The following is a 40946-nucleotide window of genomic DNA, read 5'->3' as shown; positions in this document are numbered from 1 at the left end:
AGCTACCTCGCAGGCCTCCACCTCCGCGCCTCAATGATCTGGATAGACGACCTCGTGCGACCACCCAACTGATCACAACATCACACAGGCCCTAGTACCAGTGGTGGGACTGCCAGAACGACCAGGCGGCGCAGGGGCTGCCGTAGCGGGTGTTCATGTAGTTCAGGCCCCACTTGATCTGGGTGGCCGGGTTGGTGCGCCAGTCGGCGCCCGCCGAGGCCATCTTGGAGCCGGGCAGGGCCTGGACCAGGCCGTAGGCGCCGGAGGAGGCGTTCACCGCGAGGGGGTTCCAGCTGCTCTCGCGGAACACGATGTTGCTGAAGCACTGGAGCTGGCCGGCCGGGACGATCTGCGCGGCGATCTGCTGCGGGGTGCCGGAGTAGGCGGCCGGGGCGCTGTTCAGGTCCTGGCGCTCCTGGGAGCGGGAGGCGGCGGCCTCGGCGTCGGCCTTGGCCTTGGCGTCCGCCTGGGCCTGCGCCTCGGCCTGGGCCTGGGCGGCGGTGTCCGCCTCGGCCTTGGCCTGGGCCTCCTGGGCGGCCTGCTCGGCGGCGCCGGCGGCAGCGGTGTCGGCCTGGCCCTGCTCGGCGACCAGCGTGCCGTCCACCGACACGGCGGCCACGGGGGCGGCCTCGGTGCCGTTCCCGGCCTGCGGGATGGCGAGGGCCGCGGTGGCGGCGCTCGCGACCACGAGGGTGGCGACGCCGGTGATCAGGGAGTTGCGGCGGGCATGGCTGAGCTGCATGGGGCGGACGATCCTTCTCCGTCGGGGGCCGTGCCGGTGGCACCGGGGGCGGGGCATCGCGTGGGCTCCGGGTGAGCGGGGCCCGTGCGGCCGCCCTGGACGGCCGTGGCGCCCCGACGGAAACGGCGGGGCGGGCGGGCTGCGCGGCGGCGGGGGGTGGTCGGCTGCGCTGTCTGGCGACGGGCCATTCTTGGCAGGGCCGGGGACGGGTGGCAAAGGCGGTCGCTACTACGCAGGGTCGTGGCTGAGGGGTGGCCGGAGCGGGGCCCGGAGGATTATTTGGGCAGATTTGTCCGAATCCTCCATCCGGAGGTGGCAGTCCGGGGGTGGTGAAGGATCGCACCGCCGGCAGGTGCGGTGGCCTGTGTTCTTCAGGCGGATCGCGGTCGCGGGCGGCCCGGTCGGGGCGGCTCGACGGCGCCGGGGGCGGTGCCGCGGGGAGCGCGTCCACTATCGGGGATCGTGGATGGCGATCCCGCTGTGGGCGGGCTCACACGCCGGCGGGCGCGGCGTCGACGCGGAGTGAGCGACCGGTGACGGCTCCGGGGGGTCGCGCACGGGATTCCCCGGAGCGGGCCGCGTGGTTCGGTGCGCGATCGTCCCGGGCCCTCCGCACCCGGAACCCCTCATTGCCGTGTTCCTGCCAGATCCGACCGGCAAGGGCGGACCCCTCCTATCGCGCCGCCCGCCGGGCCACTCTCGGTCTTCCCCCACCTGCAAGGAGGATCTGATGAAGCGTCAACTCGGCAGGTTCGTCTGCCTGCTGGCCGGCCTGGTGCTCGGCGCCGGAGCGCTCGTGCTGCCCGCCGCCGCCTCACCCGAGCCGTCGCCGAGCGTGGTCGGCGGCACGCGGGCGGCGCAGGGCGAGTTCCCGTTCGTGGTGCGGCTCTCGATGGGCTGCGGCGGCGCGCTCTACACCTCGCAGATCGTGCTCACCGCCGCCCACTGCGTCGACGGCACCGGCGCCGACAGCAGCATCACCGCCACCGCGGGGGCGGTCGACCTGAACAGCGGCAGCGCGGTCAAGGTCCGCTCCTCGTACGTGTACCAGTCGCCCGCCTTCACCGGCGCCGAGAACGGCGACGACTGGGCGCTGATCAAGCTGGCCTCGCCGGTGAGCGGCGGCCAGGTCAGCACCCTGCCGATCGCCACCACCACCGCCTACGACAGCGGCACCTTCACCATCATGGGGTGGGGCGCCGCGCGCGAGGGCGGCGGCCAGCAGCGGTACCTGCTCAAGGCGACCGTGCCGTTCGTCGACGACGCCACCTGCGCCCGCGCCTACCCGGGCCTGAACGCGGCCGGCTCGCTCTGCGCGGGCTACGTCTCCCAGGGCGGCGTCGACACCTGCCAGGGTGACTCCGGCGGCCCGATGGTCCGGCAGGACGCGGCGGGCCGCTGGGTCCAGGTCGGCATCGTCAGCTGGGGCAACGGCTGCGCCCGCGCGGGCTACCCGGGCGTCTACACCCAGGTGAGCACCTACGCGGCCGACATCGCCGCGGCGGCGGCCGGCCTCTGATCCGACCCGGCGGGTCCCCGGGCTGACCCGGAAGGTCACTGATCCGACCCGGTAGGGCCGGTCGAAGCGGTACGGCAGGGCCGGTCACCACACCCGCAGGTGGTGGCCGGTCCTGCCGTTCCGTGACGGACCGGGGACCGCCGTGCCCGGGGAGCCTCACCCGCGCAGCCACTCCTCGGCCCGCCGTCGCTCCCGGGCGATGCGACCGGCGGCGTGCGGGGGCAGCCGGGTGAGCAGGGCGACGGCGGCGTCGGCGTGGCCGGCGAGGGCGTGGGCGCCGGCGAGGCGGGCGGTGACCAGGGCGTGGTCGCGCGGGCGGGCGGCCGGGTCGAGGAGCCGCAGGGCGGCCTCCAGCCAGGCCGCCGCGGTGCGGGCGTGGCCGGCGCGGCCGGTGCGGACGGCGAGGTCCCGGTGGCAGGTGCCGTGCGCGACGGCCAGGACCAGGTCGGCGCGGTCCGCCCAGGGTGTCGGTTCGCCGGTGCGCAGCGCGGTGTCGGTCAGCCGCCGGGCCTCCGCCAGGGTCCGGCGCACCAGCGGGGCCCGGCCGGCCAGCGCGTGGGCGTGGGCCTGGGCGACGGCGGTCCAGGCCCGCAGCCCCGGCAGGGGAGGCGCGATGGTCCGGGCGGCCTCGGCCAGGGCGAGCGCGGTGGCCGGGTCGCCGTGCCACCAGTACAGGGTGCTCTGCCGGGCGAGCAGCGCGGCCGCGGTGATCCGGTCGCCGGTCGCGCGTGCCCACTCCAGCCCGGTGGCGTACCAGCTGAGCGCGCGGGCGTGGCGGTCGCCCTCGAAGTGGGCCCAGCCGGCGAGTTCGGCGTACTGGGCGGCGAGCGAGCGGTCGGCGGCGGGGTGGTCGCGCGGGTCGGGGTACTGGTGCGGGTCGGGGTGCGGCCGGCCGAGCAGGGTGTGGGCGTGGTGCTCCAGGACGGTGGCCAGTTCCTCGCCGCCGATCCGGCCCGCGGCGGCGCGGTAGACGGCGAGCAGCTGGGCGAGCACCTCGACGGTGGCGGCGTCCGGCGGGCCGGTGGCGGTGGTGTCGAGCGGTGGCCGGGTGGTGGCGGCGCGTTCGCCGAGGTGTTCGCGCTCCTGCTGGACGGCCTGCCAGAGGTCCGCCAACTCGCCTTCGGCGCGCAGGAGTTCGTCGGCCCGGGCGGGCATTCCGGGTGGTGGCCAGCGGTGGGCGTTCTCCACCCGGCTGATCAGCGAGTCGTGGTAGCCGAGCAGCCGGCCGAACTCGGCCTGGCTGAGGCCGCGGGCCTCGCGCCAGTGGCGCAGCCTGCGGCCGAAGCGCAGGCGCGCGGACCCGGGCCCCGTACGGGGCGGCGGCGGAGGCGGCTGAGGTGGTGGCGGCGGGGGTGGCGTGGGGGCGGGTAGGGACGGCACGGGGTCTCCCGGAGGGGGCGGGGGGAGCGCTCGTGGGGGAGCGCCCGGCCCTGGTATCCCCGTTGACGTGCCTTGGTCAAACTGGACGGGCGGTGCCGTGCCGGGCGGCGTGGCATCCGGCGGCGCGGTGCGCCGCGCAGAACGGCGCCGGGCCCGGGAGCCTCCGCATCGGCTCCCGGGCCCGGCGTTCCCGCGCGGGGCGGACGGGTCAGGAGCCCGCCGCCGCCACCGCGGCCCGCCGCCGTCGGCCCACCACGGCCGAGGCCGCCAGCACGATGGCTGCGGCGACCAGCGACAGGTACATCTGCTTGCGTCCGTCGGCGTCGGTGAACATGTACGCCATGACGAACCCGATCATGCCCATGGCCGTCCAGGTCAGGTACGGGTACAGCCACATCCGGACGGTATGCCGCTCGGGCATCTCGCGCTCGATGATCCTGCGCATCCGCAGCTGGGTCGCGCAGATCACCAGCCAGACGAAGAGCGCGACGGCGCCGGAGGAGTTGAGCAGGAAGGCGAACACGGTGTCCGGCGAGGTGTAGTTGAAGAACACCGCGACGAAGCCGAAGATCACCGAGGAGAGGATCGCCACCCGCGGCACGCCGCGCGAGGTCACCGTGGCGAAGGCCTTGGGCGCGTCCCCGCGCTGGCCCAGCGAGAACGCCATCCGGGAGGCCGTGTACATCCCGGAGTTGAGGCAGGACAGCACCGCCGTCAGCACGATCACGTCCATCACCTGGCCGGCGCCCGGGATGCCGATGTGGTCCAGCACCGCCACGTACGGGCTCGCCTTGACGTCGGCGGAGTCCCAGGGCAGCAGGGTGACCACCAGCAGGATCGAGCCCAGGTAGAAGATCCCGATCCGCCAGATCACGCTGTTGGTGGCCTTGGAGACGGCCTTCTCCGGGTTCTCCGACTCGCCGGCGGCCAGGGTCACGATCTCGCTGCCCATGAAGGCGAAGACCACGGTGAGCATGCCGGTGAACACCGCCCCCACCCCGTGCGGCAGGAACCCGCCGTGGCCGGTGAGGTTGCTGGCGCCGACCGCGTGGGTGCCCGGCAGCAGGCCGAAGGCGGCGAGGGTGCCGATCACCAGGAACGCGGCGATCGCGACCACCTTGATCCCGGCGAACCAGAACTCGAACTCGCCGTAGGAGGCCACCGAGAAGAGGTTGGTGGCGGTCAGCACCGCCATGACTATCAGGGCCCAGCCCCACTGGGGGACGCCCGGCACCCAGTTGTTGAGGATCTTCGCGCCGGCCGTCGCCTCGACCGCGAGCACCACCACCCAGAAGAACCAGTACAGCCAGCCGATGCTGAACCCGGCCCAGCGGCCGAGCGCCCGGTCCGCGTACGCCGAGAACGAGCCGCTCTGCGGGTCGGCCGCGGCCATCTCGCCGAGCATCCGCATCACCAGGACGACCAGCACGCCGGCCATGGCGTAGGAGAGCAGGATGCCCGGGCCGGTGGTCGCGATGCCCGCGCCGGAGCCGACGAACAGGCCGGCGCCGATCACGCCGCCGATGGCGATCATCGACAGGTGGCGGTTCTTGAGTCCGGCCTTCAGGTGGCCGTCGCCGCCGTGGCCGATCGGCCCGGTCTGGTGGGGGAGCTTGGTGGCCGTGGCCGGGGGCTTGGTGGTGTCCGCACTCATCTGGGTGCCCTGTGCCTTTCCCGCGCGGCGTGTCCCTCGGCTCGTCGCGCCGAGGGTGGGGGACTGACCCGCGCATTGCGTCGCAACCTAACTTCTACGCCCGAGTATCGGAACAATCCTTTGGTAACTGTTCGCTCAACGGACGGAAAAGGCCTGGTCGGGGTGGGTGGAAAGGTGGCATGGAAACCTCAAATCTGACGCATCGTCAGCATTCGGAAAGGTCGCCAAGCTCTGTTGGGGCTCAAATCGCCCGCGGGTGGCCGGTCAGATCGGCCGCACGTCGAGGACGGTGATCGACGCCTCGTCCGCCGGCCGCCCGGTCAGCCGGGCGGCGAGGATCCGGGGGATGTCGTCCTCCTGCGAGTATCCGGGCAGCACCGTGACTTCCGCGCGCCGTGCGCCGGGCTCGCCCCGCACCGCGTACGTCACCAGGTAGCCGTACCGCTCCGGCGGTGGCGCCTGGTCGCGTTCCCGCTGGTCCCGCCGGCCCCGCTGGTGCCCCCGGCTCCGGATGCCCATCCGCGTCGACCTCCTCGGCCCATTGTCGACGCGCTGTGGACGATCGGGGCAAACCAGAGCACAGTGGGACTCTCGGGACATGCCGTAGGAGCATCCCGAGCGTTCTCGGTGCCGGCCGGCTCCCGGCGCCGGTCAGGAGCGACCCCATGCAGACCACCTGGAAGGGGACGATCAGCTTCGGGCTGGTCAGCATCCCCGTCCACCTGTACTCCGCGACCCAGGAGCACGACGTCCCGCTGCACCAGGTGCACGCCAAGGACGGCGGCCGGGTGCGGATGAAGCGGTACTGCGAGCGGGAGGAGAAGGAGGTCCCGTACGCGGAGATCGCCAAGGGGTACGAGTCCCCCGACGGGCGGACCGTCACGCTCTCCGACGAGGACCTCGCCGACCTGCCGCTGCCCAGCAAGAAGATCATCGACGTGCTGGCCTTCGTGGACGAGGGCGAGATCGACCCGCTGATGTTCTCCAAGGCCTACTACGTGGGCGTCGCCGACAAGGCCGCCGCCAAGCCGTACGCGCTGCTGCGCGACGCGCTCACCGACTCCGGGCAGATCGCCGTCACCAAGATCGCGCTGCGCACCCGGGAGTCGCCCGCGGTGCTGCGGGTGCACGACAACACCCTGGTGCTGCAGACCTGCATCTGGCCCGACGAGGTCCGTCCGGCGGCTGGCATCGCGCCCGAGGGCGACGTCGCCGTCCGGCCGCAGGAGCTCAAGATGGCGCGGTCGCTGATGGACACCCTCTCCGAGGACTTCGACCTGTCCCAGCTGCACGACGACTACCAGCAGGCGCTGCAGCAGGTGATCACCGCGCGGCTGGAGGGCGTCGAGGTCCCGCACGAGGAGGAGCCGGGCGAGGCTCCGGACAACGTGATCGACCTGATGGAGGCGCTGCGCAGCAGCCTCAAGCAGGCCAGGGGCGGGCGGGGCGGCGGGGCCGGGGAGGCCGCCCCGGAGGAGGCGGAGCCCGCGCCGCGCAAGCGCGCCCCGGTGAAGCGGAGCGCCTCGAAGGCAGCAGCCTCCGGGAAGGCCCCCTCCGAGACGGCCGCCTCCGAGAAGTCCGCCGGGAAGACCTCCGCGAGGAGCCCGGCGGCGAAGAAGACCACCACCCGGAAGCCCTCGGCTCCCCGCAAGGCCTCCTGACCCCACCGGGGCCAGGCACCCCTCCCGTCCAGCCGTCCAGCACTGGAGGCGATCCCGATGGACCTGCTGACCTACAAGGAACTCGACGCCGAACTCGACGCCCGGGCCGAGGCCGACCCCGCGACCCGCAGGGCCCGGGGCTTCGGGCACCGCGTCTGGCACTGGCTGCTCAGCCTCAGCCCCACCGTGGTGACGTTCATGATCGCGCTCTCGATCGGCCTCTGCATGGTCGCGGTCCAGGTGAGCCTGCTGCCCGTGCTGGTGCCGATGGCGGTCTTCTGGGGCCTGACGCTCATCGCGATGGGCGGCGTGGTCGCCCGCTGGATGACCCCGGGGCCGGGCCGGCACCGGATGGCGTCCTGACCCGGTCGGGAGGGGCGCGGAGCCGGACGGGCGCGGGCCCGGGAGGGCTCAGCCGATCCACACCGTGGTGACGTTGCAGAACTCCCGGATCCCGTGCCCGGACAGCTCCCGCCCGAACCCGGAGCGCTTGACGCCGCCGAACGGCAGCGCCGGGTGCGAGGCCGTCATCCCGTTGAAGAACACCCCGCCGGCCTGGATGTCCCGGACGAAGCGCTCCCGCTCGGCCTCGTCGGTGGTCCAGACGTTGGCGCTCAGCCCGAACGGGGTGTCGTTGGCGACCGCCACCGCCTCGTCCAGGTCGGCCACCCGGTAGACGGTGGCGACCGGGCCGAAGGTCTCCTCCAGGTGGATCCGCATCGCCGGGGTGATGCCCGTCAGCACCGTCGGTTCGTAGAACCAGCCGGTGTCCCAGCCCTCCGGGCGCCCGCCGCCGCACTCCACCCGGGCGCCGTGCACCCGGGCGTCCTCGACCAGCTCCTCCAGGTCGTCCCGGCCCTGGCGGCTGGCCAGCGGGCCGACGTCGGTGGACTCGTCCATCGGGTCGCCGACCTTCAGCGCGCCCATCGCCGCGGTGAAGGCGGCGGTGAAGCGGTCGTACACGTCGGTGTGCACGATGAAGCGCTTGGCGGCGATGCAGGACTGGCCGTTGTTCTGCACCCGGGCCCGGACGGCGGTGCGCACCGCCGCGTCCAGGTCGGCGCTCGGCAGCACGACGAACGGGTCGCTGCCGCCCAGCTCCAGGACGGCCTTCTTCACCTCGTCCGCCGCGGTGGCCGCGACCGCCCGCCCGGCCGGCTCGCTGCCGGTGAGGGTGACGGCGACGACCCGGCGGTCCCGGATCACGCCCTCCACCGCGCCCGAGCCGATCAACAGGGTCTGGAAGCAGCCCTCCGGGAACCCGGCCCGCTGGAACAGCTCCTCGATCGCCAGCGCGGTGCGCGGCACGTTCGACGCGTGCTTGAGCAGACCGACGTTGCCCGCCATCAGGGCCGGCGCGGCGAACCGGAGGACCTGCCAGAGTGGAAAGTTCCAGGGCATGACGGCAAGAACCGGACCGAGCGGACGGTAGCGGACAAAGGCCCGGGAGGCACCGGAGTCGGCGACGTCGGCCGGGGCCGGGTGCTCGTCGGCGAGCAGCTCCTCGGCGTGGTCCGCGTACCAGCGCATCGCCTTCCCGCACTTGGCGACCTCGGCGCGGGAGGCGGCGAGCGGCTTGCCCATCTCCTCGGTCATGGTGCGGGCGACCGCCTCCAGCTCCCGGTCCAGCAGGTCGGCGGCGCGGCGCATCAGTTCGGCGCGGGCGGCGAACGGGGTGCCGCGGTAGCTGTGGAAGGCGGCCTCGGCGCGGGCCAGCCGCCGCTCGATGCCGGCCGCGTCGAGCGGCTCGAAGGTCTGGACGGTCTCGCCGGTCGCGGGGTTGACGCTGGCGATGGGCATGCGGGGCTCCCAGGTGGGGTCACGGTCCGGTGCGTCTGCCCTCACACCCTCCCCGACCGCCCGCCTCCGGGCACGCCACCGGGCGCCCGGCGTGTCCCGGCGGGCGCGCGGCCCGCCCCGTCACTCCGGCAGCGACTCCACCCGGGCCGCCGCCTCCCGGGCGCGGGCCCCGGCCCTGGTCCGCGCGGCGGTGACCTGCCGGCTCGGGAAGCGGTGCAGGTACTCGGCCTCCAGCTCCCCGGTGCGCAGCGTGTGCCGCTTCAGCGCCTCCTCCGAGCCGTACAGGAACGTCTCGTGCCGCGTGCGGTGCAGCTGCTCCAGCTCGTGCAGGAGCGTGTCGTTGCCCAGGGCGTGCGCGGAGATGCCCGCGGGCCGGATGTGCGGGTCTTCGGCGTGCCGCATCTCGGTGCCTCCTCGGCGGAAGTCCCCTCCTCCAGGGTGCCCGCCGACCGCCGCCGCTGCACCCGGTCCGTCGGCGCGGATCATAGGATGAATCCTTCCGTACACGTTCAGGACCACCCCGCTAGCGCTCGGACACCCACATGCCGCTTCCCAAGGCCGAACTCCACCTGCACATCGAAGGCACCCTGGAGCCCGAACTCGCCTTCGAGCTCGCCGCCCGCAACGGTGTCGAGCTGCCGTACGCCGACACCGAGGCGCTGCGCGAGGCGTACTCCTTCAGCGACCTCCAGTCCTTCCTGGACCTCTACTACGCGCTGATGGCCGTGCTGCGCACCGAGGACGACTTCGCCGACCTCGCCGACGCCTACCTGGCCCGGGCCGCCGAGCAGGGCGTCCGCCACGCGGAGATCTTCTTCGACCCGCAGGCGCACACCGCGCGCGGGGTGCCGCTGGGCGTGGTGGTGGACGGGCTGACCCGGGCGCTGGAGCGCGCCGAGGAGCGGTACGGCATCAGCACGCAGCTGATCATGTGCTTCCTGCGGGACGAGTCCGCCGAGTCCGCGCTGGAGACCTTCGAGGCCGCCCGCCCGTACTTCGGCCGGATCGCCGGCATCGGCCTGGACTCCGCCGAGGTCGGCCACCCGCCGGTCAAGTTCCGCGAGGTGTACCGCCGGGCCGCCGAGGCCGGGCTGCGCCGGGTCGCCCACGCGGGCGAGGAGGGACCGGCCGCGTACATCACCGAGGCGCTGGACGTCCTCGGCGTGGAGCGGATCGACCACGGGCTGCGCTGCCTGGAGGACGGCGAGCTGGTCGCCCGCCTGGTGCGCGAGCAGGTCCCGCTGACCCTCTGCCCGCTCTCCAACGTCCGGCTGCGCTGCATCGACACCCTCGCCGACCACCCGCTGCGCGAGATGCTGGACGCCGGCCTGCTGGTCACCGTCAACTCCGACGACCCGGCGTACTTCGGCGGCTACGTGGAGGACAACTTCCGCGCCGTGCGCGAGGCCCTCGCCCTCGACCAGGAGACCCTGCGCCGGCTGGCCGCCAACTCCTTCCGCGCCTCCTTCATCGGCGAGGAGCGCCGCGCCGAACTCCTCGCCGAGGTCGCGGCGTACGCCTTCTGACCTGCCGGACCGCCGCCCCCGCGCGGGCGGGGGCGGCGGACGGGGTCAGAGCAGGGTGCTCCAGTAGTACCAGAACCGGTTGAGGACCAGCAGCGCGATCACCGCGTACCACAGCGCCGGGACGACCCAGTGGTAGCGGGCCGCCTCCCGGACGGCCACCCGCAGCCGCGGGCCCACCGGGATCACGCCCGAGCGCAGGTTGTGCAGCGTGGTGTACCAGAACAGCGGGATCACCGCGGCCCACACCACCATGCAGTACGGGCAGAGCGCGCCGATCCGGTACAGCGCCTGGTACATCAGCCAGGTCACGAAGCCGATGCCGAACACCGTCCCGGCCTGCAGGCCGAGCCAGAACCAGCGCCGGAACGCCGCCCCGGACAGCAGCCCGGCACCGACCGCGATCACCACCCCGAAGGCGACCAGCCCGATCAGCGAGTTGGGGAAGCCGAAGGCCTCCGCCTGGTCGCTGCGCATGATCGAACCGCAGCTGATGATCGGGTTGATGTTGCAGCTGGGGACGTAGGACGGGTCCTCCAGCAGCCGGATCTTGTCCAGGGTGAGGACCGTCGAGGCGAACAGGCCGACGGCGCCGCCGATCAGCAGCAGCCAGGCGAACGGGCGGCTCGCGCCGTACACGGGCCGCCCGGCGGGGGCGCCGGCCGTCACCCGGTCACCTGCTTGACCATCGCGGTGAACTGCTCGGGGGAGACGGCCTTGCCGTTGTTCAGGACGTCCAGCTTCTTGCCGTCCAGCTTGACGGTCGGGGTGCCGGTGACGTCGCTCTTGTTGAACTCCTCGTTCACCTTGGCCGCCCACGGCGCGTACGTGCCGTCCTGGACGGCCTTGACGAAGGCGTCGGTCTTCAGCCCGGGCACCTGGCCGGCCAGGTCCAGGATGTGGTTGACGTCGCCGAAGGCGTCGCTGCGCTCGTCCGGCTGGTTGGCGTACAGCACGTCGTGGAACGCCTTGAACTTGTCCACGCCCTCGTTCAGCGCGGCGCCGGCCGCGGCCAGCGCGGTGCGCGAACCCTTGCCGCCCAGGTTGTTGTCCAGGAACGTCGCCAGGTGGTAGTCGACCTTGTACGTGCCGTCGTCGGCGAGCTGCTGGATCGCCTTGCCGGTGGTGGTCTCCAGCTGCTCGCAGAACGGGCAGCGGAAGTCCTCGTAGACGTCCAGGGTGTGCGGGGCGTCGGCCTTGCCGTAGGTGATCACGGTGCCGTTGGTGCCGCTCGCGTTGGCCGGCACGACCAGCGGGCCGTTCGCGGCGTTCGAACCGGAGCCGGAGGAGCCGCCGACGGCGAAGGCCACGCCCGCCACCAGGGCGAGCACGGCGGCGGAAGCGCCGCCGACCACCACCCGGCGGCGGATCCGGTCGGAGCGCTCGGCCTGGGCGCGGGCGACGCGCATGCGGTCGGTGGCGGAGGCCTTCTTGTCGGTCTTGCGGGTGTTGCTCATGGGGTGTCGTCCTGTGCTCTCGGGCGTACGGGTCGGCGCGGCCGGTCGGGGCCAGCGCGGGAGGAGAGAACAGCCGACTGAGCGGGCGGGGAAGCCCGTGGCTCAGACGGCCAGGGCGAACACCGGCGGACCGCGCCGGACGGCCGGACGGACGACGACGTCCTCGGCGGGGACCAGCACGCGGCTGGCCCGGGGGAACGGCACCCGGGCCGGCGGACGGGCCGGCAGCGGCGCGACCAGCAGCCGCAGCCAGCGGGCGGCGGCCGGCAGGTGGCGGTGCAGGAACTCGCCCAGCATCCGGACGGCCCCGGCCAGGCAGCACAGCGCGGCGTCCGCGCGGCTCAGCCAGAAGGCGCCGGCCAGCGCGATCACCGTGTGCAGCAGGAGGAGCAGCAGCAGGCCGGTCTGGGCGGAGACGCCGTGGCCGAGCAGGAAGCCGCCGAGCGAGCCGCCGCCGCAGAGCAGCGGCTGGAGGCCGTGTCCGGTGCCTGGCGGCAGCGAGGGACAGGTGCTCTGGGCGAGGTCGAAGAGGGCGCCGGCGGCCAGCTCCAGCGGCAGGAACACCGCCGCGACCGCCGGGAAGCCACGTTCGCGGCCGGCCAGGGCGAAGGCCGCGGCGAAGACGGCGGCCGAGGCGAGCAGCATCGGGCCGACGGGGAGGGTGCGGCCGGTGACCAGGACCTGGCCGAGCCCGGCGAGCAGCACGACCAGCGCGGCGAAGACCGCTGCGCGGAGCGTTCTGGTGACCGGGCTGGTGTTCATGGCATCCGAGTGTGCCACAGGTTGAATGTGGAACAGCCTCCTGGGACGAAGGCTGTGAAGAGGGTCACCACCTGGGCTGAGCTGGGCTTATGCGGTGCTTACGGGGGTTGGGGTGGGGGTTCGGGCTCTCGGGAGGGTGGGTGGCGGGGGTGGCTCCGGGGGTGGTCGCTCCGGGGGCTGGATGATTTTCAGACTGCCAACCCTGGAGGTGGGGCGTTCAGATCGTTGGCAGTCTGAAAATCACCCGTCACGCCCCTCTCCGCGGCCACCCCCTGCGCCACCCCCTCCCGCAGCGCGTCCCTCTCGCCAGAGGGGAGGAGGGGGTGGGTGGGTGTTGGGGGAGGTTTTGTTGCGGGCGCGCGGGCTTTCGCCCTGCGCGCCCGCTGGGTGGGAGCGCAGGCGGGGGGTGGGGGGTCGGGGGAGACTGGGGGCATGCCGGAGCTGCCTGAGGTCGAGGCGTTGAGTGCTTTCCTGTCCGAGCGGTTGACCGGGCGGGTGATCGCTCGGGTGCAGCCGGTGGCGATCAGTGCGTTGAAGACGTACGACCCGCCGGTGACGGCGTTGGAGGGGCGGACGGTCGGGGCGGTGACCAGGCGGGGCAAGTTTCTGGACGTCGAGGCGGAGGGGCTGCACCTAGTGGTCCACCTGGCCCGGGCGGGCTGGTTGCGGTGGAAGGACGGTCTGCCCGCTGAGCCGCCGCGGCCGTCTCCGCGCAATCCGCTGGCGTTGCGGGTGCGGTTGGCGGGGGAGGCGGGGGACGGGTTCGATCTCACCGAGGCCGGGTCGAAGAAGGGGCTGGCGGTGTACGTGGTGCGGGAGCCGGCCGAGGTGCCGGGGGTGGCCAGGCTCGGGCCGGATCCGCTGGACCCGGGCTTCGGGCTGGCGGACTTCGCGGCGCTGTTGCGGGGCGAGCGGCGTCGGCTCAAGGGGGTGCTGCGGGACCAGGGGGTGTTGGCGGGGGTGGGCAACGCCTACTCGGACGAGGTGCTGCACGCGGCCCGGATGTCGCCGTACAAGCTGGCCGCGAGTCTGACCGAGGACGAGGTGGCCCGGCTGTACGAGGCGCTCGGGGGCACGCTGCGGGAGGCGGTGGAGCGCTCGCGGGGGCTGGCGGCGGGGGAGCTGAAGGCGGAGAAGAAGCTCGGGCTGCGGGTGCACGGCCGGACCGGTGAGCCCTGCCCCGTGTGCGGGGACACCATTCGGGAGGTGTCCTTCGCGGACTCCTCGTTCCAGTACTGCCCTACCTGCCAGACCGGGGGCAAGCCGTTGGCGGACCGGCGGTTGTCGCGGCTGTTGAAGTGAGGGGGAGGAGAAGTGAGGGGGAGGGGAGGGGGAGTGGGGAGGGGAGGGGAAGTGAGGGGTGGGACGGGTTCTGGCCGTCCCACCCGGTCGTCGGCGTTTGGTCAGCGCTTGATGGCGACGCCGCCCCAGTAGTAGGCGGCCTTCGGGTCGGCCGGGGGCTCGCCGTCGGGGCGCCAGGCCAGGACCGGGGCGACGCCCGGTTCGACCAGGTCCCAGCCGTCGAAGAAGCGGACGACGTCGTCGTAGCCGCGCGGCACCAGGGTCATCCCGCCGGCCCGGGCGGCCTCGGCGACCTTGCCGACGGCCTCGGGGTCGAAGTCCGGGGTGGGGGTGGTCAGGGCGATGCAGCTGCCGGCGGGCAGGGCGTCGCGCAGTGCGGCGACCCGGCCCCAGGGGTCGTCCTCGTCGGCGATCAGCATCAGTACGGCGATCATCAGCAGGCCGACGGGCTGGGTGAGGTCGAGGGTGGCGGTGAGCGCCGGGTCGGCGAACAGCTCCTCGGGCTTGCGCAGGTCGGCGTGGATGTAGGTGGTGCGGCTGGCCGGGCTGGAGACCATCAGGGCGCGGGCGTGGGCGAGCACGATCGGGTCGTTGTCGACGTAGACCACCCGGGTGCCGGGGCTGACCGCCTCGGCGATCTCGTGGGTGTTCGGCGAGGTCGGGATGCCGGTGCCGAGGTCGAGGAACTGGCGGATGCCGTGCTCCTGGGCGAGGTGGCGCACGGCCCGGCCCTGGAACGCCCGGTTGGCCTTGGCCATCGCCTTGACGCTCGGTACGGCCTGCTCGATGGCCTGCCCCATGGCGCGGTCCGGCGGGAAGTTGGTCTTCCCGCCCAGCCAGTAGTCGTACACGCGCGCAGAGTGCGGGGCGGTGGTGTCGACACCGAAGCGTTCCCACTGGCTGAGCTCGGTGGCGTCGTCGTCCTGCGGGCCCTGGCGGGGGGAGTCCTGACTTGTCGTCATGGCCACGTCCTCTGATGGCAGATCATCACACTGGGGAAGGCACAGCGTAGCGGTCCGGACGGGAGGTGGAGCGTCCGGTCGGGGAAGATCCGTGGAAGATCTTCGGAAGCGGAGTGGACGGCGGGAATCGTCAGACACGCCCTGGGCCGTCGGGGTGGTGATGGGGGCCGTCGGAGTTGCCGTCGGGGAGTGGCGGGGACGGCCGGGGGAAGCATCCAGAATGCTGTCAGATCGTCAGATTACTTCGCGCAGATTGCTGCTGGTTGCGGCCGGAATGTCCCTGCTGGGGACGGCCGCCGGATGTCGGAGCCCTTGGGGTGGCGGGGAGGGCGGTGCGGCGGCGGGGGCGGCCGATGCCGCCGCTCCGGCCGCTCCGGCGGGGCCGGAGGGGGCGTCGGCCGCGCCGTTGGTGGCGGCCCCGGGGGGCACGCCGTCCGCGGTGCCCTCGCCGGCGCCGCCGTCCGGCGCCGCGCCGAGCGCGGTGCCCGTGCGCCGGGCGCTCTCCGAGGCGGAGAGCAAGCCGGTGTACGACCTGGACCCGGAGCGGAAGGTGGTGGCGCTCACCATCGACGACGGGCCGGACGCCCGGTACACACCGACCGTGCTGTCGATGTTCGAGCAGTACGGGATCAGGGCCACGTTCTTCCTGATCGGCGAGAACGCGGTCGAGCACCCCGCCCTGGTGCGGGAGATCGCGGACCGCGGCCACCACATCGCCAACCACACCTGGACCCACCCCGACCTGCGGCACATGTCGGAGGGCAAGGTGCGGGACGAGCTGGAGCGCACCTCCGACCTGCTGCAGCGGACCACCGGCCGGCAGCCCACCTGGTTCCGTGCGCCGGGCGGGGACTTCTCGGCGGTCTCGCTCAAGGTGGCCGCCGACCTGGGGATGCGGAACATGGCCTGGTCGGTGGACCCGCGGGACTGGGCCCGGCCGGGGACCTCGGCGATCATCGACCGGGTCCTCAAGAACGTCCGGCCCGGGTCGATCGTGCTCAATCACGACGGGGGCGGGGACCGGTCGCAGACGGTGGCGGCGTTGAAGGCGTACCTGCCGGTGCTCGTCGACTCGGGGTATCTCTTCACGGCTCCGCCGAACTGAGTTTCGCATGACGGGGCAGGTCGCGGTTTTAACCCTTAAACCACTCGAATGGGTGGATTAGAAGAACCGTTTCTGCGTTTTTTGGGCCTCTAGGGTGATCTCGCACCAATTAACCGGGTACTGCCGAGTACCACCTGAAAGGCCCTCACTCATGCGTCTCCGCAACGCCATGCTCGCCGCCGCCAGCGCCGTCGCCCTCGTCCTCGCCGTCCCGTTCTCCGCGAATGCCGCGACGGGCGACTTCCTCTACAAGGTCGGCCCCGGGGTCCCCGTGGGCCTGGCCGACCCGCAGAGCCGCGAGTGCATCGACCTGCCGTGGACCACCGAGGAGGACCCGGGCTTCGCGCCGGAGAACCGCACCCAGTCCACGGCCACGGTCTTCCTGGACTTCGGCTGCTCGGGCGACGTCTTCTACGTCATGAACCCCGGCAAGAAGCTCGGTGACCGGCTGAAGCTGCGCTCCGTGGTCTTCTCCTGAGCGCGGGGGAGCGCGGGGTGGCCGGGGCCGGGCGGGCGGCGTAGGTTCGAACTGTCCGGCCCGGTCGCCGGCCCCTCGCCGTGCCCGTACGCCTGTCGTCGTCGCGCGGCCCGCCGTGCCCGTGGTCGGGCGCCGCAGCCTGGGCAGAGCGAAGGAGGGCCTGGGATGACCGGCAACGGCTACGCGCACCCCGAGGCGTTGGTCCGCACCGAATGGCTGGCCCACCACCTGGACGACGGGACGGTCCGGGTCGTCGAGGTGGACGAGGACACCGAGGCCTACGACCGGGACCACATCCCCGGCGCGGTCGGCTGGAACTGGACCACCGACCTGCACAGCCAGGTCGGCCGGGACTACATCGACCGCGACGGCGTCCAGCACCTGCTGCGGGCGGCCGGGGTCGAGGACGACACCACCGTGGTGCTCTACGGGGGCAACAACAACTGGTTCGCCGCCTACGCCTACTGGCTGTTGCGGCTGCGCGGCTTCGGGCCGGTGCGGCTGCTGGACGGCGGGCGCAAGAAGTGGGAGCTGGAGGAGCGGGAGCTCACCCGTGCGGTGATGGACTACCAGCACAGCGGGTTCCGGTTGAGCGGGCCCGAGCGGCCGGAGCTGCGGGCGCTGCGGGACGAGGTGCTGGCCAGGGCCGAGGTGTTCGCCAAGCCCGGGGCGGACGCGGTGCTGGTGGACGTCCGCTCGCCGGCCGAGTTCCGGGGCGAGCTGATCGCGCCCCCGCACCTGCCGCAGGAGCAGGCGCAGGTGCCCGGGCACATCCCCGGCGCGGTCAACATCCCGTGGTCCCAGGCGGCCAACGACGACGGGTCGTTCCGTTCGGCGGAGGAGCTGCGGGCGCTGTACGGGGGGAAGGGCGTGGAGCCGGAGCGCGAGGTGATCGCGTACTGCCGGATCGGCGAGCGGTCCGCGCACACCTGGTTCGCGCTCACCGAGCTGCTCGGGTACCCGCACGTGAAGAACTACGACGGCTCGTGGACGGAGTACGGCTCGTTGGTGCGGGCGCCGGTGGTGCTCGGGGCGTGAGGGGCAGGAAGGGCAGGAGGGGTGCGAGGGGCTTCAGGGGCCTCAGGGGTGGGTGAGGTGGCGTGACGGCTTCGCGGCCGGGCTGCGAAGCCGTCGTGTCGGCGGGTTTCTTTTCATGAACATCTCACCGGAGGGGAGTGGACGAGGGGCTGCCGGGACAAGGATCGATCCGACCCAATCGTTCCGGTGATCCCTGGAGGACCACGTGCGCAAGAGGCTGATCGTCTCTGCTGCCAGTGCCCTGAGCCTGTTCCTGGCCGTTCCCGCCTCGGCTTCCGGCTTCCAGCCGGGCGCGGCCGGGGTCGGCGACCCGTACTACCCGACCTACGGCAACGGCGGGTACCGGGTCTCGCACTACGACATCCGGTTGAAGTACCAGCCCGCCACGGACGAGCTGGAGGGCACCACCACCATCCTCGCGACGGCCACCCAGGACCTCTCCCGGTTCAACCTCGACTTCGCGCTGGACGTCTCGGAGGTGCGGGTCAACGGCCGGGTCGCGAAGTTCGCCACCAGCGGTGAGCAGGAGCTGGAGATCACCCCCGCCCGGCCGCTCGCCAAGGGCTCCCAGGCCACCGTGGTGGTGCGCTACAAGGGCGTGCCCTCCACCGTGAAGAAGTACGGCTTCACCAGCTGGCACCGGACCCCGGACGGCGCCGTGGCGGCGAACGAGCCCGAGGCCGCCTGGTGGTGGTTCCCGAGCAACGACCACCCGAGCAACAAGGCCACCTACGACGTCTCGGTGCTCGTCCCGGACGGCAACCAGGTGATCAGCAACGGCGTGCTGACGGGCACCACCTCGCAGGCCGGCTGGACCCGGTACAGCTGGCGCGAGAACAAGCCGCAGGCGACGTACCTGGCCACGCTCGCGGTCGGCAAGTTCGACATCACCCGGGACACCACGCCGAGCGGGCTGCCGGTCTACAACGCGTACAGCAAGGATCTCGGCGAGAACGCGGACGCGGCGCGGGCGAGCGTCGAGCGCACCGGTGAGCTGGTGGACTGGCTGAGCGGCTACTTCGGCGAGTACCCGTTCAGCTCGGTCGGCGGCTACGTCCCCAATGTGCCGACCGGCTACGCCCTGGAGACCCAGACCCGGATCTTCTACAGCCCCCGGCAGTTCGCCCGGGGCACCAACACCTCGGTGGTCGTCCACGAGCTGGCCCACCAGTGGTACGGGGACAGCGTCTCGCTCTCCAAGTGGAGCGACATCTGGCTGAACGAGGGCTTCGCGCGGTACTCGCAGTTCCTCTGGTCGGAGCACGAGAACGAGGGAACCGCGCAGGAGCTCGCCGACTACGTCTACGCCTCGCACCCGGCCGACGACCCGTTCTGGAAGGTCAAGCCGGGCGACCCGGGCCCGGACGACCAGTTCTCCGGCGCGGTGTACGACCGGGGTGCGGTGGCCGTCCAGGCGCTGCGCAACGCCGTCGGGGACGAGAAGTTCTTCAAGATCCTGAAGGGCTGGCCCACCGAGCGCCGCTACGGCAACGCCACCATCCCGGACTTCCAGGCCTATGCGGAGAAGGTCTCCGGGAAGAAGCTCGGGGACGTGCTGAACACCTGGCTGTTCACCCCCGGCAAGCCGGCGGTCGGGCCGGTGCCGCCGGGTGCCGCGGCCGCTGCCTCGCTGGCGCCGGGTGCGGGCCGGGCGGAGGGTCAGCTGCCGGCGGAGCCGAAGTCCTGGAAGCAGATCCAGGAGACCAACTCGGTGCACCGGTCCCATAGCTGACGACATGTCGGAATGGTCGGCGTGACGACTTCGGGGCGCGGGCGCGAAGCCGTCATGTCGGCGCATTTCTTTTTATGAACATCTCACCGGAAGGGAGTGGGGGAGGGGTTGACGGGACAAGGATCGGTTCAACCCCATCATTCCGGTGATCCCTGGAGGACCATGTGCGCAAGAGGCTGATCGTCTCTGCTGCCAGTGCCCTGAGCCTGTTCCTGGCCGTCCCGGCCTCGGCTTCCGGCTTCCAACCCGGCGCGGACGGCGTCGGGGACCCGTACTACCCGACCCTCGGCAACGGCGGGTACCGGGTCGCGCACTACGACATCCGGTTGAAGTACCAGCCCGCCACCGACGAGCTGGAGGGCACCACCACCATCCTCGCGACGGCCACCCAGGACCTCTCCCGGTTCAACCTCGACTTCGCGCTGAAGGTCTCCGAGGTGCGGGTCAACGGCCGGGTCGCGACCTTCGCCACCAGTGGCGACCAGGAGCTGGAGATCACCCCCGCGCGGCCGCTCGCCAAGGGCGACCAGGCCACCGTGGTGGTGCGCTACAAGGACGTGCCGTCCACCGTGGAGAGGTACGGCGGCTACACCGCCTGGCGCCGCACCCCGGACGGTGCGGTCGTGGCCGGCGAGCCCGTGTCGGCCGCGTGGTGGTACCCGAGCAACGACCACCCGAGCAACAAGGCGACCTTCGACGTCTCGGTGCTGGTGCCGGACGGCAACCAGGTGATCAGCAACGGCGTGCTGACCGGGACCAGTTCGCTGGCGGGCTGGACCCGGTACAGCTGGCGGGAGAACAAGCCGCAGGCGACCTACCTGGCGACCCTGGCGATCGGCAAGTTCGACATCACCCAGGACACCACCGCGAGCGGGCTGCCGGTCTACAACGCGTACAGCAAGGACCTGGGCGACAACGGCGCCGCGGCGCGGGCGAGCATCGAGCGGACCGGCGAGCTGGTGGACTGGCTGAGCGGCTACTTCGGCGAGTACCCGTTCAGCTCCGTCGGCGGCTACGTCGCCAACACCTCGTCCAGTGGCGCCCTGGAGACCCAGACCAGGGTCTCCTACGGCCCCGGGCTGTTCGCCCGGGGCACCAACACCTCGGTGGTCGTCCACGAGCTGGCCCACCAGTGGTACGGCGACAGCGTCTCGCTCTCCAAGTGGAGCGACATCTGGCTGAACGAGGGCTTCGCCGAGTACTCGCAGTTCCTCTGGTCCGAGCACGAGAACGAGGGCACCGCGCAGGCAGTGGCCGACTACATCTACGCCTCGCACCCGGCCGACGACCCGTTCTGGACCGTCAAGCCGGGCGACCCGGGTGAGGAGAACCAGTTCTCCGGTGCGGTGTACTACCGCGGCGCGGTGGCCATCCAGGCGCTGCGCAACGCCGTCGGGGACGAGAAGTTCTTCCAGATCCTCAAGGGCTGGCCCACCGAGCGGCGCTACGGGAACGCCACCATCCCGGAGTTCCAGGCGTACGCCGAGAAGGTCTCCGGCCAGAAGCTCGGGGATCTGCTGAACACCTGGCTGTTCACCCCGAGCAAGCCGGCCGTCGGACCGGTGCCGCCGGGTGCCGCGGCCGCGGCCTCGCTGGCGCCGGGCGCGGACGCCGGCCGGGACGCGGCGCCGGTCGAGCCGAAGTCCTGGAAGAAGATCCAGGAGGCCGGTTCGGTGCACGAGGGCCGGCACTGACGGCAGGGCGGTACGAGGGCGTTCGGGTCGGCGGTTCCGCGCGCGCTGTGGGGACCGTCGGCCCGGCCTATGCCTCCCCGGGGCCGTCCGCCGCCAGCAGTTCGGTGAGGCGGCGGACGGCGAAGGGTATGAGTTCGCGGACCGGGACCAGGCGGCAGGGCGCGGCGCCGACCAGGACCTCGCGGATGCCCGCCAGCTCCTCGAACTCCCGCCCCACGACCGGGAAGTGGGTGTCGTTGTCGTCCCCCACGTCCGGTGCCTCGATCCAGACCCGCTCGCCCTGGATCGCCATCGGGAAGCGGCGGAGCTTGAGCCGGCGGTTGGGGGCGAAGGTCTCGGCGTAGTGCAGGAAGGTGTTGCGGTTGTGGCCGACGCCGACCAGCAGCACGTGCCCGCCGAGGTCGTGCAGCGCGCCGAACGGCGACTCCCGGCCGACGGCGAAGCCGAGCGAGCGCCGGGCGGTGACCTCCCGGGCGTGCGCGCCGACGGCGGCGACCGAGACCTGCGGGTGGGTGCTGCGCAGGCTCTCCGGCAGGGCGCGCAGCGCCTCCGCGACCGCGCCCGTGTCGCACGGCAGCCCGGCGTGGAACAGCGGGACGGCGGCCCGGAGTTCGGCCAGCTCGGGGCCGGGCGGGCCGCTGTGCCCGGGGGCCGGGTCGTGGACCGTGCCGGAGGTGAAGGCGGGCACGGCGACGGTGCCGCCGGGCCCGACCGCCTCACGCAGGCCGGCCACCACGGCCGCCGCGCCGCCCTCGACCCGGCCGAGGCTGGAGAGCGAGGAGTGCACGATCAGCGCCATGCCCTCACGGACGCCCACCCGGTGCCAGCCCTCCACGAGGTCGGCGGTGGTGAGCGGGCGGGTGCCCGGTGTGGTCATGGTGCCCCCTGGTGACGGCGGTGCTGTTGGTACTGGATGGTTCGGGGCCGACCATAGCGGGTGGCACTGACAGTGGGTCAGGACGGGGGTGCCCTGGGTCAGGTCGTGGTCGGCCGGACGGCGGGGTGGCCGGCCGGGAGGCGGGGGTAGTCGGTGTAGCCGGTGGCCTCCTGGCCGTAGAGGTGGGTGGGGTCGACGGGGGTGAGCGGGGCGTTCGCGGCGAACCGTTCCGGCAGGTCGGGGTTGGCGATGAAGGCGCGGCCGTAGGAGACCAGGTCGGCCAGGCCGGCGGCCAGCACGGCCTCGCCGCGCTCGCGGTCGGTGGCGGCGCGGTTCTCGCCGACGTTGCCGATCAGCGGGCCGGACCAGCGCGGGCGCAGGTCGGCCAGGGCCGGGTAGTCGTCGTTGTCGGTGAGGTGGAGGTAGGCCAGGCCGAGGCCGTCGAGTTCGGCGAGCAGGGCGCGGTAGACGGGGGCGGGGTCGGCCTCGTCCATGCCGAACTGCGGGTTGCCGGGGGACAGCCGCAGGCCGAGGCGGTCGGGGCCGATGGCCTCGGCGACGGCGGTGACCAGTTCGATCGGGAAGCGCAGCCGGTCGGCGAGGGTGCGGGGGCCGTACTCGTCGGTGCGCAGGTTGGTGTTGTCGGCCAGGAACTGGTGGATCAGGTAGGAGTTGGCGCCGTGCAGTTCGACGGCGTCGAAGCCGGCGGCGAGGGCCAGGCGGGCGGAGTCGACGTGGTCGGCGACGGTGCGGCGGATCTCCTCGCGGGTCATGGCGCGCGGGGTGACGGCCTCGGCCTTGCCACCGTCCTTGACGTGCACCGGGCCCGGGGCCGGGACGGCGGAGGGGCCGGCCGGGACGTCGCCGAGCAGCCGGTTGAGCGGGTGGCCCTGGCGGCCGCCGTGCATCAGCTGGGCGGCGATCCGCCCGCCGGCGGCGTGCACGGCCCCGGTCACGGCGCGCCAGCCGGCGGCGTGCGCGGGCGTCTCGAGGCCGGGCAGGCGCCAGCCGGACTGGCCCTGCCGGCTGGGCCAGATGCCCTCGGTGACGATCAGGCCGGCGCTCGCGCGCTGGGCGTAGTACTCGGCGACGACGGGCAGCGGCGTGCCGTCCTCGGCGGCCCGGTAGCGCGTCATCGGGGCCATGACGACGCGGTTCGGCAGGTCGAGCGCGCCGAGGCGGTACGGGGTGAGCAGGGATGCGGTGGCGGTCGTGGTCATGCCGGTACGGTAGAACTTGACATCAGTGTCAGGTTCAAGCGCCGACGGCCGCTCCGTCCGCCGGCGCGGCCGCCTCGGTGAGGATCAACTCCTCGATCCCGTACAGGAACCGCTCCATCGCGGGGCGTGGCAGCAGGGCCGGGTCGGCCGTCATGGCCAGGCTCAGCGCCTCGGCGGACTGCAGGGCGTCCAGGGCGTAGGTCAGGCCGGGGCGCGGCTCGAAGTCCACCGGCCAGCTGAGGGTGGTGTGCTCCTCGCCGGGGGCGGCCGGGGCCGGGAGCAGCTCCCGGGTGTCGTTGAACACGCAGGAGCGGTCGGCCAGTTGGACCCCCTCGGCGGTCAGTCGGTCGATCTCGGCGGCCAGGGCCAGCCTGTCGTAGTACGCGTGGCGGTAGGTGCCGATCGCCGCGGCGTGGGTACGGCGCACGACCTCGCCGAACTCGGCGGTGGCGTCCGGGAGATGGAACAGGCCGTCGCCCGCGATCACGCCGACCGCGTTGGCCAGCTCCGGCAGGAAGCGGTTGTTGACCACGACGTTCAGCACGGCCTCGGTGGAGCCGGCGAGCCGGGCGGTCATCGCGGCCGTCGCGGCGAGCAGCACCGAGCCCGTGCTGACCCGGTGCCGGGCCGCGACCCGCTCGACGGCCCGGGGCAGGGCGGGGGAGCGGAGCACCGCGTTCGGGAACCGGGCGGGCTCTGCGGTGGTCGGCGGGAGGGGGTGGGACGGGAAGAGTCGGGGCGGGCCGAGCCGGAGCTTGCGCACGAACTGCTTGCGGGCCCCCGCGTCGCGCCGCCGGCCGCGTTCGGATGTCTGGAACTCGGCTTCCTCCAGCGGCTGTTGGGATGGTTCGCGCAGCTCGGCCAGCTCCTCGGGGGAGCTGCCGAGGCAGAGCGCGGACAGGTCGGCGACCAGCCGGCTCATCCCGGAGCCGTCCACCGCGGTGTGCGAGAGCACCAGGCTGATGTGCCGGACCAGCCCGCCCGCCGTCACCGCGCCGACCCGCACCGGCCACTGGGTGGCGGTGTCGAAGAGCTGTGCCGCCAGCTCCTCGTGCAGCCGGGTGCCGAGTTCGGCCGGGTCCTCGTGCTCCCCGGCGGGCCACAGGTGGACGTCCAGGGCGCCTTCGCCGTCCACGAGTTGGCGGAGGCCGCCGGCCTCGTCGGGGAGCAGCCGGGTGTGCAGCGAGTCGTGCAGGTGCAGCAGCCGCTCCAGCGCGGCGAGCAGGACGGGCAGGGGCAGCCCCGGGTCCAGCGGCGCGGCGGTGGCGATGTTGTAGCGCGGCGCGTCGGCCGGCGGCAGCCGTCGTACGGCGTCCCAGATGGCCCGTTGGCCCCAGGTGGCCGGTCCGGCCCCGGTCCGTCCGGACGAGAAGGCGAGCTCCAGCAGTTGGCGAGTGGTCACCGATCGGCTCTCCGTAGTGCGGTGGTCGTGGCGTCGTGGCGTCGTGGCGTCGTGCCGGTGCGTTGGGAGCGCGGGTGCTGCTGGGGAGAGTGTGGCGCACCGCCCGCCGCGCGTCGAGGGTCGTGCGGCCGTCCGCGCCCGGCGGCCGTCGGGGGTTTCGGGGCTTCCAAAAGTCTCTTGATGTGAAGTATCTTGATGTCGAGATTGATGCCGATCGCGCGACTCGCGCCACGCACACGACGGGGGCCTGCCATGCGGGGGAACGGACTGATAGCGCAGCTGCGGCGGCCGCCGGGCGGGCGGGACGCGCGGATCATGCTGCTGGCGCAGTGCGTCGACCGGACCGGCACGGGGGTGTGGGCAGCGGCCTCGGTGCTCTACTTCACCTACGTCTGCGGGATGGACGCGCGGCAGCTGGGACTGCTGCTCGGGGTCGGGGCGGTGGCGGGGATCGCCGGCTCCCCGCTGGCCGGGCGGGCGGCCGAACGGGTGCCGGTGCGGTGGCTGCTGATCGGCTGCCACCTGCTGCGGCTCGGGGCGATGGGGCTGCTGCTGGTGGTCGACGACTTCGCCGCGCTGCTGCCCGTGGTGGCCCTGATCTGCCTGGCCGAGCGGGCCGCCAAGACCCTGGAGATGCTGTTCGCGACCAGGGTGGCGGGCGAGCGGCGGGCCACCTACCAGGCGCTGTTCCGCAGCGTGGCCAACGCCGGGTACGCGCTCGGCGCGGGTGTCGCGGCGATCGGGCTGGCGGTCGGGACCACCGCCGCCTACCGGGTGCTGATCCTGGCCAACGGGCTGTCCTACGTGCTGGCGGCCGTGCTGGTCTGGCGCACCCGGGAGCCGTCCGGGCGCGGTCTGGTCGCGGCGAAGGCCGGGGAGGCGCCCGCCGGGGCGGCGGCCGCCGCGCCCAGCCCCTGGCGCGACCGCGGCTACCTGCGGTTCGTCCTGCTGGACATGCCGCTGAACCTGGACGACTCGGTCCTCAACGTCGGGCTGCCGCTCTGGCTGGTCCACCACACCGGCGCGCCGCACGCCGTCGTCCCGGTCTTCCTGGTGCTCAACACGGTGCTCGTGGTGCTGCTGCAACTGCGGGTCTCCGCCTGGGCGGAGGGCGCGCTCGGGGCGGCCGCGGCGGTCCGCTGGTACGGGGTGACGGTGCTGGGGGGCTGCCTGTTGATCGCGCTCGCCACCGGCGCCGGGCCGGTCCTGGCCTCGGTCGCGCTGCTGGCCGCGGCGATGCTGATCACGCTGGCGGAACTGCTCCGCTCGGTGAGCTCCTGGGAGCTGGCGGTCGTGCTGGCCCCGCCGGGCGCCCAGGCCTCGTACCTCGGGGTCGCCGGGATGTCCCAGTCGGTGCAGAAGTCGGTCGGGCCGCTGCTGCTGACCGGGGTGGTGATGGCGGCCGGGCCGGTCGGCTGGCTCGGGCTCGGCGCGGCGACCGTCGGCCTCGGCGCGCTCCAGCGCCGGGCCAGCCTGCGGCGGCTGGCGGCGCTGGGCGGGGCGGCCGACGGTGCGGGGGCCGAATCGGCGCGGCCGGTCACGGCCTCGGTGGGCTGAGCCGGTACGGAGTCGGTGCGGGGGAGTCCCGGGGGAGTCCCGGGACGGCGCTGGGGGGCGACTGGGGGACATCCCCCATTCCTCCCCCAAGTAGCGGAGCACCACGGCCCGTTCGGACCGGAACCGGTTAGCGTGCGGCCATGACTTCGATCATGGGTTCGACCCTGCGCAGGCACCTCGTCGTGGCGGCCGGCGTCACCGTGCTGCTCGCCGCCAACGCGGCCACCGCCGTCGCCCGCCCGGCCGGTCCGTCCGTCGCCGAGCAGTTGCGCCGGGACGCCGCGATGATCCACGACCTCGGCATCAGCGGCGTGCAGGCCCGGGTGATCGGGCCCGACGGCCGCCAGGCGGTCGCCACCAGCGGCACCGCCGACGTCACCACCGGCCGCCCGGTCTCCCCCGACGGCTACTTCCGGATGGCCAGCACGGCCAAGACGATGGTCGCGACCGTGGTCCTCCAACTGGAGGCCGAGGGACGGCTGTCACTGGACGACACGCTCGACCACTGGCTGCCGGAGGTGGTACGGGCCAAGGGCGGAGCCGGCGGCGGGACCACCGTCCGCGAACTGCTCCAGCACCAGGGCGGCATCGTGGACCACCTGCCCGGATACGACTCGAAGGACGGGTACGAGCGGGAGCGCTACAAGGTCTACCAGCCCGAAGACCTGGTGGCCGGGGCGGAGTTCGGCACCGACAAGAGCTGGAGGTACTCCAACGTCGGCTACCTCCTGCTCGACATGGTCGTCGAGCGGGCCACCGGCCGCCCCGCCCACCGGGAGGTCGAGGACCGCATCCTGCGCCCGCTCGGCCTCGACCGGACCCGGCTGATGGGCACCTCGCCCACCCTGCCCCGGCCGCACGCCCAGGCCTACCAGCTCTTCCCCGAACCCGACGGCCGGGTGGACGTCACCGAGCAGGTGCCGATGGACCAGGGGCTCTCCTGGGCCACCACCACACGGGACGAGAACGTCCTCCTCCGCGCACTGCTCGCGGGCCGGCTGCTGCCGGCGCGGCAACTGGCAGAGATGCGGCGGACGGTGCCCGTGGACGACCAGACCTCGGAGATGTGGCACGGCGGCGAGTACGGGCTCGGCCTGGTCAAGCGCTCGCTGACCTGCGGCGGGACCTACTGGGGCCACGACGGCGGGGACGGCGGCTTCATCACCCTCAACGGCGTCACCGAGGACGGGAAGCGCAGCGCCGTGGTCTCCATGTCCGAGGCGCTCGGCGACAGTTGGGACCACATCAAGGCCCAGGAGGACGCGGCCTCGAAGCTGATCGACCACGCCCTGTGCGCCGGGAGCCCCCGCGCCAGCTGAGCGGGCGTCGGACTCTGTGATCGACGACCGCATCGTCCGAGGGGAGGGTCGTGCGGGTAGGGAACGTCTCCTCCCCGGGGTGTACGCGGATAGGTCGTAGGGTCGAGGGCAGGTCGTCCCGAGGGGCGATGACCGGCGGGTGCCGGCGGCCACAGGGTGAGGCCATGACGGAAGTGAAGAACATGAAGGAACGTCAGTTCCCATCGAAAATAAGGCGGTTCACCTCGGGCGCGCTAGCGGTCGGGCTGACGTCCGCGCTGCTGACGGCCCTGGTGCCCGCCGTGGCCCAGGCCGCCGGCACCGACCTCGGGGCCGGCCCCGACGCCGACCGGGGCGGCTGGACCGCGAAGATCAGCCGGACCGAGTACGGCGTCCCGCACGTCCTCGCCCGTGACTTCGGCGGCCTCGGCTACGGCTACGGGTACGCCTTCGCCCAGGACAACCTCTGCCAGCTCGCCGACCAGGTGCTCACCGTGCGCGGCGAGCGCTCGCGCCACCTCGGCCCGGACGGCGAGTCCGTGGACCGGGTGAGCAACCTGGTGAGCGACACCTACCAGCAGGGCCTGCTGCGCGCCGGGACGGTGCGGCGGCTGCAGGCCGCCCCCGCGCCGCTCGGCCCGACCGACGAGGTGCGGCAGCTGGTGGACGGCTACGTCGCCGGGTACAACCGCTACCTGCGCGACACCGGCCCCGACCACCTGCCGGACCCGTCCTGCCGGGGGAAGGCCTGGGTCGGGCCGATCACCGCGGACGACCTGTGGAACATCCTCTACTCCGCCAACACCCTGGCGGGCAGCGGCGCCGCCAAGCAGCAGATCGCCACGGCCGTCCCCGCGGCCTCGACCGGGCCCGCGTCCGGCGCGTCGCGCGCCGAAGCCGCCGGACCCGCGGCGGACGCACCCCGGATCGCCGCCCCCGGCCACTCCGCCGACAACCCCGAACTCGGCAGCAACGCCTGGGCGATCGGGCGCGACGCCAGCCGCGACGGCACCGGCCTGCTGCTGGCCAACCCGCACCTCCAGTGGGCCGGCGAGCAGCGCTTCTACCAGGCCCAGCTGACCATCCCCGGCGTCCTGGACGTCGCCGGCGCCGGACTGTACGGCATCCCGTTCCTCCAGATCGGCCACACCCGCGGCCTCGCCTGGAGCCACACCACCAGCTACGCCGACCACTACACCCTCCACCGGCTCAGCCTGGTGCCCGGCGACCCGACCGCGTACCTGGTGGACGGCAAGGCCGAGCGGATGGCCCAGGAGACCGTCAAGGTCACCGTCCGGGCCGCCGACGGGACGCTCTCCACCGTCGACCGGAGCCTCTACCGCTCCCGCCACGGCTACGTCCTCGCCGACGGCTGGACCGGGGAGCACGCCTACACCCTCGGCGACGCCAACGCCGAGAACCTCCGCTCCCTGAACCAGTGGCTGGCGGTCGGCCGCGCCCAGAACCTCGATCAGCTCCGCCAGGCCCAGCGCACCTACCAGGGCCTCCCGTGGGTGTACACCACGGCCGTCGACTCCACCGGCACCACCTGGTTCACCGACGCCTCCGCCGTCCCGAACCTCCCCGACGCCCAGCGCGACCGCTGCCTGGTCGCGGGCGGCGGCTTCGGACAGGTGCTGGACGGCTCGACCGCCGCCTGCGACCCGGGCACCGACCCGGACGCGCTCGTGCCCGGCGTCTTCGGCCCCGCCAACCAGCCGGGCCTGACCCGTACCGACTACGTCGCCAACTCCAACAACGGCCCGTACCTGACCAACGCGGAGGCCCCGCTCACCGGCTTTCCCGCCATGTACCAGGGCGCCTCCGCGCGGATGCTGCGCAGCCAGCTGGGCCTGCGGATGATCGCCGACCGCCGGGCCGGCACCGACGGCCTCGGCGCCCCCGGGTTCACCCTCGGCTCGCTCCAGGCGACGATGTTCGGCAACCGGGTGCAGAGCGCCGAACTCGACCGCGACGACGCCGTGGCGCTGTGCCGCGCCCACCCGGAGATCGCCGCCTCCGACGGCAGCCGGGTCGACGTCCGCCCGGCCTGCGACGCGCTCGCCGCCTGGAACACCCGGGCCGACGCCGACAGCCGGGGCACCGTGCTCTGGCAGGCGTACCGGGACGCGCTGGCGGGGACCGGCACGACCGCCTGGCAGACGGTCCCGGCCGACCCGGCCCGGCCGCTGACCACCCCGCGCGGCATCGACGCCGCCAACCCCGACGCCCAGCGCGCCCTGGCCGACGCGGTGAAGGGCCTGGCCGCCCGCGGCCTGCCGGTGGACGCCCCGATCGGCCTCGTCCAGCGCTGGGCGGGCATCCCGCTGCACGGCTGCTCCCACCAGCTGGGCTGCTTCAACGTGCTGACGGCGGGGCCGGATTCGGGCACCGGCGGCGGCACCTACCCGACGAACCTCGGCAGTGTCCCGCACGGCGGCACCTTCCTGATGGCCACCGAGCTGACCGACCGGGGTCCGCGCACCAGGACGCTGCTCACCTACGGCGAGTCCGCCGACCCGACCTCGCCGCACTTCACCGACCAGACCCGCGTCTACGCCCGCAAGCAGTGGGTGACCGAGCGCTTCACCGAGGCCGAGATCCGCTCCGCGCCGGGCCTCGGCGTCACCGTCCTGCGGCGCTGACGCGCCGTCGCACGGGCCTCCGGGCCGCCGCCGTTCCCGGAACGGCGGCGGCCCGTCCGACCTCGTGCGGCGGGGTCAGGCGAGGGTGACCTCGACCGGGAGCCGCTTGATGCCGTTGACGAAGTTGGAGCGCACCCGCGGGACGTCCCCGGCGAGTTCGATGCCCGCCAGCCGCGGGATCAGCTCCTCGAACATGATGCGGATCTCGGTGCGCGCGAGCAGGTTGCCCAGGCACAGGTGGGGGCTGCCCTTGCCGAAGGTGACGTGGTCGTTGTCGCGGCGGGTCACGTCGAAGTCGTACGGATTGCCGAAGACCTCCTCGTCGCGGTTGCCGGAGGCGAACCACATCACGACCTTCTCGCCCTCCCTGATCCGCCTGCCGCCGAGTTCGACGTCGCGGGTGGCCGTGCGGCGGAAGTGGTAGACGGGGGAGGCCCAGCGCAGGAACTCCTCCACCGCGCCGGGGATGAGGGACGGGTCCTCCCGGAGGCGGGCGAGCTGCTCGGGGTGCTGGAGGAGGGCCAGCATGGAGTGGCTGATGGTGTGCCGGGTGGTCTCGTTGCCGGCGACGACCAGCAGCAGGAAGTAGTTGTCGAAGTCCTGCGGCGAGAGCGGCACCCCGTCGCGGGGGGTCTCGTTGACCAGCCTGGAGACCAGGTCGGTGCCGGCGCCGCCGCGCCGCTGCCGGGCGAGTTCGCGGCCGTAGGCGAAGACCTCCAGCGAGGCGGGCGAACGGAACGGCAGGTCGCGGTACTTCTCGCTCTCCGCGCTGTGCAGCAGGACGTCGGCGTAGTCCGGGTCGGTGTTGCCGATGATCCGGTTGCCCCAGTCGATGAGCTGCTGGTTGTCCTCCGGGGGCACGTCCAGGAGGCGGGCGAGGACGTTGATCGGGAAGTCGGCGGAGACCTCCTTGACGAAGTCGAAGCGGCCCTTGGCCAGGGCGGCGTCCAGCGTGGTGGCGGTCAGGCCGCGCAGGAAGTCGGCGTAGCTGTTGATGACGCCCGCGCCGAACTGGCGCTGGAGGATGCTGCGCAGGGCGCGGTGGCGGACCCCGTCCAGCTCCAGGATGGAGGCGCGCTTCTTGATCTGGTCGTCGTCGACCTCCTCCAGGTTCACGAACCTCGTCGAGGTGAAGGTCTCGGCGTCCCGGTCGACGCGGGCGATGTCGGCGTGCCGGGTGACCGCCCAGAAGCCGGAGTTGGGCGCCTCCTCCGGCTGCCAGTGCACCGGGTCCTGGTGGCGCAGGGTGTGGAACATCCGCCACGGGGTGACGCCGTCGGTGAAGTTGTCGAGGTCGGCCAGGTCCACCTGGTCGAGGGGCAGCGGTTCGTCGATGGCGCCGGAGGCGGGCGGCGTGGACGGCACGGTGGTCACGGTTGGTCTCCTCGGTCTCACAGGTGGTACGCGTACTCGGTGAACTCCCAGTCGGTGACGTGCCGTTGGAAGCGGGCGACCTCGTCGCGCTTGTACGAGAGGTAGGCGTCGACGAAGTCCCGGCCGAGCACCCCGGTCAGGGCCGGGTCCGCCTCCAGGGCGTCGAGCGCCTCGGGCAGGGACGTCGGCAGCAGTGCGGACCTGGCGCGGTCGTAGCCGTAGCCCTCCAGCGGGGCGGCGGGCTCCTCGCCGGCGAGGACGCCCAGCAGGGCCGCCGCGACGGTCCCCGCGATCAGCAGGTAGGGGTTGGCGCTCGCGTCCCCCAGCCGCAGTTCGAAGCGGCTGCCGGAGCCGCGCTCCGGCGGGATCCGGACCATGGCGCTGCGGTTGTCCAGCCCCCAGTCGATCAGCCAGGGGGCGAGGGTGTCGGGGCCGAAGCGCTTGTAGGAGTTGACCGTCGGGTTGGCCAGCGCCGCGAGCGCCGGGGCGTGGGCGAGGACGCCGGCCACCGCGTGGCGCGCGGTCGCGCTGAGCCCGTACGGCGCGGCCGGGTCCGCGAAGACGTTGCCGCCCGCGCCGTCCACGCAGGACAGGTGGAGGTGGAAGCCGGAACCGCCGGCGCCCTGGAAGGGCTTGGCCATGAAGGTGGCCAACCGGCCTTCCTTGCGGGCGAGTTCCTTGACCGCGGACTTGAAGCGGAAGGCGCGGTCGGCGGCCGCCATGGCGTCGGAGTGGTTGAGGTTGATCTCGAACTGGGAGCCGTCGAACTCGTGGTTGCCGTTGGTGATGCCGATGCCGAGGTCGCGCAGCAGGCGCAGGGTGCGCAGCAGGTGGTTGTCGGCGTCCGCGCGCAGCCCCGCCGTGTAGACCACGCCGGCGGCCTCGCTGTAGCGGCGCCAGCCCTGCGGCGTCCCGGGCGCGGCGTCGCACAGGAAGTACTCCAACTCCGGCCCCACGACCGGGTGCAGGCCGTGCTCCCGGCACCGGTCGACGACCGTGCGCAGCAGGTCGCGGGGGGACTCCGGGGCGGGCCGTCCGGTGGCCGGGTCGGTGACGTCGCCGAGGCAGCTGGCGACTCCGGGCTCCCAGGGCAGGGCGGCCAGGGTGTCGAGGTCGGGGCGCACGCAGATGTCGGGCAGGCCGGCGTCCAGGCCGCCGGGGACGGGGACCACGTCGCCCTGGGGGCTGGTGTGGTAGACGGCGCGGCAGAAGGCGAGGCCGTGTTCGCAGGCCGAGGGCAGGTGGTCCAGCAGGACGTCCCGGGCCCGTTCGGTGCCGATGAGGTCGGGATAGGTCACCCGGACCACGTCGATGCCCTGGGCGGCCAGCCGCTCCAGGTGGTGGCGGACGGGCGGGATGTCGGATGCGCTCACCGGTGTCTCCTCTGGGGGAAGTGGGGCGCCTCCCCGCGTTCACGGCGTCGGGAGGGCCAGGGCGCACGGCAGTGGCGGGGTGGGGGAGGGGGCGCGGCGGCTTCGGGCTGCGGGGTGGGGCAGGACACGCTCGCTCGCTGGTGGCAAACGGTAGGGACGCCGGTCGCTCTCCCGCAAGGGGTCTGCCCCAGAAATTTATCCATCCGGATAGCTCTTGACCAGAGGCCGGCTGCTTCCTATGTTATTTGACATCAAACGTTTTGGCGGTCGCTCGTCACCGCCTTCCTCGGCGGCCATCGCCCCCTGCCTCCGGCGTCCGCCGCCCCCTCGGCCGTGATCCGGCCCCCGCGGCCCCACGCCCCCCGCGATCCCCCCGTTCCCTCCCTTTCCCGCGACGCTCCCCCACCACCAGGAGGACCGGCCATGAAGGTCGTCGTCGACATGAACAAGTGCCAGGACCACGGCCAGTGCGTCTTCGCCGCCCCCGACGTCTTCCGCTTCGACGAGGACGGACACCTCGCGTACGTCGCCCACCCCGACGAGGGCCTGCGCGCCGACGTCGAGGAGGCCGCCGACGTCTGCCCGCTCCAGGCCATCCGGATCGAGGACTGAGCCGTGACCGCACCCACCGCCGGGGCCGGCGTACCCACTGCCGGGGCCGGCACGCCGACCGCCGGGGCCGGCGCACCCGTCCTCGTGGCCGGCGCCTCCATGGCCGGGCTGCGCGCCGCCGAACAGCTGCGCGCCGCGGGCTGGGACGGGCCGATCACCCTCGTCGGGGACGAGCCCCACATGCCCTACAACCGGCCCCCGCTGTCCAAAGAAGTCCTGGCGGGCACGGCCTCCTTCGACTCGCTCGCCCTCCGGCCCCGGGCCGGCGTCTCCGACGTGCACTGGCGACTGGGCACCGCGGTCGTCCGGGCCGACCTCGACCGGCGGACCGTCGAACTCGACGGCGGCGAGACCCTGCCCTACCGCGCCCTCGTCGTGGCCACCGGCATGCGCGCCCGGCGGCTGCGCTGCCCCGGCCCCGCCACCGGGCGGCACACCGTCCGGACCCAGGCCGACGCCCGGGGGCTGCGCGAGGCGCTGACCCGGCCCGGCGCGCGGGTGGTCGTGGTCGGAGCCGGCTTCATCGGCTGCGAGGTGGCCGCCACCGCCGTCGCCCTCGGCGCCGCCGAGGTCACCGTGGTCGACCCGCAGCCGCTGCCCATGGTCGGCCCGCTGGGCGAACTGCTCGCCGGGTCGCTGCTCGGCCGCCACCGGCGGCGGGGCGTCCGCTTCGCCCTCGGCACCGGGGTGACCGGCTTCCGGGGCGAGGAGCGGGTCACCGGGGTGGTGCTGGCGGACGGCCGGGTGCTGGCCGCGGACGTGGTGGTGGAGTCGGTCGGCTCGGTGGCCAACACCGAGTGGCTCGAAGGCAACGGCCTGGACCTCTCCGACGGCGTGCGCACGGACGAGCACCTGCGGGCCGGCGGGCGGCCGGAGGTGGTCGCCGTCGGTGACGTCGCCCGCTTCCCCAACGCCCGGTACGACGGTGTCCCGCGCCGCGTCGAGCACTGGTCCATCCCCACCGACACGGCCAAGCACGCCGCCAGGGTGCTCGCCGCCCACCTCACCGGCGCCGACCACGGTCTCGCGCCGTTCGCCCCGCTGCCGACCTTCTGGAGCGACCAGCACGACTTCCGGCTGCAGTCCTTCGGCGCCCCCGGCCTCGGCCGGGACGACGCGCGCGTCCTGGCCGGCGACCTCGACGGCGACCCCGACGGGGACGTCCTGGTCGGCTACCACCGGGCCGGCCGCCTGGTCGGCGTCGTCGCCCTCGGCGGGCGGGGCGCCGCGGCGGCCGCCGCCCGCTACCGCGCCGAGCTGCTGCGGCGGCCGGACGTCGAGCAGCCGGCCGTAGCGCAGCAGGCCGTAGAGCAGCCGGCTGTAGAGCAGCCCGCTCTCCCACACCCCGCTCCCACCGCGTAAGGAACCCCAAGTGGCCAGTGTCCGTGGATACTTCCACCCCAAGACGGCGACCGGCGACTCGTCGCTGATCCCCCCGCCGCCGTGGCGCTACTCCGGCGACCTGCTCACCGTCGAGTACCGCACCGACCCGGCCCGGGTGCGCGAGCTGCTGCCCGAGCCGCTGGAACTCGCCGACGAGGACCCGGGCGCCGTCGCGCTGATCTGGGCCGACTGGCAGTCCTGCTCCGACTCCGGACGGGAGCTGCTCGACCCGGTGCGCGCCCAGTACAAGGAGGCGTTCGCCGTCGTCCGCTGCGCGTACCGGGGGCGGACGTACAGCCGCTGCGCGCACATCTGGGTCGACAAGGACTTCGCGATCGCCCGGGGGCTGCACCAGGGCTACCCGAAGAAGCTCGGCTCCATCCACCAGACCCGGCCGCACCCGTACGGGCCCGCGCCGCGGATCGAGGCCGGTGCCCGGTTCGGCGCGACCCTCGCCGCCGCGGACCGGCGCCTGGCCCAGGCCGTCGTCACGCTGCGCGAGCCGTCGGAGAGCAACGGCTTCGTCAACGGCCACCCGATGCTCCACCACCGCTGGCTGCCCTCCATCGAGAAGGGCAAGGGCCTCGCCCTGGACGAGCTGGTCGAGTCCGGCGCCGCCTCCTTCGAGGCCGGGCAGCCCTGGGTGGGCGACGCCGAACTGGAGCTGTTCGAGGCACCCACCGAGGAGCTGGCCCGGCTGGAGGTCCGCGAGCCGATCGCCGCCTACTACCGGCAGGTCGGCGTGGTGTGGGACGGCGGCCGGCTGCTGGAGTCCGGCACCTCCGGCGCCGAGTGACCCCCCGCCGCACCGCCCACGAGGATCCCGGAGACACGAGGAAGCGCAGGACATGAGCGAACACACCACCACCGTCGCCGGGGTCGCCGTCGACACCCGGCACTGGATCGGCGGCGAACGCGTCGCCTCCGCCGGCACCTTCACCGACGTCTCGCCCGTCGACGGCGCCGTCCTCGGCGAGATCGCCCGGGGCACCGCGACGGAGGCCGCCGCCGCGGTCGCCGCCGCCAAGGCCGCCTTCCCCGCCTGGGCGGCCACCCCGCGCGAGGAGCGGGCCCGCCTCCTGCACGCCGTCGCCGACGGCGTGGAGCGCCGGCTGGAGGAGCTGGCCGTCGTGGAGACGGCCGACAACGGCGCCCTGCTGCGCTCGCACCGCCGGGGCGTCATGCCCCGGGTCGCCCACAACTTCCGCTTCTTCGCCGACTGGCTGCTGCGGCTCGGCCACGAGGACTTCGACACCCGCGGCCACACCAACCACGTCAGCTGGGACCCGGCCGGCCCCTGCGTGCTGATCACCCCCTGGAACGCCCCGCTGATGTTGGCCACCTGGAAGGTCGCCCCGGCCCTCGCGGCCGGGAACACGGTCGTCCTCAAGCCCGCCGAGTGGTCGCCGCTGACGGCCTCGCTGCTCGCCGCGATCGCCGCCGAGGCGGGGCTGCCGGCCGGTGTCCTCAACGTGGTGCAGGGGTACGGCTCCGAGATCGGCGACGCCCTCACCTCGCACCCGGACGCGCGCCGGATCAGCTTCACCGGGTCCGTGCCGACCGCCCGGCGGATCGCCGCGTCGGCCGCCGCCAACCTCACCCCGCTCAGCCTCGAACTGGGCGGCAAGTCCCCGCTGCTGGTCTTCGCCGACGCCGACCTGGACCTCGCCGTCGACCTCGCGGTGGAGCAGTACGACAACGCCGGCCAGGTCTGCCTGGCCGCCACCCGCCTCCTCGTCGAGGAGACGGTCGCCGAGGAGTTCACCCGGCGCTTCGTCGAGCGGGCCGCACGCCTCGTACAGGGCGACCCGCGGGACGAGGCGACCGACATCGGCCCCACCGTCCACCCCCGCCAGCTGGAGAAGATCGACGGCTTCGTCCGGCGGGCCGTCGCGGCCGGCGCCCGCACCGTGATCGGCGGCCGGCCCCGGGACGGCCGGTACTACGCGCCGACCCTGCTCACCGATGTCGCCCAGGACGCGGAGATCGTCCAGGAGGAGGTCTTCGGCCCCGTCCTGACCCTCCAGACCTTCGGCACCGAGGAGGAGGCCGTCCGGCTGGCCAACGACACCCGCTTCGGCCTGGCGGCCACCGTGGCCACCGGCGACCCGGAGCGCGCCCGCCGGGTCACCGCGCGGCTGGTCGCGGGCACCGTCTGGGTCAACTGCTTCTTCGTCCGGGACCTCCAGGCCCCGTTCGGCGGCTCCCGCCACTCCGGCGTCGGCCGCGAGGGCGGCACCTGGAGCTTCGACTTCTACTGCGACGTCAAGAACACCGTCACCTCGCCGAAGGGGTGGACCAGCCATGGGTGAGATCGTCGGGGCCGGCCTGCTGGCCCACGTGCCCACCATCGTGCTGCCCGAGGAGACCAGGCGCCGACTGAACGACGGCCGGGAGATCACCCTCGTCACCGGCCTGCGGCAGCTGCGCGAGGAGGTCTTCGAGCGCGCGGACTACGACACCGTCGTCGTCCTGGACTCCCACTGGGCGACCACCGTCGAGTTCGTGGTCACCGCCCAGCAGCGCCGGGCCGGGCTGTTCACCTCCGAGGAGCTGCCGCGCGGCATGTGCCGGATGCCGTACGACTTCCCCGGGGACCCCGAACTCGCCCACGCCATCGCCTCGTTCGCCGACCGGCACGGCACCTGGATCACCCCGGTCGACGACGCGTACCTGCCGATCTACTACGCCACCGTCAACCTGTGGAAGTTCCTCGGCGAGGGCCTGCCGGACAAGCGCTGGGTGACCATCGGCGTCTGCCAGACCGGCGACGCCGAGGACCACCTGCGGCTGGGCCGCGCCCTGGCCGACGGCATCGCCGCCACCCCGGGCCGGCGGGTGCTGCTGATCGCCTCCGGGGCCCTGTCCCACACCTTCTGGCCGCTGCGCGAGCTGCGCGACCACGAGTCCGGCGACCCGGCGCACATCTTCACCCCCGAGGCCCGGGCGGCCGACCGGGAACGGATCGCCTGGTTCAAGGAGGGCCGCCACGACCGGGTCCTCGACACCATGGACGAGTTCCGGCGTTACCGGCCCGAGGCCGGGTTCTCCCACTACCTGATGATGGCCGGCGCCCTCGGCGAGCGGGCCTGCACCGCGACGGCGCGCCAGTACGGGGAGTACGAGAACGCGATCGGCACCGGCCAGGCCCACCTCTGGTTCGACCGCCCGCAGGGCGGCTGGACGGGCACCGGCCCGTCCGCCGCCTCGGCCGGCCCGCGCAACCCCCACAGCCTCCGCTAGAAAGGCCCCGCCATGCCCGAGTACCGCCGCATCCTGCTCGACGGCGCCGCCGTCCAGACCGTGCGCGAGGGCGACGACCTGGTGGCCGGCGACGGCCGGCGCGTCGCGGCCGAGGACGCCCACCACCTGCCGCCCGTCGTCCCCTCCAAGGTGATCGCCGTCCACCTCAACCACCGCAGCCGGGTGGAGGAGTTCCGGATCGGCCTGCCCGACAGCCCCACCTACTTCCACAAGCCGACCTCGGCGCTCAACTCCCACCGGGGCGCGGTCGTCCGCCCCGAGGGCTGCAAGTGGCTCAACTACGAGGGCGAGGTCGCCATCGTGATCGGCCGCACCGCGCGCAACGTCTCCCCGGCCGAGGCGGGGGAGTACATCGCCGGGTACACCGTGGCCAACGACTACGGCCTGCACGACTTCCGGGACACCGACGCCGGCTCCATGCTCCGGGTCAAGGGCTCCGACACCCTGTGCCCGCTCGGCCCCGGGCTGGTCACCGACTGGGACTTCCACGGCAAGCGGCTGCGGACCTACGTCAACGGCGAGGTCGTCCAGGACGGCTCCACCGACGAGATGACCTGGGACATGCACTACCTCGTCGCCGACATCGCCCGCACCATCACCCTGTACCCCGGCGACGTGCTGCTGTCCGGCACCCCGGCCAACTCCCGGCCGGTGGTGCCCGGGGACCTCGTCGAGGTGGAGGTGGAGGGCCTCGGCCGGCTCGCCAACCGCATCGTCGCCGGGCCGACCCCGGTGCGCACCGACGTGGGGGCGCAGCCGACGGAGTCGGAGGAGGTGCTGTCCACCGCCCTGGGCGGGGACTGGGAGTTCCGCGGCATCCGGCCGCCGAAGCGCTGACCGGTGCGCGCCGGTAGGGTCGATCACATGACCGATCCCGTCAAGCCCACCACCGTCGAGCGCGGCCCCCGCAAGCGCGTGACGAACTACGGGACGGGACGGACGGCCCTGCTGGACGCCGCCGTGCGCGTGGTGGCCCGGGGCGGTCTGCGCAAGCTCACCTACCGGGCCGTCGCCCAGGAGGCCGGTGTCACCCACGGGCTCGTCGTGCACTACTTCGGTACGCGGGACGCGCTGATCGAGGAGGCGCTGACCCACGCCATCCGCTCCTCGCTGAGCGTCAGCGCGCTCGGCGTCGGCACCGGCCCCGCGGCCGACTTCGCCACCGGTCTCGTGGAGATGGTCGAGTCCGGTCCCGAGGTGCAGGCCTTCCAGTACGAGCTGCTGCTGGAGGCCCGCCGCCGGCCGGAGCTGCTGCCGCACCTGCGCGGCCTCTACGAGGAGTACTTCGAGGCCAGCCGGAGCGAGTTGGGCCGGATCCTGCCCGGCCCGGTGAGCCGCGGCATGTCCCGGCTGGTCTTCGCCGCGCTGGAGGGCCTGGTGCTGCACCAGCTGGTCTTCGGTGAGCGGGAGGCCACCGAGGAGGCGCTGGCGGAGCTCAGGGGCCTGCTGGCCGGGCTGGCCGAGGAGCCCGACGGGCGCTGACGCCGCGCCCTACCACCCCCTTTTTCCTGCTTCCCGACCCCTTGTCAAACGCATGGCGCCGCCCCACGATGAGGCAACTCGTTTGACCTGAAACGACCTTCTCCGGACCTTCCCCCACTTCGACCTGGCAGGTGATCCGTGTGGACAGTCGGACGACGTCCTCCGAACGGACCGAGTGGGACGCCCCCACCGCGGCCACGCTCAAACCCAACGCCCTGGGTGTCCTGGGCATCCTCTTCTTCGTCCTCTCCGGCCAGGCCCCGCTGACGGGCATCGCCGGCGCCGCCCCGATCTCGGTCGCCCTCGGCAACGGCTCCGGCACCCCCGCGGCCTACGTGGTGGCCGGGGCGGTGATCCTGCTCTTCTCCGTCGGGTTCATCGCCATGGGCCGGCACGTCGTGGACGCCGGAGCCTTCTACACGTACATCGGCACCGGCCTCGGCCGGGCCGCCGGCGCGGGCAGCGCGAGCGTCGCCCTGTTCGCCTACTGCGTCATCCAGGCGGCGATGTACGGCCTGTACGGCTCGATCGTCAGCGGGCTCGTCTCCGACCACACCCCGCTCCACCTCCCGTGGTGGGTCTACACCCTGGTCACCATGGCCGTGGTGCAGGCCCTCGGCGCCCTGGGCATCGAGATGGGCGCCCGGGTGCTGGCCGCGTTCGTCCTCGCCGAGTTCAGCATCCTGCTGGTCTTCGGCGTGGTCACCCTGGTCAAGGGCGGCGGGCCGGAAGGGCTCGGGGTGGCCGAGAGCTTCTCCCCGTCGGCCGCCCTCCAGGGCGCGCCGGGCGTCGCCGTGATGTTCGCCCTGGCCTCGATGTTCGGCTTCGAGGCCACCGCCATCTACGGCGAGGAGGCGAAGGAGCCCAAGAAGACCGTACCGAGGGCGACCTACCTCTCGGTGACCGTGGTCACCGTCTTCTTCGCCCTCACCTCGTGGATGCTGATCTCCGCGTACGGCGCCGCCAAGGCCCCCGCGGCGGCCGCCAAGGCGGTGGCCGCCGGGGACTCCGCCGGGTTCGTCTTCGCCCCCGTCGCCGACCTGTTCGGCGGCTGGATCGGCGGAGTCCTGCCGGTCCTGCTCGCCACCTCGCTGTTCGCCGGCGTCCTGACCTTCCACAACTCCGCCAGCCGGTACCTGTTCTGCCTCGGCCGGGACCGGCAGCTGCCCGCACCGCTGTGCCGGCTGAACCGGCGGCACGCCCCGGCGGTCGCGGGCCGGGTGCAGACCGCCATCGCCGTCCTCCTGGTCGTGCCCTTCGCGCTGGCCGGCAAGGACCCGGTGCTCACCCTCTTCTCCTGGTTCAGCGGACTCGCCGTCCTGGCGATGATGCTGCTCTACCTGCTCACCTCGGTGTCCGTCGTGGTGTACTTCCGCCGCCGACGGGTCGACACCAGGCTGTGGAACACCGTGATCGCCCCCGTGCTGGGCGCGCTCGGCATCGCCGGTGCCATCTGGCTCATCCTGGCCAACTTCACCACCCTGATCGGGGGCGAGGCGGGCACCGCGCTGTGGCTCGTCCTGTCCGTGCCGGTCGTCATGGCGCTCGGCGTGGCCAACCAGCGCATCCGGCGCCGACGCACCGGCTGACGCGCCCCCAGCTGACGCTTTCCCCGGCGCGCGCCCGCAGGCAGGGCGCGCGCCACCCACC

At 73.3% G+C, this 40946-nt stretch carries 36 protein-coding genes; 21 read left to right on the top strand and 15 right to left on the bottom strand.

Going from position 1 to position 40946, the window contains the following annotated elements; all coding sequences use genetic code 11:
• Positions 1-91: 91 nt before the first annotated feature.
• Positions 92-742 carry a transglycosylase SLT domain-containing protein gene (locus ACFVXH_RS31885; protein ID WP_387829368.1) on the bottom strand — a complete coding sequence of 217 codons (651 nt, stop codon included), beginning with the start codon at positions 740-742 and terminating at the stop codon, positions 92-94.
• Between the two features lie 730 nt (positions 743-1472).
• On the opposite strand from ACFVXH_RS31885, the gene ACFVXH_RS31880 reads away from it, so the two are divergent.
• Entirely contained in the window at positions 1473-2261 is a 789-nt protein-coding gene (locus tag ACFVXH_RS31880) for a S1 family peptidase (protein ID WP_380780362.1), read from the top strand.
• 156 nt (positions 2262-2417) lie between these two features.
• Here ACFVXH_RS31880 and ACFVXH_RS31875 read toward each other — a convergent pair whose 3' ends face one another.
• The 3 genes from ACFVXH_RS31875 to ACFVXH_RS31865 form a co-directional block, all read right to left on the bottom strand.
• Positions 2418-3641 carry a helix-turn-helix domain-containing protein gene (locus ACFVXH_RS31875; RefSeq protein WP_387829366.1) on the bottom strand — a complete coding sequence of 408 codons (1224 nt, stop codon included), beginning with the start codon at positions 3639-3641 and terminating at the stop codon, positions 2418-2420.
• Between the two features lie 208 nt (positions 3642-3849).
• Complete coding sequence (locus tag ACFVXH_RS31870) at positions 3850-5295, bottom strand: amino acid permease (protein ID WP_387829365.1); 1446 nt, start codon at positions 5293-5295, stop codon at positions 3850-3852.
• A gap of 264 nt (positions 5296-5559) precedes the next feature.
• Positions 5560-5814 carry a hypothetical protein gene (locus tag ACFVXH_RS31865; protein WP_049658988.1) on the bottom strand — a complete coding sequence of 85 codons (255 nt, stop codon included), beginning with the start codon at positions 5812-5814 and terminating at the stop codon, positions 5560-5562.
• 146 nt (positions 5815-5960) lie between these two features.
• Here ACFVXH_RS31865 and ACFVXH_RS31860 point away from each other — a divergent pair, with 146 nt between their 5' ends.
• A complete protein-coding gene (locus ACFVXH_RS31860) occupies positions 5961-6956 on the top strand; it encodes a Ku protein (protein ID WP_074005189.1) in 996 nt (331 codons plus the stop codon).
• A 57-nt stretch (positions 6957-7013) separates the two neighbouring features.
• Positions 7014-7319 (top strand): hypothetical protein, encoded by a 306-nt coding sequence (locus tag ACFVXH_RS31855; protein WP_049658984.1) that lies wholly within the window; start codon positions 7014-7016, stop codon positions 7317-7319.
• Between the two features lie 48 nt (positions 7320-7367).
• On the opposite strand, the gene ACFVXH_RS31850 is transcribed toward ACFVXH_RS31855, so the two are convergent.
• Positions 7368-8756: an NADP-dependent succinic semialdehyde dehydrogenase gene (locus tag ACFVXH_RS31850; RefSeq protein WP_387829362.1), complete on the bottom strand. Its 1389-nt coding sequence runs from the start codon at positions 8754-8756 to the stop codon at positions 7368-7370.
• Between the two features lie 120 nt (positions 8757-8876).
• The gene (locus ACFVXH_RS31845) at positions 8877-9158 is read right to left on the bottom strand and encodes a DUF6158 family protein (RefSeq protein WP_049659828.1); all 282 of its coding nucleotides are present in this window, start codon (positions 9156-9158) and stop codon (positions 8877-8879) included.
• Between the two features lie 140 nt (positions 9159-9298).
• Between ACFVXH_RS31845 and ACFVXH_RS31840 the strand changes: the two genes are divergently transcribed.
• Positions 9299-10282: an adenosine deaminase gene (locus ACFVXH_RS31840; RefSeq protein ID WP_074005191.1), complete on the top strand. Its 984-nt coding sequence runs from the start codon at positions 9299-9301 to the stop codon at positions 10280-10282.
• A 45-nt stretch (positions 10283-10327) separates the two neighbouring features.
• Here the strand turns inward: ACFVXH_RS31840 and ACFVXH_RS31835 are convergent, their stop codons facing one another.
• The 3 genes from ACFVXH_RS31835 to ACFVXH_RS31825 all read right to left on the bottom strand — a co-directional run bounded on the left by ACFVXH_RS31835 (position 10328) and on the right by ACFVXH_RS31825 (position 12498).
• Positions 10328-10948: a vitamin K epoxide reductase family protein gene (locus ACFVXH_RS31835; RefSeq protein ID WP_387829360.1), complete on the bottom strand. Its 621-nt coding sequence runs from the start codon at positions 10946-10948 to the stop codon at positions 10328-10330.
• Entirely contained in the window at positions 10945-11736 is a 792-nt protein-coding gene (locus tag ACFVXH_RS31830; RefSeq protein ID WP_074005193.1) for a thioredoxin domain-containing protein, read from the bottom strand. The genes ACFVXH_RS31835 and ACFVXH_RS31830 overlap by 4 nt, the downstream gene beginning before the upstream one ends.
• A gap of 102 nt (positions 11737-11838) precedes the next feature.
• Positions 11839-12498: a hypothetical protein gene (locus ACFVXH_RS31825; protein WP_387829358.1), complete on the bottom strand. Its 660-nt coding sequence runs from the start codon at positions 12496-12498 to the stop codon at positions 11839-11841.
• Positions 12499-12930: 432 nt separating this feature from the next.
• Here ACFVXH_RS31825 and ACFVXH_RS31820 point away from each other — a divergent pair, with 432 nt between their 5' ends.
• On the top strand, positions 12931-13800 hold the full coding sequence (locus ACFVXH_RS31820; RefSeq protein WP_049660526.1) for an Fpg/Nei family DNA glycosylase: 870 nt from the start codon (positions 12931-12933) through the stop codon (positions 13798-13800).
• A gap of 101 nt (positions 13801-13901) precedes the next feature.
• On the opposite strand, the gene ACFVXH_RS31815 is transcribed toward ACFVXH_RS31820, so the two are convergent.
• Complete coding sequence (locus ACFVXH_RS31815) at positions 13902-14762, bottom strand: SAM-dependent methyltransferase (protein ID WP_074005195.1); 861 nt, start codon at positions 14760-14762, stop codon at positions 13902-13904.
• Positions 14763-15201: 439 nt separating this feature from the next.
• Between ACFVXH_RS31815 and ACFVXH_RS31810 the strand changes: the two genes are divergently transcribed.
• The 5 genes from ACFVXH_RS31810 to ACFVXH_RS31790 all read left to right on the top strand — a co-directional run bounded on the left by ACFVXH_RS31810 (position 15202) and on the right by ACFVXH_RS31790 (position 20809).
• Positions 15202-15867, top strand: coding sequence for a polysaccharide deacetylase family protein (locus ACFVXH_RS31810; RefSeq protein WP_387829356.1), 666 nt, complete (start codon positions 15202-15204; stop codon positions 15865-15867).
• A gap of 151 nt (positions 15868-16018) precedes the next feature.
• The gene (locus ACFVXH_RS31805) at positions 16019-16345 is read left to right on the top strand and encodes a hypothetical protein (RefSeq protein ID WP_049658296.1); all 327 of its coding nucleotides are present in this window, start codon (positions 16019-16021) and stop codon (positions 16343-16345) included.
• Positions 16346-16510: 165 nt separating this feature from the next.
• On the top strand, positions 16511-17383 hold the full coding sequence (locus tag ACFVXH_RS31800) for a sulfurtransferase (protein ID WP_380744118.1): 873 nt from the start codon (positions 16511-16513) through the stop codon (positions 17381-17383).
• A 205-nt stretch (positions 17384-17588) separates the two neighbouring features.
• Positions 17589-19115, top strand: coding sequence for a M1 family metallopeptidase (locus tag ACFVXH_RS31795; RefSeq protein WP_387829354.1), 1527 nt, complete (start codon positions 17589-17591; stop codon positions 19113-19115).
• Between the two features lie 164 nt (positions 19116-19279).
• Positions 19280-20809, top strand: coding sequence for a M1 family metallopeptidase (locus tag ACFVXH_RS31790; RefSeq protein WP_387829352.1), 1530 nt, complete (start codon positions 19280-19282; stop codon positions 20807-20809).
• 67 nt (positions 20810-20876) lie between these two features.
• Here ACFVXH_RS31790 and ACFVXH_RS31785 read toward each other — a convergent pair whose 3' ends face one another.
• The 3 genes from ACFVXH_RS31785 to ACFVXH_RS31775 all read right to left on the bottom strand — a co-directional run bounded on the left by ACFVXH_RS31785 (position 20877) and on the right by ACFVXH_RS31775 (position 24308).
• Complete coding sequence (locus ACFVXH_RS31785; protein WP_375874903.1) at positions 20877-21686, bottom strand: aminoglycoside N(3)-acetyltransferase; 810 nt, start codon at positions 21684-21686, stop codon at positions 20877-20879.
• 98 nt (positions 21687-21784) lie between these two features.
• Positions 21785-22906, bottom strand: coding sequence for an alkene reductase (locus tag ACFVXH_RS31780; protein ID WP_074005201.1), 1122 nt, complete (start codon positions 22904-22906; stop codon positions 21785-21787).
• A gap of 34 nt (positions 22907-22940) precedes the next feature.
• Positions 22941-24308: a condensation domain-containing protein gene (locus tag ACFVXH_RS31775; RefSeq protein WP_387829350.1), complete on the bottom strand. Its 1368-nt coding sequence runs from the start codon at positions 24306-24308 to the stop codon at positions 22941-22943.
• Between the two features lie 252 nt (positions 24309-24560).
• Here ACFVXH_RS31775 and ACFVXH_RS31770 point away from each other — a divergent pair, with 252 nt between their 5' ends.
• The 3 genes from ACFVXH_RS31770 (at position 24561) to ACFVXH_RS31760 (ending at position 29808) form a co-directional block, all read left to right on the top strand.
• On the top strand, positions 24561-25865 hold the full coding sequence (locus tag ACFVXH_RS31770) for an MFS transporter (protein ID WP_387829348.1): 1305 nt from the start codon (positions 24561-24563) through the stop codon (positions 25863-25865).
• A gap of 140 nt (positions 25866-26005) precedes the next feature.
• Complete coding sequence (locus ACFVXH_RS31765) at positions 26006-27184, top strand: serine hydrolase domain-containing protein (protein ID WP_387829346.1); 1179 nt, start codon at positions 26006-26008, stop codon at positions 27182-27184.
• Positions 27185-27348: 164 nt separating this feature from the next.
• Complete coding sequence (locus ACFVXH_RS31760; protein WP_387829344.1) at positions 27349-29808, top strand: penicillin acylase family protein; 2460 nt, start codon at positions 27349-27351, stop codon at positions 29806-29808.
• A 75-nt stretch (positions 29809-29883) separates the two neighbouring features.
• Here the strand turns inward: ACFVXH_RS31760 and ACFVXH_RS31755 are convergent, their stop codons facing one another.
• On the bottom strand, positions 29884-31173 hold the full coding sequence (locus tag ACFVXH_RS31755; protein WP_107086561.1) for a cytochrome P450: 1290 nt from the start codon (positions 31171-31173) through the stop codon (positions 29884-29886).
• Positions 31174-31199: 26 nt separating this feature from the next.
• Complete coding sequence (locus ACFVXH_RS31750) at positions 31200-32555, bottom strand: glutamine synthetase family protein (RefSeq protein ID WP_049656521.1); 1356 nt, start codon at positions 32553-32555, stop codon at positions 31200-31202.
• Between the two features lie 423 nt (positions 32556-32978).
• On the opposite strand from ACFVXH_RS31750, the gene ACFVXH_RS31745 reads away from it, so the two are divergent.
• The 8 genes from ACFVXH_RS31745 to ACFVXH_RS31710 all read left to right on the top strand — a co-directional run bounded on the left by ACFVXH_RS31745 (position 32979) and on the right by ACFVXH_RS31710 (position 40885).
• Positions 32979-33167 carry a ferredoxin gene (locus tag ACFVXH_RS31745; protein ID WP_049656520.1) on the top strand — a complete coding sequence of 63 codons (189 nt, stop codon included), beginning with the start codon at positions 32979-32981 and terminating at the stop codon, positions 33165-33167.
• Positions 33168-33251: 84 nt separating this feature from the next.
• The gene (locus ACFVXH_RS31740; protein WP_387829372.1) at positions 33252-34529 is read left to right on the top strand and encodes an NAD(P)/FAD-dependent oxidoreductase; all 1278 of its coding nucleotides are present in this window, start codon (positions 33252-33254) and stop codon (positions 34527-34529) included.
• A gap of 10 nt (positions 34530-34539) precedes the next feature.
• A complete protein-coding gene (locus ACFVXH_RS31735; RefSeq protein WP_049650716.1) occupies positions 34540-35346 on the top strand; it encodes an acetoacetate decarboxylase family protein in 807 nt (268 codons plus the stop codon).
• 52 nt (positions 35347-35398) lie between these two features.
• A complete protein-coding gene (locus ACFVXH_RS31730; RefSeq protein WP_387829341.1) occupies positions 35399-36862 on the top strand; it encodes an aldehyde dehydrogenase in 1464 nt (487 codons plus the stop codon).
• Positions 36855-37793 (top strand): 3,4-dihydroxyphenylacetate 2,3-dioxygenase, encoded by a 939-nt coding sequence (locus tag ACFVXH_RS31725; protein WP_387829339.1) that lies wholly within the window; start codon positions 36855-36857, stop codon positions 37791-37793. Before ACFVXH_RS31730 ends, ACFVXH_RS31725 begins: the two co-directional genes overlap by 8 nt.
• A gap of 12 nt (positions 37794-37805) precedes the next feature.
• Complete coding sequence (locus tag ACFVXH_RS31720; protein WP_387829337.1) at positions 37806-38651, top strand: fumarylacetoacetate hydrolase family protein; 846 nt, start codon at positions 37806-37808, stop codon at positions 38649-38651.
• A 27-nt stretch (positions 38652-38678) separates the two neighbouring features.
• The gene (locus ACFVXH_RS31715) at positions 38679-39296 is read left to right on the top strand and encodes a TetR/AcrR family transcriptional regulator (RefSeq protein ID WP_049650720.1); all 618 of its coding nucleotides are present in this window, start codon (positions 38679-38681) and stop codon (positions 39294-39296) included.
• Positions 39297-39436: 140 nt separating this feature from the next.
• On the top strand, positions 39437-40885 hold the full coding sequence (locus ACFVXH_RS31710) for an APC family permease (protein ID WP_387829334.1): 1449 nt from the start codon (positions 39437-39439) through the stop codon (positions 40883-40885).
• The last annotated feature ends 61 nt before the right edge of the window (positions 40886-40946 follow it).

Origin of the sequence: Kitasatospora sp. NPDC058184 (genome assembly GCF_042883725.1) — a bacterium.
Taxonomy (GTDB): domain Bacteria; phylum Actinomycetota; class Actinomycetes; order Streptomycetales; family Streptomycetaceae; genus Kitasatospora.
This window is presented reverse-complemented; position numbering and strand designations above follow the sequence as displayed.

What these genes read in the sequence shown, in the direction of transcription:
- ACFVXH_RS31760 (WP_387829344.1), top strand. Translation starts at nt 27,349, where the DNA reads ATGACGGAAGTGAAGAACATGAAGGAACGTCAGTTCCCATCGAAAATA.
- ACFVXH_RS31840 (WP_074005191.1), top strand. Translation starts at nt 9,299, where the DNA reads ATGCCGCTTCCCAAGGCCGAACTCCACCTGCACATCGAAGGCACCCTG.
- ACFVXH_RS31820 (WP_049660526.1), top strand. Translation starts at nt 12,931, where the DNA reads ATGCCGGAGCTGCCTGAGGTCGAGGCGTTGAGTGCTTTCCTGTCCGAG.
- ACFVXH_RS31845 (WP_049659828.1), bottom strand. Translation starts at nt 9,158, where the DNA reads ATGCGGCACGCCGAAGACCCGCACATCCGGCCCGCGGGCATCTCCGCG.
- ACFVXH_RS31805 (WP_049658296.1), top strand. Translation starts at nt 16,019, where the DNA reads ATGCGTCTCCGCAACGCCATGCTCGCCGCCGCCAGCGCCGTCGCCCTC.
- ACFVXH_RS31785 (WP_375874903.1), bottom strand. Translation starts at nt 21,686, where the DNA reads ATGACCACACCGGGCACCCGCCCGCTCACCACCGCCGACCTCGTGGAG.
- ACFVXH_RS31770 (WP_387829348.1), top strand. Translation starts at nt 24,561, where the DNA reads ATGCGGGGGAACGGACTGATAGCGCAGCTGCGGCGGCCGCCGGGCGGG.
- ACFVXH_RS31870 (WP_387829365.1), bottom strand. Translation starts at nt 5,295, where the DNA reads ATGAGTGCGGACACCACCAAGCCCCCGGCCACGGCCACCAAGCTCCCC.
- ACFVXH_RS31730 (WP_387829341.1), top strand. Translation starts at nt 35,399, where the DNA reads ATGAGCGAACACACCACCACCGTCGCCGGGGTCGCCGTCGACACCCGG.
- ACFVXH_RS31720 (WP_387829337.1), top strand. Translation starts at nt 37,806, where the DNA reads ATGCCCGAGTACCGCCGCATCCTGCTCGACGGCGCCGCCGTCCAGACC.
- ACFVXH_RS31715 (WP_049650720.1), top strand. Translation starts at nt 38,679, where the DNA reads ATGACCGATCCCGTCAAGCCCACCACCGTCGAGCGCGGCCCCCGCAAG.
- ACFVXH_RS31825 (WP_387829358.1), bottom strand. Translation starts at nt 12,498, where the DNA reads ATGAACACCAGCCCGGTCACCAGAACGCTCCGCGCAGCGGTCTTCGCC.
- ACFVXH_RS31725 (WP_387829339.1), top strand. Translation starts at nt 36,855, where the DNA reads ATGGGTGAGATCGTCGGGGCCGGCCTGCTGGCCCACGTGCCCACCATC.
- ACFVXH_RS31885 (WP_387829368.1), bottom strand. Translation starts at nt 742, where the DNA reads ATGCAGCTCAGCCATGCCCGCCGCAACTCCCTGATCACCGGCGTCGCC.
- ACFVXH_RS31880 (WP_380780362.1), top strand. Translation starts at nt 1,473, where the DNA reads ATGAAGCGTCAACTCGGCAGGTTCGTCTGCCTGCTGGCCGGCCTGGTG.
- ACFVXH_RS31865 (WP_049658988.1), bottom strand. Translation starts at nt 5,814, where the DNA reads ATGGGCATCCGGAGCCGGGGGCACCAGCGGGGCCGGCGGGACCAGCGG.
- ACFVXH_RS31850 (WP_387829362.1), bottom strand. Translation starts at nt 8,756, where the DNA reads ATGCCCATCGCCAGCGTCAACCCCGCGACCGGCGAGACCGTCCAGACC.
- ACFVXH_RS31860 (WP_074005189.1), top strand. Translation starts at nt 5,961, where the DNA reads ATGCAGACCACCTGGAAGGGGACGATCAGCTTCGGGCTGGTCAGCATC.
- ACFVXH_RS31830 (WP_074005193.1), bottom strand. Translation starts at nt 11,736, where the DNA reads ATGAGCAACACCCGCAAGACCGACAAGAAGGCCTCCGCCACCGACCGC.
- ACFVXH_RS31800 (WP_380744118.1), top strand. Translation starts at nt 16,511, where the DNA reads ATGACCGGCAACGGCTACGCGCACCCCGAGGCGTTGGTCCGCACCGAA.
- ACFVXH_RS31765 (WP_387829346.1), top strand. Translation starts at nt 26,006, where the DNA reads ATGACTTCGATCATGGGTTCGACCCTGCGCAGGCACCTCGTCGTGGCG.
- ACFVXH_RS31855 (WP_049658984.1), top strand. Translation starts at nt 7,014, where the DNA reads ATGGACCTGCTGACCTACAAGGAACTCGACGCCGAACTCGACGCCCGG.
- ACFVXH_RS31780 (WP_074005201.1), bottom strand. Translation starts at nt 22,906, where the DNA reads ATGACCACGACCGCCACCGCATCCCTGCTCACCCCGTACCGCCTCGGC.
- ACFVXH_RS31815 (WP_074005195.1), bottom strand. Translation starts at nt 14,762, where the DNA reads ATGACGACAAGTCAGGACTCCCCCCGCCAGGGCCCGCAGGACGACGAC.
- ACFVXH_RS31745 (WP_049656520.1), top strand. Translation starts at nt 32,979, where the DNA reads ATGAAGGTCGTCGTCGACATGAACAAGTGCCAGGACCACGGCCAGTGC.